We start from the raw sequence: 57,671 nt of genomic DNA, 5'->3' as shown, positions 1-57,671 counted from the left end.
CTTTTTTCATCTGTTTATTTAGTTCTATTAAAATCTTTTTTCGCTCACTTGCAGGCATTTTTTCTAATTTTTGTTTTTTCCAAGCAACTGTATCATATTCTTCAAGTTTTAAATTTTCATCAAGTTTTCTTTTTGTTGATTTTGGAGTAATATTATGTACTTTATTAAACTCTTCTTGAAGTTCTCTTCTTCGATTTGTTTCATCAATAGCAAACTGCATAGAAGCTGTTATCTTTTGTGCAAATAAAATAACTCTTCCATTTTCATTTCTTGCAGCTCTTCCTATTGTTTGAATAAGAGAAGTTTTACTTCTTAAAAACCCTTCTTTATCTGCATCAAGTATTGCAACAAGTGAAGTTTCAGGAATATCCAAACCTTCTCTTAAAAGATTTATTCCTATAAGTACATCAAAAGTTCCAAGTCTTAACTCTCGAATGATTTGATTTCGCTCAATTGCATCTATTTCTGAGTGCATATATTTTACTTTTATTCCTAAATCTGCATAATAACTAGCTAACTCTTCTGCCATTTTTTTTGTCAAAACTGTAACTAAAACTCTTTCATTTTTTGCTATTGTTTTTTTAATCTCATCATGAAGTCTTTCAACTTGAAACTGGCTATCTATTATTTCTATAACAGGGTCAAGAAGTCCTGTTGGTCTTATTATTTGTTCTGCAACAACTGAACTTAGTTCTAGTTCTAACTCATTTGGTGTTGCACTTACAAATACATAATTTGGTGCTTTTTTTATAAACTCATCAAACATTAAAGGTCTATTATCTAAAGCGCTTGGAAGTCTAAATCCATATTCAACTAAAACTTCTTTTCTACTTCTATCAGCTGCGTGCATTCCTCTAAATTGTGGTAGCGAAACATGAGATTCATCAACTACAAGTAAAAAATCTTCACCCATTTGTTCAAAATAATCAAGCAATGAATATGGAGTTTCTCCAGGTTTTTGTCCTGTCAAATGTCTTGCATAGTTTTCTATTCCTTTACACATTCCAGTACCTTCAATCATCTCCAAATCAAATTCAACTCTTTGTTTTAGTCTTTGATGCTCAACTAATTTTTGCTCTTTTTGGAAAAATTCGAGTCTATCTTCAAGCTCTTCTTCTATTTGTTTTACAGCAGTTGCTAATTTGTCTTGCGTTACAACAAAAGGATTTACAGAATAAATAATTACTTCATTTAAGTCTTTTGTTTTTGTATTTGTAAGATATTCATGTTTTGTGATACTTTCAACCTCATCACCAAAAAATTCAACTCTTATAAACTCATCTTCAAAATAAGCTGGAAAAATATCTATAACATCTCCATTTACTCTAAAATCTGCTCGATCAAAGAATTTATCATTTCTTTTATAACCCATTTCTATTAGTTTTAGTAAAAATGTTTTTTGAGAATAGTTAAATCCAACTTCAACTCTTTGCACCATTGCTTTATATTCACTTGGATTTCCTAATCCATAGTTTGCTGAAACTGAAGCAATAACAATAACATCATCAAAAGATAAAAGTGAAGCAGTTGCACTAAGTCTAAGACGCTCTAATTCATCATTTATTGAACTGTCTTTTTCTATAAACAGATCGCTTCTTGGAATGTATGCTTCAGGTTGGTAATAGTCATAATAAGAGATAAAATATTCAACATGATTATTTGGGAAGAACTGCTTAAATTCACTATAAAGTTGAGCTGCTAAGGTTTTATTATGTGTCATAATAAGAGTTGGTTTTTGTACCTTTTCTATCACTTTTGCAATAGTATAAGTTTTTCCACTTCCTGTAACTCCTAATAGAGTGTTATATTGATTTCCAGCTTTTATTGAATTACTCAAAGCTTCTATTGCTTTTGGTTGATCTCCACTTGGACTATAATCACTTACTACTTTAAACTCTGACAAAATCTAATCCTTTAATTTTTCAATAAAAAATTTATTTTCTTTAAATCTCAAATAATCTTTTTGACAACATAAAGATGAAACATTGATATATTTTTGATTTCCAAAAACAAAAGTTTTACCTTGATGATAATGCCCTTCTATAATAACATCGCTATCATAATTTTTCACTCGTTTTTCTACAAGTTTCTCAAAATCTGAAATATTATGGCAAATATTTTTATTTAATAAAGCTTTTTCTAACTGTTTTGAAATAAAAAAGTTTATATCAATAAAATTCATAAATTTTAAAAATATACTGTTTCTTATGATTTTACAAAAAAGTTCATATTGCCAATTTATAAAATTATCTCCATGAGATAGTCCAACCTTTTCTTCTTGCATTTTTATAAAATAAGGTTGATTATTTCTATTTATTACTTTTATATTTGGAAAAAGCTTTTGTAAATTAAAATCATGATTTCCTTCTAAATAAACTATTTCTAAATTATCTGATAGTTTATTTAAAAGATTTATAACTTCCTCATTTTGTTTTATAAAATATTTACATTCACAAGATAAAAAATCAAAAATATCACCCATTAAAAAAAGCTGAGAAATATTTAACCCTTTATTTTCGACTCTTTTTAATAGATGTAAAAGTTCTTGATTTTTTTGATTGAAGTGTGAATCGGCTATAAAAATAGCCTCATCTTTTAAACTTATGTTCAAACTATAGCTCTAACTCTTTATAATATACTTTTAAAACTTCAAAAGTTTTTGTTCCACCTGGTAAATTTGCATTGAATTCATCTCCTTCAACTTTTCCCATAAGTTGTTTTGCTAAAGGAGAATTAAAAGATATAAAACCTTTTTCTACATTCGATTCAACTCCACCAACAATAGTATATGTAAATTCTTCATCGCTATCAACATCAACAAGATTTATAGTTGAACCAAAACTTACTCTATCATGAGGTAAATTAGATGGATCAACAATAACTGCTTTTGAAATAGTATCACTTAATTCAGCTATTTGAACATCTATTAATTTTAATTTTTCTTTTGCAGAATGATACTCTGCATTCTCTTTTAAATCACCTAACTGTCTAGCTTCATCTAAAGCAATTACAGTTTCAGGTCTTTCGGTACTTTTTAAAAAATCTAAATCTTGAGTAACTTTATTGTACCCCTTAAGTGTCATTGGCTCTTTATCCATAACCTCTCCAATAAATATTTTTGTGATATAATATCCAAAATTTAGTAAAAAAGAAGATTTAAAATGCAATATGATAGAACATTAAAGCTTTTTGGAGAAGAAGCATTTCAAAAATTTCAGAACACAAAGATAATACTTTTTGGTGTAGGTGGAATAGGAAGTTTTGCACTTGATGCACTATATAACACTGGAATTACAAATATCACAATAGTTGATTTCGATAAATATGAACCTTCAAATATGAATAGACAGTTGGGAAGCCATGGAAATATAGGGAAAGTCAAAGTTGATGTTCTAAAAGAAAAATACCCAAATGTAACACCTATTTGTGTAAAAGTAACTCCAGAATGGATCGATAACTTTGATTTTTCATCTTATGATTATATTTTAGATGCAATAGATGATGTAACTCCAAAGGTACATTTAATAAAAAAGCATTTTACAAAAATTATAAGTACAAGTGGAGGAGCAAAAAGAATTGATGCTACTAAGTTAGAATATAAATCAATTTGGGAAACATATAACGATAAATTTATAAAAAAAGTGAGAGAAGAACTTAAAAGGCAAGGTTTTAAAAAGAAATTTAAAGTAATTTTTTCATCAGAACTTCCATTATGTGTAGAAAAAGGTAGTTTCGAAGGAGTTACGGCTTCTTTTGGTCTAATGATGGCTTCAATTACTATTCAAAAAATAATAAAAAAATTAAATTTAGTTAAAGATAGTCAAAGTTAAAACGATATATAATAATTTACTTTACACAAAAAAAGGATTTACATGAGCGGTATTGGTGGTAGTGTTGAGCAAATGACACAAGGACATTTAAGAAATGTTCAGCAGTTAGCAGTATTTTACACTGGTCATAATAATATTTATGCAATAAATATTGCAAAAGTTAAAGCTTTCATAATAACAGAAGAGGTTGCTATAAATGATACTCCTAAAGATACAAATATAATATCTGGTATTGCAACAATTAGAGGAGAACCTGTAACATTAGTAAATCTTGATGCTTGGCTTGGTCTTAAACCTCTTGAAACGAATGAGTATAAACTAATAATATTTTGTGAATTCAACCACAAAAAAATAGGCTTTTTAGTAAAAGATATGCTTGATATTGTTGAAAAAACTACTCAAGAATTAAGAAATACTGAAGAGACAAATTCAAAAATAACTTATACAACGTATGTAAAAGTTAATAATAAAGATGAATTATGTACAGTATTCAATGCTGAACAGCTTTTAAGAGATATTAAATGGACAAATGATGGAGATGATGATGTTAAAAAATATGTTGAAGAAAAAATATCATCTTCTAAAAAAATTTTAGCAGCTGAAGATTCAGCAGTTGCAAGAGAAGTTTTAACAAAATTCTTCCAACAAGCTGGAGCAAATTTTGAAATATATCAAAATGGTGGATTACTTCTTAATAGATTAGAAGAGTTAGAACCAAGCGATGTGGGACTTGTTTTAACAGATATTGAAATGCCTGGAACAGATGGATATCAAGTTGCTTCTTTTATAAAAAATAGTACAAAATATTCTCACATTCCTGTAGTTGTAAACTCATCAATGACAACTGATGCTGTAAAAGGAAAAATGGATAAAATAGGAATAGATGGTTTTGTAGGGAAAACTGATATTCACTCTTTATACGATATTACACGAAGACTTCTTCTTAAATAATAAAAAGCTAAGAAATTAGCTTTTTATTAAATAGTTTGTAACCAATTTTTTATATTCTCAATTTGTATTTGTGTTTGATATGTTGATGTTCCCCCAAAAGAGTTTCTACTATTCATAGAATTTTTTAAATTTAAATATGAAACTATTTCTTCATTTATATTCTTCAATTCATCATTTGAACTTCTTATTTCATCTATATTTAATTCACTAATATCTTTATTTAAGCTATTTGCTTTTGATACAACATCTTTTGTAAGATAATAAGCTGTACGAAATGGCATATTTTGTTTTTGTACTAAATAATCAGCTAAATCAGTTGCTGTTAAATGCCCTATTTTACAAGCTTTTTCCATTTTATCCACATTAACTATCATAGTTTTTATAACTTCATTTAAAATAGAAATTGAAATTTCAATAGTTTTAACTGAATCAAAAACCCCTTCTTTATCTTCTTGTGTATCTTTATTATAAGCTAATGGTAAACCTTTCATAACCGTTAAAAGTGATATTAAATTTCCATAAACTCTTCCAGTTTTTCCACGTAAAAGTTCAGGAACATCAGGGTTTTTCTTTTGTGGCATAATTGAGCTTGTAGTTGCATATTCATCACTCATTCTTACAAATTGAAACTCATAAGACGACCATAAAATAAGCTCTTCTGAAATTCTACTTATATGCATCATTGTCGTAGATATATTGAATAATAACTCCAAAGCAAAATCTCTATTTGAAACACTATCCATAGCATTTTGAGTTGGAGCAGTAAAACCTAAAAATTCAGCTGTTTTAAATCTATCAATATTATGTGGAGTTCCTGCAAGAGCTGCACTTCCCAAAGGAGAATAATTGTTTCTTTCATAAGAAGAAGAAAATCTCTCAAAATCTCTTTTAAACATATTTGCATAAGCCATCATATGATATCCAAAATTTATAGGTTGAGCATGTTGCAAATGCGTCATTCCTGGCATCAAAGTTGTTGTATGTTTTGAAGAAATATCTAAAAAAGTTGATATTAAATCTTTTATTTGATTTTGAATAGATTTTGTTTTTTCTTGTACATAAAGACTAAAATCTGTACAAACTTGGTCATTTCTACTTCTTGCAGTATGCAATTTTTTACCTGCTTCTCCTATAATTTCAGTTAGCCTATTTTCAACTGCCATATGAATGTCTTCATACTTTAAAGAAAATTTAAACTCTCCATTTTCAATCTCTAATTTTACTTTTAAAAGACCTTCTTCTATTTGTTGTTGTTCATCAAAACTTATAATTCCTTGAAAAGCTAACATTTTAGAGTGTGCAATAGAACCTTTTATATCTTGTGAATATAGCTCTTTATCAAACATTATCGAAGCATTAAACTCATCTAATATCTTAGCATTTGTATTTTTTAAAATTTGATTATTTTCTTTTGACATTTATTCTTTCCTATAAAATTATTAAGTTCTTATTATATCATAAGTGCTATAATACTACGTTATTATATAAATTATTGAGAATAATATGAAAGATATAAAAGAAATTACAAAGAATACTCTATCTAGTTTAAAAGACAAAAGACTTCCTGCTACCCCTGAAAACTACTTTTTAGAGTTTGTAGCTCAAGCTAAACTTTTAAATAACCAATTTGATGATATTAAAATATTAAATGATGCTTTAAAAAGCTTAACGAATGATGAGAAAAAAATATTAAATAATGAATCTATTTTTCAAATTATAAAAATCTTATCGAAAAGAGCTACAAATGATGAATTAAAATCTTTGATTAGTACTTTTAGCGAGTTATTAGCACCATCTATCAATTTTGAACTCAAAGAAGATATAGAAGACTTTATTTTAGTTTTATTAAAAAACCCAAAAAATATTACAACTAGAGAGTCTATAAATAAAATTAAAGAATTTGCACAAAAAAGAATTGATGCTGATAGAAGAGTTTTAAAAGAAAAAACAAATGATATAATAAAGCTAACATCTTTAATGAGTAGATACTATGATAAAACACTTTCAGATAGTGATAGTTCTAATGAAGAGATTCAAAAAATAAAAGATGATTTAGTAAAATTAGAAATATCTGATTACTCAAAAAGAGAACTTATAATTGTTCAAAAAAAACTAATAGACACTATTTATAGACTAGAAAACTCTCTTCAAGAAAATAATAGAATTTTATCTACAAATATAGACAAATTTAAACTTTTACATAAACAAATAGAGGAATTAGAAAAAGAACTTAAAGTTGCAAAAGAAGAATATCATTTTGATTTTTTAACTGGGATTTTAAATAGAAGAGCATATGATAATGAAGCAAAAAAAATGGAAAAACAGTATTTTATTTTTGATACAAACTTTGCAGTTGTCTTTTTTGATATAGATCACTTTAAAAAAATAAACGATAATTTTGGACATATTTGTGGAGATGAAATACTAAAATCTTTTGCAATTATTTTAAAGGATCTTACAAGAAAAGAAGATGTTGTTGCACGATATGGAGGAGAAGAGTTTGTTGCACTTATTAATTTTAGAGATAAAATAGAAGTTAAAAGATACATAAAAAGGGTTAAAAATACTTTTTTAAATAGTACCTTTATATATAAAGACTACAAAATAAATATTACTTTTTCTGCAGGTGTTACATTTAGAAATAACTATAATTCAATAGAAGAAGCTCATAATAAGGCTGATGAATTACTTTATCAAGCAAAAAAAGCTGGTAGAGATAAAACTATATTTGATTCAGGAGAGATAGTTTAAAACTATCTAACTCCAAAGTTGAAGTTTTGGTAAGTTTGCAACTGCTTTTAAAATATCTGTTTTTGATACAATTCCAACTAAAATATCATTTTCATCAACAATTGGAATAGCATCTATTTTTAAATCCAGCATTATTTTCACAACATGCCTTACATCAGATTCTGGATCTGCTGTTAAAACTTCAGGTAGATAAACATCTTCTATTTTTCTTTTTAATATATCATCTATTTCATCAATATTATTCATAATTAGAGATAATATAATCTTTTTATTTACAATACCTATAATTTTTTTTCCAAAAGCTGTAATTGGAATTTGAGAAACACCCTTATCTTTTATAAAATAGTACAACTCTTCAATAGTAAAGTTTGTAGTTGCATAAATAACATCTTTTGTCATAATATCTTTGATTTTATAAACCGGTTCTAAATTATCAAGAGAAGCTATTTTTTTGTAAGAATTTAAAAATTCATTTTTTTGATCTTTATTTAATTCACTAGAAAAATCTTGTATTAAGCCCTCTTTTGGCTCAAATCTAACACTTTCAGCTTCATCAATATTCTTTAATTCATATAAATTATCTGTTGTACTTCTAAAGCCTACTGTTCCATTATTATAAATAGCAAACATAAAAATAACCTCTTTTTATTTATTGTACCAAAATAATTTCAAAAAAGCCTCTTTATATAGGTAAAACTCTTAAATCTACGAATACTTTATCCTGTAAAATTGACTCGATAGCATAAAGTGTTCCCATACTTCCCGAACTACAGCCACTACATGCACCTAAATACCTAATATACAAATCATAATGTGGTTTTGATTCAACTAAATCTAAAATTTCCATATTTCCACCATCCATAACAAGCATAGGTCGTACATCTTCATCTAAAACTTCATCAATAAGTTTTAACTTTTCTTCTTTTGATAAGCTTTCAAAATCAATTTGGCTTCTCTCTTGTTCTTTTTGTTTTTGTTCATCTATCTCTTTTCTAGTATATTCCAATATATCAGTTAAATATATCTCTTTCTCCTCTAATCCACCTTCTTTTTGACAGGATTTACAAAAGATTCCTGCTTTTGTTATTTGTCCTATATCTTCAATAGTTTTTAAATCAAATTGTTTTATAGCACTTTTAATATCTCCTAAATTAACTCTAGCACACTCACAAACCAAATAATCATCATCAAAAGAACTAACATCAACTTCTGTATAAGATAGTGCAACTTTTTTAATAACTACAAAATTTAAAGTTTTATCATATAACTCTTGAATATTCATTGCAGGAATTTCTGGTCTATCTCTTAGAGCAAACTCTACATCTGTTTTTGTAATCTTTGAAGCTTTTTCAACTGTTTTTCCAATACACAATTCAGTCATCATATCATTTAAAGCAATGATAATTCCACTCCCAAAAGATTGAAATTTAGCATCCATAATAATATTACTTTGTTTATCAACAGCCCAATAAAGCCTTATGCTATCTCCAGCATTTGACTCATAATCTGAACTTAATAATTTTAAATTAAACTCTTTTGCTTTCTCTTTTGTAATTAAACCTAAATTTTTTGGTTCATCAATTCTTTCTAAAATTTTACTTGAATACTCTTTTTTATCATTTTCTTTCATTAATCTTCCATTATATAATATATATTTTTTGTATTTTATTCAATATAGGATAAAATTTATCTTAATTATAAACTCCCTTTAAATAGGAGTTGTTTCTATATTTGCATAGCAATAAAATCGCTTTAGTTGTATTTATGCCTTTACATTATATACTTATTTTGATATTATTCAAACAGGATAAATTCTGTCCTATTTAAAATCAAATAAATTTTACGGAGAAGTCATGAGTGATAATCAGCAAATACATGACATTTTAAACAAAGATTACAAACTTGGATTTGAAACTTTAGTTCAAAGTGATACTTTTGAAAAAGGTTTAAATGAAGATGTTATAAGAGCAATAAGTGCAAAAAAAGAAGAACCACAATGGCTTTTAGAATTTAGATTAAAAGCATATAAAAAATGGCTAACTATGGAAGAACCAACTTGGACAAATCTTAAGTTTCCTAAAATAGATTACCAAGATTATGCATATTTTTCAGCACCTAAAAAAGCTTTAAACTCTTTAGATGAAGTTGATCCAGAAATATTAAAAACTTATGAAAAATTAGGAATTCCACTAGAAGAACAAAAAATGTTAGCTGGTGTTGCAGTAGATGCAGTATTTGATTCAGTTTCAGTAAAAACAACTTATCAAGAAGAGCTTGAAAAATTAGGAATTATATTTTGCTCTATAAGTGAAGCTGCACATAGATTTCCAGATTTAGTAAAGACTTATTTATCAAGTGTTGTTCCTGTTTCAGATAACTATTTTACCTGTTTAAATAGTGCAGTTTTTACAGATGGAAGTTTTGTATATATTCCACCACATACTAGATGTCCAATGGAACTTTCAACTTATTTTAGAATAAACGCTTTAAATACAGGTCAATTTGAAAGAACATTAATAATCTGTGATGAAGGAAGTTATGTTTCATATAATGAGGGTTGTTCTGCACCTTCAAGAGATGAACGACAACTTCATGCAGCTGTTGTTGAATTATGTGCATTGAAAGATGGTCATATAAAATACTCTACTATTCAAAACTGGTTTCCAGGAGATGAAGATGGTAAAGGTGGAATTTTAAACTTCGTAACAAAAAGAGGTTTATGTAAAGGTGATAACTCTAAAATATCTTGGACACAAGTAGAAACTGGTTCAAGTATAACTTGGAAATATCCATCTTGTGTGCTTCAAGGAGATAATAGTGTAGGAGAATTCTACTCTGTTGCTATTACTTCAAAAGCTCAACAAGCTGATACTGGTACAAAAATGATACATCTTGGTAAAAATACAAAATCAACAATCATATCAAAAGGTATTTCAGCTATGAAAGGTATAAATGCTTATCGTGGTTTGGTAAGAGTTGGTAAAAATGCTCATAATGCAAGAAATATTTCTGAATGTGATTCACTTTTAATAGGACATAAATGTCAAGCACATACTTATCCATATCATGAGATAAGAAATAGTAGTGCAAATATAGAGCATGAAGCAACAACTTCAAAAATTTCAGATGAACAACTATTTTACTTAAATCAAAGAGGAATTGATGAAGAAGATGCAATAGCTATGATTGTAAATGGTTTTTGTAAAGAGGTTTTAAAAGAGTTACCAATGGAGTTTGCAGCTGAAGCAAAAGAGTTATTAAATATTTCATTAGAAGGAAGTGTAGGTTAATTATGAGTAATAGTTTATTAAAAATTGAAGATTTAAAAGTTAGTATAAATGATAATAATATTTTAAAAGGTTTAAACTTAGATATAAAACCAGGAGAAGTTCATGCTTTAATGGGAGTAAATGGTGCAGGTAAATCTACTTTAGTTAAAACTTTAGCAGCTCATTATGACTGTGAAGTAACAGGTGGAAAAATAACATTTAAAAATAAAGATTTATTGCAAATGGATGTTTCAACAAGAGCAAATGAAGGTATTTTTATGAGTTTCCAAAGTCCTGTTGAAGTTGCTGGAGTAAATAATAGCTACTTTTTAAGAACAGCAATAAATGCAAAAAGAGCCTATGAAGGAAAAGAAGAACTAGATGCGATGCAATTTTTAAAACTAGTAAAAGAAGAGACTTCAAAATTTGATATAGATAGAAAACTTTTACAAAGAGATTTAAATGATGGGTTTAGTGGTGGAGAAAAAAAAAGAAATGAATTAATCCAACTTTTAATGCTACAACCTGATTTAATAATGCTTGATGAAATAGATAGTGGACTAGATGTAGATGCAATAAAAATCGTAGCAAATGTAATAAACTCTATGCTTGATGGTAAAAAATCTATTTTAATGATTACTCACTATGATAGACTTTTAGAACTTATAAAACCTGATTTTGTACATATTTTGAGTGATGGAAAGATTGCTAAAACTGGAGATTATAGTTTAGCTTTAGAACTAGATGAGAAAGGTTTTGAGGCATTAGGAATAAATAATGCAAGTAATTAATTTTCAAGATTTAAAACTACCACAAAAAAAAGATGAAGAGTTTTTAAAAATAGATTTTTCTTATCTTTTTTCTTATGATTTTAAAAGTGTTAAAACTTCAAATTTTAGCCTTGATTTAAAATCACAAAAAGATGAAAATTCTTATGATAGTATTTTATTTGATGTAACAAAAAATTTGGACAGTAATCAAAAAATTTTAACAATAAGTGAAGATACAAAAGAACCAATTATTCTAATTCATACTTTAAATGAGAGTGAAATAGCATTTACAAACTCTTTAAAAATCGAAGTTAAAGATGGAGTTAAAGCACAAATTATAGAAGTTTTTAACTCAAACTCTACAAACTCTGCATTTTTTGTAAATAGATTTTTAGATTTAGGAAAAAATGCAAACTTAGAGTATGTAAAAGTTCAAGATATAGTTTTAGAAAACTCTATAATATTCTCTTTAAAAACTTCACAAGATGATAAATCAAATTTAGAGATCACAAATTTTGAATTTGGAGATGGTTTTGTGGTAAATAATTTTGAAAACAATGTAAATTCACAAGAGATAAACTATGAATTAAATGGTTTACTAAAACTAAAAGACAAAGCAAACTCTTCAACTTTGGTAAAAACTGTACACAATAACAAAAGTTCAAGAAGTAATATAAACTATAAAAATAGCCTAAAAGACAACTCAAGAGCAGTTGTAAAAATAAAATCTATAGTAAATCAAGAAGCACTTTATTCAAAAGCTTTTCAAAATTGTAACTCTATTTTATTAAGTGATGATGCTACAATTTTTGCTCAACCGCATTTAGAAATATATATTGATGAACTTGAAGCTAGCCACGGTACAACAACTGGTACACTAAATAAAGAACAACTTTTATATCTAACTGCTCGAGGTATTCCAAAAGACAAAGCTTATGATATGCTTTTAGTTGCTTTTGAAAGTTCTATTAGAAATAATTTGAAAAATGAAAAAATAAAAGAATTTATTGATAATTATAAAAGAGAAAAATATGTATAAAAAAGATTTTCCATATTTTCAAAACTCAAAAACTGTATATTTAGACAATGGAGCAACAACTCAAAAACCACAAAGTGTTGTTGATGCAACGGTTGATTATTATACAAAATACTGTTCAAATACTCATAGAAGTGGATTTGGAGATGCTGCAACGGCTACAACAGAGTTTGAAAATACGAGAATTGCTTTACAAAAATTTATAAATGCAAATAAAAAAGAAGAGATAATTTTTACAAAAGGTGTTACTGAAAGTATAAATTTTATAGCTTTATCTTTTGCAATAAATTTTAAAACTGTTATTATCTCAAGTTTAGAACACCATGCAAATATTGTGCCTTGGCATATGCAAGGTAGATTAAAAGGTTCAGGACTTGAAGTTGTAAATTGTAACTCTAATTTGGATTTTGATTTTAAACATTTTGAAGAAATTTTAAAACAAAATCCTAATTCATTTGTGAGTATTGCTCATGTTACAAATGCTTTTGGAAAAGTTCACGATATAAAAAGAATTATATCTTTAGCACACTCTTATGATTGTGTAGTTATGGTAGATGGAGCACAAAGTTTAAGCAGTTTTAAAATAGATGTTCAAAAACTTGATTGTGATTTTTTTGTTATTTCAGGGCATAAAACTTTTGGTCCAACAGGAGTTGGAGCAATATATATAAAAGATAAATTTTTAGATATTGTAGAACCTTATCAAACAGGTGGAGCAACTATACATACAGTTGATTTTGAAAAAGGAACTACTTTTTTAAACTCTCCTTATAAATTTGAAGCAGGAACTCAAAATATTGCGGGAGTTATAGCTTTTAAAGAGTCTTTAAAATATATAGAAAATATTGGTTATGAAACTATACAAACAAGAAAAAATGAACTTTTAAAATATCTTGATGATGAACTAAAAAAACTTCCTGATATAATTTTTTACAATGATATAAAAGATTGTAGTGGAACAAGAAGTTTCAATTTTACTGGAATAGTTCATGATGATATATCTATTTTACTTGATAAAATGAAAGTTGCAGTAAGGGTTGGTCATCATTGTGCAATGCCAATTATGAATAAATTGAATATAAAAGGTACTATAAGAGTAAGTTTAGCTTTTTATAATGATTTTGAAGATATTGATAAGTTGATAATTGCACTTAAAAGAGCACTTTCTATGTTAAAGGATTAGGATGAGTATAAAACAAAGAGTAGAAAATATAAAAGATGATTTAGATTTTTTTGATGATGAGTTAGCAAAATATGAATATATTATTGATTTAGGTAAAAAACTTCCTGTCTTTGATGAAGTAAATAAAACTCCAGAAAATATAGTTCATGGATGTACTTCTCAAGTTTGGTTAATATGTGAGAAAAAAAATGATAAACTATTTTTTTATGGCACAAGTGATGCAATTATTGTAAAAGGATTGGTATATATTATCTTAGATATTTTTTCAAATTCTACAATCCAAGAGTTAAAAGAAGTTGATATGGATATCATAAGAGAGCTTGAATTAAGTGAAGTTATAACTCCAAATAGACAAAGTGGAGTTATAGGTATGATAAAAAAAATAAAAGAGTATGCGTTAAACGCTTAAAGGAAATTTATGTCAATTTTTAATAAAGATGAAATAAAAGATAAAATCATAGAAAATTTAAAAAAAGTTTATGATCCTGAAATCCCAGTTGATATTTACAATCTAGGACTTATTTATAAAATAGAATTAGAAGAGAGAGAAAGCTATCTGTTTTGTGAAATAGATATGACTCTTACAAGTCCATCTTGTCCAGTTGCTGATAGTTTAATAGAGCAAGTAAGATATGTAGCAATTGCTGTTGATGAAGTTGATGAAGCAAAAGTAAATCTAGTATTTGAACCAATTTGGGAACCACATATGATGAGTGAAGAAGCACGTGAAATTATGGGTGCTAGCGGAGCTGCTATATCTTTTTAAAAGAGAATTTTAGCTCTCTTTTAATTGAGCTAAAATCCTATTTGTATTTTTATTACTAAAATAAATTGCCAATAAAAATGCTATTAAACATAAAGTAAAAAATGTAATAGTCAAGCTATCCCATTTTGTTAAAATAGTTTGTTTTTGTGATGATTTTTTATTCTGATTTGATACATTTTGCTTTACTTCTTCTTTAAAACCTTCTATTGGAGCAATTCCAGCTTTTATCAAAGTATGTCCACTTCCACCATCGAGTACAACTCTGTATGGTTCTTTTGGTATTTCAACTATTATTTCTTGTGATTCTGGAAGTCTTTGTTGAAAAAGAATATCTCCACTTGATAAACTCTCAAGTTTTATCAATGCTCCAGCAACACTATCTCCTGTATCAAACTCTCCAGCAACGGTAATAGTATTGTTTTTATTATCTTCTACTATAAGTATTAATTCATGAGAAAATAAACTCACACTCAAACCAAAAAATAAAATTATCTTTTTTATCATTTCATATCCTTATATATTAAAAAGTATTATTAATGCAATTGCTAATATTAAACTTGGAATAAGACATCTTAGAAGTGCTATATATTTACTCGAACTCAAACTTATCCAAAAAGCAATCAAAGCCCAAATTGAACCATCTATTATAATAGTTGCCAGTGTAATATCCTCTTTTCCAATAGGAACTATTGTCACAAGTAAGGCCATTGCCAACAAAGTTACAATTAATCCACCAATAATTGAACATAAGATTCTAAATAATCCTATCTTTTTACCACTTTTTTCTGGTATTTTTAAATTACGAATATAATTTCTCATTTAACACCCTTTGAAGTCCAAAACTCTTGAATTTTATCTCTGTTTGTTGGTAATTTACAAGCAATAATCAACAAGATTAGTCCAAAGAAAATTAAACCTATGTCCATAGCTAAAACTGTATAAACTTCTTCATTTAAAAGTCGAATAGGACTAAATCCACTATTTATAAAATGAATTATTGAACTAAGTATAAATAAAATTCCACCCAAATATAAAAATTCTTTAGCTGTTTGATAAGAGTTCAATCTATAAAAAGAGTATGTAAAAGTAAAACACCAAAAGGTAGCAAATATTCCTTTTGTGATTAAAAATTTATTTTCCATATCTAAAGGAAGTAACCATTGAAGAACAAATAGTAAAGCTGTTGCAGGAATAACACCTACCATAACTGCAAGAGATAGCTTTCCTAAACCTTGATAAACTGGAATATTTATGGGAAATTTTCTAGCCTTTTTCTCTAAATAAAGTAAATTTCCAAAACCAATAGCTAAAGTTGTAAAAAGCATTATAAAAAATACTACCATTCTAGTGATATCATCAACACTAAAAAGTAAATGAATATAGTTTATTACATCATAAAATATTGAACCCCATCTTTTATCCATAACCTTTTGTTCACTTATTAAACTTCCATCAACTCCACTTAAAACTAAATTTGGTATGTTTGAAAGTCCATTCAAAAATGGCATATATGGATTATATCCTTCAAATTTTACAACAGCAGTTGAATCTTGCCAATTTGTAAGTTTAATTCTATAAAAATTTAATTCAGGTGCTATATTTTGAGCAATTTTAAGTAACTCATTTATTGAAAGCATCTCTATAATTTCGCCTGATTTATCTATTTTTGGGTCTTGTGGATGAATAGCTGGGAAGATAAATTTTCCAACCTCTTTTATCTCTCCTTGTGTAGCAACAGTTGTCATCAATGGAGCAGATTTTTTACCTATATTCATAAAAACACCACTTATTGCAATAAGTAAAAATGGTGCAATAGTCCATATAAGTATTTTTCTATGCCATTTTGAGAATGTTCCAGTTTGACTAGATGTGCTATCTCTATATTTTATTATAAGTATTTGAATCAATCCACCAACTATTAAAAATACTCCAGCTACTGCCATAAATCCAAAAATATACCAACCAAACTCTCCAAACAATCTTCCATAATGCATATAGTTTAGAAAGTTTGCAAGTTCAAATATATTTTCATCTTTTTTTAATTCTAAAGTTGTATTTGGGTCAAATATTTTTGGTGATACAAATTGTGTAGATACTTTTAAAGTTGGATCTTTCAGATATCCTGGAAGGGATATTGTAATTGGATTATTTTTAGGAAAACTACTATCATTCAGAACTTGATTTAGCATCTTATCATAATCAATAGTTGAAACATTTGTCATTTTTATATGATTTATTGGTTTTTCCCAGTTTTGTATATATGGAAGTAATATTGCAAATAATCCAAAGAATAGTGCAATATACATCAAAAATGAGAAGCTTATACCTATTGCCACATGCACTCTTTGGAGCCTTTGATTAAAAACTCTTTTCTCTTCTTGTTTTGTTAATTGTTCTATCATATTTATATTTTTATCCTTTTATATAAATCAAAAAATCCCATTACCAAATTTGGAAATGGGATTATACAATTTTCGATTTTAATTTTTAGAATTTATAGTTTAAAGATAAAGTATAATTTCTTTCAGCTCCCCAAGCTTGAGAACCTCCTGTATTTAATAAATAATCTTCATCAAATAAATTATTTGCATTTAAAATAACACTAAAATCTTTTTTAATATCATATTTTGCCATTGCATTTACAAGCGTATAAGCTTTTTGTTTATTAATATCTTTTGCAATTCCAGTAGAATTTGCATTATGAACTTCACTTTGCCAATTAATTCCTCCACCAAGAGTTAATTGATTATATTTATAAGTAGTAAAGAATTTAAGAGTTTGTTTTGGTACTTCTCCTGTTCTTAATCTATCTTTATTTTTATCTTTTGCATCAGTATATGTATATCCTCCTGATAGATTCCAATTTGGTAATAGTTCCCCTGAAACAGTCAAATCCCAACCTTTTATCTCTACTCCATCTTCACTTTTAAAAGCAGTAGTACCTTCTGGTGTTAGGTTTGGAGTATCAGAAACAGCTAAATTATCTTGTTTTGTAATAAAATAAGCAATACTAGCATTTAATTTTCCATCATAAAATTCTGAATTAATTCCAAATTCCGTTGTATTACCCTCTTCTGGATCAAGATAATTTCCACTTGTATCTTTTGCTGTAGAAGTTGGATTAAAAATAGATGTATAACTAGCATAAGTAGCAAAATTTTCATTTATATCATAAACTAAACCTAAATAAGGAGTAAATTCTGCATTATATTTTTGTGTTTGTTCTGTTGCTGTTCCTTTATTAATTACTCTTTCAAAATTAGATAATCTTCCTCCTAAAATTAGATGTAAAGGATCAGATAATTCTAAATTTAAAGCAGCAAAAGCACCAATTTGCTTTTCATCAAAAACATATCTATTTTTTGTTGTTGGCATCGTTGGTCTATTTGCTATATGTCCATTCCATCCATTTATATCTACTATAAATGGTGTTCTAACCTCTGCTGGATCATCTGATTTAGATTGATGACCATTTACACCAAAAGATAGTTTATGCGTTCTTCCAAATAGGTTAAAATCTCCATTTGCATATAAATCTATAGAGTGAGTATCAGGATTTCTCTCAACATATCCCATTTGTCCCATCATTTGTCCTGGATTTAAAATATAATCAATGCTTCCATTATTTTTGTAAGCTGTGTACCCATCATATGAAAAAGCAGAAGAACCAGCAATAGCATAAAGTCTATCAGTTTTTGTTTTTGAATATGAATATCCAGCAACTGCTTTCCAATCATTACTAAAATAGTGTTCTAATCCTAAAGATAGGTTTAATCTTTCCACATCAGTATATGTAAAATCTGCTGCTGCATTATCATGTCTTCCAAAAGTTGTCTGTTTTTTAGAATAATAAGTTGCTTTAGAATGTCCTTCATTTGTTGTAGAACTAAATCCATGAGGAGAAGCATTATCTACATTTGTTTTTTGATATGTTAAAGATGTTGTTAAAAGAGTATTATCAGATAAATTAAAATCTAAAGCACCATATATTAAACTATTTTCTTTATTATATCTATCTTGTTGGCTTCCACCCTCACCATAAGAAGCAACCAATCTTCCTCTTATACTATCACTTGAATTTAACCCACCAGAGATATCTATAGTTCCTTTATAAGTATCCCAACTTCCATAAGATACTTTAGCATCTCCTTGGAACTCTTTTGTAGGTTTTTTTCTAACATAGTTTATACTTGCACTTGGATTTCCAGCTCCATTTGTAAGTCCTGTTGAACCTCTTATAATTTCAATTCTATCATAAATAGCAGTATCTTCTAATCCTACAAAACCATTGAATCTACCAATATTTATCTCTGATGATGGCATACCATCTCTTTGGAAATTAGTAATTGAAGTCCCTCTTGCATAATAAGAAGTATATCCTGCTCCAAATTGTCCATATTGAGTTAAAGTTACTCCTGGAGTTTGAGTCATAACATCATTTAAATCTTGTAGATTTTGTTCTTGTATTTGCTTTTGAGTCATTACTGTAATTGATTGAGGAGTCTCTTTTAAAGATAAATCTAGTTTTGCAGAAGAACTAGTTTCTTTTATTGTATATGTAGTAGTTTGATTTGTTTCACTTACTGTGATTTCATCTAATTTTACTTGGTCAGCACTTAATAGAGTACCCCCCCCCGCAACTAACATTGCTGCAACTGAAATTGCCATTTTGATTTTCATCTTTTTCCTTTCTTTCTTAATATTTTTTGATTAAAATTTTGATAAATCTTTAGGAGAATTTATCTTTATTTTTGATAATTAGTATACTAATTATTAAAAAGTAAACGGAATATTAATCAATTAAACTTAAAATAATATAAAATTAATAATAGTTATTCATTAAGTTTTTATATTGTTTAAATTTAAAAATATAATTAGCAATTTTAAACAATTTTATTAACAAAAATTAAGAAGAATTAATAAAAAAAAAACTCTACAATCATATATAAAATTTTTGAAAAGGCTAAAAATATGAAAAAGATTCAAAAAGTGCTTATTGCAAATAGAGGAGAGATTGCACTAAGAATTATCAGAGCTTGTAAAGAGCTTGAGATAAAAAGTGTTGCAATTTTTTCTGAGGTAGATATAGAAGGTGTTTGGGTTAGAAAAGCAGATGAGTGTTACCCAATTTTAGGGGATGTTGTTCAAGCATATTTAGACTATGAAAAAATCATATCTATTGCTAAAAAATCTGATTGTGATGCTATTCACCCTGGATATGGGTTTTTAAGTGAAAATGCTGATTTTGCAAGAGCTTGTGAAGAAAATGGTATTATTTTCATTGGTCCAAAACCAGAACATATAGAACTTTTTGGAGATAAAATGGCTTCAAAAGTTGCTATGAAAAAAGTTGGTGTTCCTGTACTTGAAGGTACTGATGAACCAATTATTGACATTGAAGAAGGTGCAAAAATTGCACGAGAGATTGGTTTTCCTGTTATCATCAAAGCTGCGTTCGGTGGTGGAGGACGTGGGATGAGAATAGTAAGACAAGAAAAAGACTTCAAAGAACTATTTGAAAGTGCATCAAACGAAGCCTTAAAATATTTTGGTCGAGGAGAAGCATTTATTGAAAAATATGTTGAAAATCCAAGACACATAGAAATTCAAGTTATTGCTGATAAATATGGAAATGTTCTACATTTAGGAGAAAGAGATTGCTCTATCCAAAGAAGACACCAAAAAGTTATCGAAATAGCTCCATCTCCAAGATTGAATAATGAAGCAAGAAAAGAACTTTATAGAATTGCAACAAAAGCTATGTTCAAACTTGGATATGAAAGTGTTGGAACAGTTGAATTCTTACTTGATCCAGATGACAATATTTACTTTATTGAGATGAATACAAGAGTTCAAGTTGAGCATCCAGTTACAGAAACTATTACTGGTGTTGATATTATTCAAAGAATGATTCAAATTGCTGAAGGTGATAAGATGATATTCTTACAAGAAGAGATTAACTTTAGAGGTTACTCTATTGAGTTTAGAATAAATGCTGAAAATCCATTAAAAGGATTTATGCCATCTGTTGGAACAGTAACAAAATACTTAACTCCAGGAGGTCCAGGGGTAAGACTTGACTCTGCACTTTACACTGGATATAAAGTTCCACCAAACTATGATTCTATGGTAGGAAAACTTATTGTTTGGGCATTAGATTGGGAAGGTTGTGTAAAAAAAGCAAAAAGAGCTTTAGATGAATTTTATGTTGAAGGTTTCCCTACAAATATTCCACTTCATAGAGAAATTGTAAGAGATCAAGATTTTAAAGATGGAAAATTTACTACAAATTATCTTGATACAAAAATGGATATTTTCACACTTAATAGTCAAGATAATATTTCAGAAGAAGAAGAAAAAATTCAAAATCTTAAAAAATTAATAGATACTATTAACTCAAAAAATATAGCTACAAGACACTAAGAACTTTTGTTCTTAGTTGTTTAATCTACATAAATTAAAGCCTTGATAATATATACTTATAAAAAAATTTATCCAAGGTTATTTAATGTCAATATTTTTTACTCTTTTAGGAAAAATAATCCCTTTATATATAAGTATTATTTTAGGATTTTTAAGCACATATATTTTAAAGTGTGATAAAGAAACAGTAGCAAAAATTTTGCTTTATCTTCTGTCACCACTTATTATTTTCAATGCTGCTTTAAATGTAAATCTAAGTGCTTCAATACTTTTTTTACCAATATTTTTCTTTTTATTTAGCTCTATTTTAAGCTTTATACTTTTAGCATATTTTAAAAGAGTTTATAGTGATAACACTGCAAATTTATTGGCTTTTAGTACATCAACTGGAAATACTGGAAATATAGGAATCCCACTAGCTATTTTATTTTTAGAACCAAGGATGGTTGATGTTTTTATATTTACTGTTTTAGCTTCACTTTTATATCAAAATTCAGTTGGATATTATATAACTGCAAAAGGAAATTTTAGTGCAAAACAAAGCCTTTTAAAAATGTTAAAACTTCCAGTTTTATATGCATTTATTTTAGGAATTATTTGTAATTTACTAGAGATAAAATTACCAGAAGTTTTTGAAAACTACAACGAATATTTAAAAGGTGCTTATACTGTTTTTGGTATGATGATAGTTGGAATGGGACTTGAACACATAAGAACAAATGGTTCTTTTGATATGAAATTTATATCTTATGCAATGTTTATAAAATTCATCTTGTGGCCTGTTGTTGTACTTGCTTTTATTTTTATAGATAAAACTTATATTCACTTTTTAAATGATGGTTTATATACTGTTATGTTTTTATTTTCTATTGTTCCTCTTGCTGGAAATACTGTAACAGTAGCTACTTTACTAAATGTAAAACCACAAATGATGAGTGTTGCACTATTTATCTCAACTGTGATTTCACTGTTTTATATTCCATTGATTTTATATTGGTATATGAATTAATTTGTTTTTTTGTATAAAGCTATAAAAATTCCTAAAAGTATAATAATAGTTGAAAGAAAAAGCTCAAAAGTAAGAGTTTCATTCAGAAAAACAATACTTAAAAATATTGCCATTATTGGAACTATTAACTGAACTATGCTTGCTGTCATAATCTGTATTTTTGGTAAAACTGTATACCAAAGAAATACTCCAAAAGCAGTTGTTATTGAACCTGAAGTAGTTGCCATTATAAAAGTTTGAAAATCTATTTTGAGAATATTCTCAAAAAAAGTTAGATAAAAAATAGCAAAAATTATAGTAAAAATAAAAGCTTTGAAAAAACTATCTGTTGCATTTAAAGTTGCATTTTTTGATTTCTTTCCAAGAACACTAAAAACTGCCCAACCAAACCCAGATAAAAACATCAAAAAAGTATGAAAATATGAGATTGTAAAATCACTTTTTGGATATAAAAGATATATTAACCCTCCAAAAGCTATGGTTATTCCAACAATTTTATTAAAAGTTAGTTTTTCATTAAAAAACAAAGCTAAAATAATCATAGTTAGCTGAACAACAGCAAATAAAATCAAAGTTCCAACACCTGCAAGCATATTTATATATGAATATGAAAAACAAATTGCATATAAAAAAAACATAAATCCACTAAGATAATTAGATTTTAACCCTATTTTGAGATTCTTATTTTTATAAAAATATATTACTAAAAGAACAAACATAGCAGATATTATTCTTAAAAAAGTAAAAGTAAAAGCATCAATATTTTGTGTAGAAATAGCCATTCTAGCTAAAATTGAGTTTGAAGCAAAAAATAATAACACTATAAAAATCAAAACTACTAATTTTAAATCAAAATTTAAACTTTTCATATAATTCCTAATTTTTAAAGTATTATACAATATATCCCAAAATTGGGATATATTTTAGGCTACTGTATATATTCTAATATCTGGAGCACTTTCAAAAAGTGGTGAGAGTTCTCTTACTACATCATTTTCAAATAATGCAGATTTTAAATATGCATTTGCACTATCAACACATTCAAATCCATGTAAAACTTGCACATCTTCATCTCTAACTAATAAATCTTTTGATTTAGCACCCATAATTTCATTTAAAAAAGTTTCTTTATACTTTGTATAAACACCTGCTGCTGTTGCTCTATTTTCTGGTTTAATATTTAGTGTAATTTCTAAAAAAGCTTTTGGCATTTTAAATCCTTTTTGTTTTTAAATTTTTCTAGCTAGATTTTGAAATTTTATAAAAAAAGTATTTTTAAATAAACTACATATGTTTCACTAATTTGCTATTTTATAGTTTAATTTTTCTAAAGATATTAAATCTTTTTTTGCACTCTCTCCAAAAGTTGTAAGATAATCTCCAATAATAAAAGAGTTTGCTCCATATTCAAAAACTTCATATTGTCTATCTTCAAACATACTTTCTCTTCCTCCACCAATCATAACAACTTTAGCACTATCGATCATATTTCTTGCAGTTTTGATTATAGAAAAGGCTTCTTGCTTTGTTAATACATTTTTAGAAATTGGTAGATTATTTGTATAATGAAAAAAGTTTAAAGGAACAATCATTGGTTCTAAAGATTTTATTGAATTAAATAGTGAAATTCTATCTTCATGTGATTCTCCAACTCCAAATATTCCTCCACAAGCTAAATTTAGTCCTGCTTCTTTTACATTTAAACAAGTTTCATATCTTTCTTGCAAAGTATGAGTAGAACACAATTTTGGATAAAATTCTTTTGAAGCCTCCAAGTTATGATTATATACTTCAATTCCAGCTTTTTTTAACTCTTTTAATTGCTCTAAAGTTGCTAAACCATTACAAGCATTTATTTTTAAATCTAAATCTTCCTTTTTGATTGCATGAACTAAAGAGATAATATATTCAAGTTTACTATCAGTTAGTTTTTGTCCAGCAGTTACTAAACAAAAACCTTGTGCTTTATGTCTTTTTGCATTTTTTGCTTCTTCAACTACTGTTTTTATCTCTTTTCTTTTGTATCTAGTTATTTCAATATCATTTTTTACACTTTGAGTACAAAATTTACAATCTTCATTGCAAGTACCGCTTTCTATATTTGATATTGAACATAAAAAATCTCTTTTTTTAAACTCATAAAAACCCTTTTTCATATTTTATTTTTTATTAGAAAATGATTTTTAGTCCCAAAAGAATCAATACAGTACCAATAAATTTATCTATAATATTTCTATATTTATTAAATAACTCCATATTCTTTTTTTGTGATAAGATATTTGCTATTAATATGTACCATAAAATATTTGCTAAAACACAATATAGTCCATACAAACCTTGAATATAAAAAGGTGTATTTATACTTACAATAGTTGTAAATATAGATAGAAAAAATAGTGTAGCTTTTGGGTTCAATAAATTACACAAAAAACCTAAGATAAATGATTTTTTAAAACTATATTGCTTATCTTTTTCACTTTTAATTTTAATTTTTGATGAATTACTTCTAAAACTTCCAATACCCAAATATATTAGATAAATTGCTCCTAAAATTCGTACAAAATTAAGAAAATCTGGAAAAACTTTAATAATTAATCCAAATCCTAAAAATGTATATACTAAATGAATTACAATACCAAAACCTATTCCTAAACTTGAATAATAAGCATATTTTTTACCTTGATTTATTGTCTGTTTTATTGTAATCATAAAATCAGGACCAGGTGAAATTAAAGCCATTTGTAAAGCAGTAGCTAAAAGTAAGAATTCACTCAAATATTGCATAAATATTCTCTTTTCTAATAAAAGTTTGTATTGTATAGATAAAAATCTCTTTTGTCTGCTACAAAGGTTGCATAAAAAAGATTGAAATACTAATATAATATAAATAAAATTATCAAGGATAAAATTTGGAAAATTTTGATTTTTTTAGTGAGTTAAATGAAGAACTAGTAAATAATATAAAATCTAGCTCAAAATATGTAGAAATTCCAAAAGGAACAATACTTTTTTATGAAGGAGATATTTGTAAAGAGGTTTTATATCTTATTGAAGGGAATATTAAACTTTCAGTTAGTGCAAATACAAATGATGAAATTCCTTTATATGATTTTTGCCAAGGTGAACAATGTATTGTAAATATTGCAAGTGCAATTTCACAAACAAAAGCAGTTGCAACAGCTGAATCTACAACTTTAATAAAAGGGTATTTAATCCCTATTGATGTTATCCAAAATCTGATAGTTCACTCTCCAAGTTATCAAAAAATGATTTTTTCTCTTTTTACACTTCGATATTCTTCTTTAACTACTTTAATTGAAGATATAAAATTTAAAAGATTAGATAGTAGAATTTTAGATTTTTTGAAATCTTATAATTCAAAAGAAATAAAAATTACAAATAGTGAAATAGCTTCTTCTTTGGGTACTTCAAGAACTGTAATAAATAGAGTCTTACAGGATTTAAAAAATAAAAATCTCATAAAATTAGCACGAGGGACAATAACTATTTTATAAAATATTTTATTAAATAAAAATTATCTTACTTTAATAAATATTTGATAAAATCAAACTAATCTTGTTAAAGATTATTATACTTACAAATAAGGAGAGTTGTATGAAAAAGAAGATTTTGCTATCTGTTTTAGCATTTGGTCTAGTTTCAAGTATTAATGCTTACGAGTTAAATGGTGATTTGGGTGTAAAATGGACTGGATTTAAACTTGCTTCAAAAGTTGCAGTTTCTGGAACATTTAATAAAATAGATTTAGATATTAAAAAATCTGATAATTTAACAGAGTTTCTAAAAAGTGCAAAAGTAAAAATTGATGCAAAATCTTTAGAATCAAAAGATGAAGCAAGAAATTTAAATATCACTTCAACACTATTTTCTTTAACTTCTGCAAATTTTATAGAAGGAAATATCTCTAGTGTAGATGAAGTAAATAAAACTTTAGTTTTAGATGTTGTAATGAATGGTATCAAAAAAGCTACTTCTATGAAATATGAAATAAATGATGGAAAGATTGTAGCAAACGGAGTTATAGATATTTTAGATTTTAATATGGCAAGTTCATACAAAGCATTTACTGAAATTTGTGGTGCTTTACATGAAAATGTATCTTATTCTGATGTAAATCTAGAGTTTACAATCCCTTTTAAATAAATAATATAGCCTTTTTTAGGCTATATTTTAATCACTTACAATCTTAGAAACTATTTTTCTAACATTTGGAGCTACAATAAATATTATTGGAATGGCACAGACAGCAGCTTTAAAAAATGCTTCTATCCATTTAGTAAAAAATCCATCAATAAATCCTAAATTTATAAATGTAATTATAAAGCTCATTATAAAACTCATCACTGTACCCATAATTATTGCAAAAAGATACTTTTCATACTTTTTATCTATCATTTATATCCTTTGTCTATAGAGAGTGGATTATAATAGATTAACTATTAAAGTCTAAATTTTAAACATTTATACCAATATCATTTTTACCTTCAAACTCTTTTGCATTTGCATTTTTTACTATTAGTTTTGAAATAGAATCTGTTGTTATTGCTACATCATGAGATTGAGAAGCAACATTTGCATTTTGCTGTGTTTGTTCATCTAGCTTATTAACAGCGTCATTTATTTGTTCTATTCTTATAAGTTGTTCTTTTGAAACATTTTGAATCTCTTCTATCAAATTTATAGTTTGAAGTATATTTTTATTTAATTCTTTATAACCTACAATCATGTCATTTGCTGTAGATTTTCCATTGTAAGCTTTTTTAGTTGCATTTTCAACTATACTTTTTATTCTTTTAGCAGCATCAGCACTTCTAGTTGCAAGATTTCGTACTTCTCCAGCAACAACAGCAAATCCTTTTCCTGTCTCGCCTGCTGTTGCTGCTTCTACTGCTGCATTTAATGATAAAATATTTGTTTGAAAAGCAATATTATCAATTACACTTATAGCTTCATTTACTAAGCTTACTTGATTATTTATCTCTTCCATAGATAAGACCGTTTGATTTGCTAACTGTTCACCATCATTTGAAGATTTTCTTACATTTTTTGATAGAGTTGCCATTTGTAAAATGTTATCTGTATTATTTCTAACATGTAAAGTAATTTCTTCCAATGCAGCAGCTGTTTCTTCAAGATTTGCAGCTGCTCTACTTGAAGATAAATTTAAAGTATCTACATTTTCTAACAATATTTTTGAGTTATTTTCTAAAATTAATCCATTGGATTTATTTTCAGTTAACATTTGTGTTATTGTTTGCCTTAAAGTATTTATTCCTTCAAATAATTTTTTAAAATCATTATTTACTAGGTTTGTATTTAAAGAACTTAAATAGTTATATTTACTATATTCTGACAAAATTGTAATAATCTGATTTATATAATTATGAAGTGTTTCAACTAAATTATTTATAGTTTTTGCTATATAGTTTAGTTTTATATTTGTGGTATTTGTATGATGAATTTTATCTCCAATTATACCTTTTTCAATTTTCTCAGAAATAAGCATAATCTCACCATAAATTAGTAGTTCATCATCGTTCCTTTGATTTAGTATATTACATATAGAATCTAATTTAGCTTTTATCTCCTTATTGTAACCTTTGCACTCAAAATCATCTATAGACAAAAAATTTATCTCGTTCTTTAAATATGACTCTATCATATTTAATATTTCTAAAATATCAGTATTTCTATTGTTAAAAAACATCGTAATCTCCTCTATTTTGAATATAATTTTGTAGCAGTCAATATTTCTTCTTGTGTCGGTTTTACTCTAACAGAAATATATCTTAATCCTCCATTTACGCTTTTTGATGAGTAAACAGTTGCATTTACCCAATAATAACCTCCTTCTTTAGTTCGGTTTTTAACTATTCCTTTCCAAATTTTTCCACTTTGTATGGTTTCCCATAAATTTTTAAAAACTTCTTTTGGCATATCTTCATGTCTAACCACATTATGAGGTTTACCAACCAATTCACATAACAAATACCCTGATACCTTGCAGAAATCATCATTCGCAAATACAACAATACCTTTTTCATCTGTTTCAGTTACAATTATTATATCTTTACTAAATGTTATTTCTTTTGACACTTTGAGACTCCTTTCCTATGCAATTTAGTTATTATGGTTTATATTGTATATATAATTAAACACAAACTATATAATGTTTGATTATTTAAAATAATACTTTATAAAAATAATATTTAATAGTAGAATATTTAAGAAAAAAAATCAATACCTAAACGTATTTATTTTAAATATTATTTTAAGAATAATAAAGTTTTAAATATAAAAATTATGTGATTTCATAATATTCTATATTTATAATAATTTAAATCTATAATAGATAGAATCTTTAACATTCATTTTATTATAGGAGAATTTATGTTTTTTTTGAATAAAGAGGATAAACTACAGCTAAAGGCTATAAATCAAAACTATGCTACAATAGTTTTTAGAAATGATGGAACTATAATAAAAGCCAATAAACTTTTTTTAGATACAATGGGCTATACATTAAATGAAATTATAGGTAAACACCATAAAATATTCTGTGATAAAAGATTTGTTGAAAGTAAAGAATACCAAGAAGCTTGGGATACTTTAAATAAAGGGAAATCTATAACTTCTGAATTTAAAAGAATTAAAAAAGATGGTGAAGCTGTTTTTTTAAGAGCATCATATATGCCAATTTCAAATAAAAATGGCAAAGTTGTTCAAGTTATTAAATTAGCACAAGACATTACTAAGAAAAGATTAAAAGATTTATATTATCTTGGTCAAATAAATGCTATAAATAAATCCCAAGCTGTTATAGAATTTGATATGCAAGGAATTATTTTAAATGCAAATAAAAACTTTTTAGATACTTTAGGTTACTCATTAGATGAAATTATGGGGAAACATCATAGTATTTTTTGTGAAGAATCTTATAGAAATTCAAATGCTTACAAAGAATTTTGGGAAAAACTCAATAAAGGTGAATATGATGCAGGAGAATATCTAAGAATTGGTAAAAACAGTAAGAAAGTTTATATTCAAGCAAGTTACAATCCTATTTTAGATTTAGATGGTATTCCTTTTAAAGTTGTAAAATATGCAACAGATATAACTTTGAAGAAAAATACAATGTTTGATATAGGAAAAGAGATTGAAGATCTTACAAAATCACTAAAACAACTTCAAAATGCTTCAACATCAATGGTAAATGAAGCAAAAACAAGTATGGAAGGTTCAAAAGCCATAACTGTTTCAATAGAAGAGTTGAATCAAGCTTTTCAAGAGTTATCAACAAAAGTAGAAATTATGCTATCTTCTATTACAAATATTTTTAATACCACTTCACAAAGTGAAAAGGTTGTTTTTGAATTAAAAAGTCAGTCAAAAGATACTGCGATTGCAATGAATAAATTAAATGAAGAATCTATAAAAATAGGTGACACAATAAACGTAATAACTCAAATTGCATTTCAAACAAATATATTAAGTTTAAATGCTGCAGTTGAAGCAGCAACTGCTGGAGAAGCTGGGAAAGGATTTGCAGTTGTTGCTGGTGAAGTAAGGAACCTTGCAACAAGATCAAATGAAGCAGCAAAAGATATAACATCAGCAATAGAATTTATTCAATCTTTGGTAAGAAATTCACTTGAGTCTATTCATAATATTGATGATAAAGTTGAAAAAATAAGTTTGATGTCATCAAATATATCAAGTTCAATTAGTGATCAAAAAAACATATCAAATGAACTAGCTAGTACAGCTTTAGAAACAAGCCAAACTTTAAATCAAATTACAACTAATATGGTAAAAGTTTCAAGTAGTTCAAGTAATACTCAAATTGAAGCACAAAGCACAAAAGATAGTTCAAATAATTTAATAAGTATTTCGAATAATCTTATTGATACATTAAAAGTGCTTAATTAATATAAGCACTTTTAAATTGAGATTAGTTTGTTACTAAAATAGTACATCCTTCTTTTGATTGTGGTATATGAGATGTTCCTTTAGGATTTATTATAAATGAACCTTCTTTATACTCTCTATTTCCATCATTAAATACTCCAGAAATTACAAATATATGTTCATCAAATAAATCATGTTTATCAATAAAAGGTAATTTACTATTTTTCTCAAATTTATAAATAGCTGTTAATTTTCCATCACTATTCTCTTTAAGTTTATATTGCTTCACACCTTTTGTAATCTCATTTGGGATTATATCATCTAGTAAAACTGATAAAATCCCTTCATAATTTACTACTTCCATATTTTTCCTTTATTTTGATTTGCTAGCTAATATTATGTACACAAAGTAATTTTACTGGAAAAATTTTTATTTGTCAATTAGTTTGTACACAAGATATATTTTGATATAATTCCTTACTATTCAATAAAAGGAAAGATATGGAAAAAAAAGAGTTTGATTTCTCAAAAATGGTTTGTTTTTTATTAAACTCTACATCAAATGCAATGATTAGAGATTATAGACCTCATTTAGAAGAATTTAATTTAACTTATCCACAATACTTGGTGATGATGACACTTTGGAATAATGACAATATATTAATAAAAGATATAAGCAAAGAAACATTTTTTGATTCAGCAACATTAACACCTATTTTAAAAAGATTAGAAGAAAAATCATATATTATTAGAACTCAATCATTAAGTGATGAACGAGGGAAAATAATAAAATTAACTAAAGAAGGAAAAAATTTAAAATATAAAACAGCTCATATTTTTAAAAATATGGAGTGTAAAATTCAATTAAGTAACGAAGAGCAAGAAGATATTATTAAAATTTGTAACAAGATTTTATCTAAATTGAACAATTAATTTTATCTATAAATTACCAATGGAAAAAATCTTTTTTCTATAATTGCATAAACAAAACCAACACCAAGTCCTATAAAGTGAGCATACCAAGCTATGGGAAGTCCTATTAGAAGTGGAGCAACAGAGATAAGTAAAATCCAAGTTATAATCCCGCTTCTTTGTCTTTTATCAAAATATGCAATATACCCTAAAACAGCACATATAGCACCACTAGCACCAACTAAATTTACTTGAATATCAACATAAAAAATATATAAAAATGATAAAAGAGAAGTTAAAATACCTGTTACAAAATATAAGGTTATAAATCTTTGTTTACCACGAGCTTGTTCTATAAGATTTCCAAATTGCCATAAGACAAACATATTCATTCCTAGATGTGCTATTCCACCGTGAGAAAAAATAGAAGTAAGTGGTTGCCAATAAAATCCACCAACTAAGAAATATAAATTCAATCCCATAAAAAGTGAACCACTTGGGATATTTATTTGAACAATATAAGCTACAACTGTGATAAAAATAATCACATTTGTAGCAGTAAAATCTTTTTTTAAAAATTTCATATTTAGATTAATGCCTCTTTTAAAACATCTTCTATTGTATCAACTGCTTTGATTTCCATTGCACTTTTTACTTCATCTGGAATTTCTTCTAAATCCCTTTCAAAGTTCTTTCTTGGAACTAAAGCTTTTTTAATTTTCGCTTTATATGCAGCTATTAATTTTTCTTTTAATCCCCCAATAGGTAAAACTTTTCCTAAAAGTGTCAATTCTCCTGTCATCGCAACATCAGATTTGATTTTTCTATCACTTAAAACTGAAGCCAAAGTTAAAGCCATAGTTATACCAGCACTTGGTCCATCTTTAGGAGTTGCACCTTCTGGAATATGTAAGTGAATATCATATCTTTTATAAACTTCACTACTATCAATTTTTGTTTTTTCCTCTTCTTCTTTTACAGATTTTGGGATTAAATTTTCATCAATTTTTAATATATTTTTATCAATTAAATGCTTAACTACCGAATAAGAAATTCTTGAAGATTCTTTCATAACATCACCTAAATTTCCAGTTACATTTAAAGAACCTTTTCCTTTTAGTTTAATTGCTTCAATTTTTAAAATATCTCCACCAACACTAGTCCAAGCCAAACCATTTGAAACTCCAACAACATCTATTTTATCAGCTGGTTCAATTTCAAAGATAGGATTATCTAAATACTCTTTTAAATCCTTAGTTCCAATAGTAACTTTTGTAAGCTCTGGATTTTGTAAAATCATCTTTACAACTTTTCTAAATAATTTAGAAAAGACTCTTCGTAAGTTTCGCACTCCAGCTTCTCTTGTATATTTTGATATTATCAACTCAATAGTTGCTTTACTCAAGCTAATTTCATTTTTATCAAGTCCATGTTTTTGTAACTCTTGAGGAATTAAATAATCTTTTGCAATATGATATTTTTCATTTGGAGTATAAGAATTTAGTTCTATAAACTCCATTCTATCTCTTAATGGTGCTGGAATTCTTCTTATATCATTTGCTGTTGATACAAAAATAACTTGTGATAAATCAACAGGGAAATTCAAATATAAATCCCTAAACTCATGATTTTGCTCTGGGTCAAGTATTTCAAGCATAACAGATGCAGGATCACCTCTATGATTTGAACCCAATTTATCAATTTCATCTAAAACTATAACTGGATTCATTTTTTTAGCATCAATCAAACCTTTTATCAATCTTCCAGGCATCGCTCCAACATAAGTTCTTCTATGACCTCTTAGTTCATTTACATCTTCCATTCCACCTAAAGCTACTCTCACAAGTGGTCGTTTTAATGCTTGAGAAATAGAGTTTGCCAATGAAGTCTTACCAACTCCAGGAGGTCCTACAAAACATAAAACTGTACCTTTTGATTTTAAATCTTCTATTTTTCTTTGTTCAAGTAGTTGTTTTACGGCAAAATATTCAGCAATTCTCTCTTTTGCTTTTTCTAGCGAATAATGGTCTTTATTTAATTGTTTTTCAACACTAGAAACTGATATTTTATCATCTGCATAATCTCCAAAAGGTATATCTAAAACTTGTTCAACATAAGTTTGAAGCAATGATGCATCAGGAGAGTCTGGATTCATTCTACTTAATTTATCAATTTGTTTTTTTGTCTCTTTATAAGCTTCTTTACCCATAAAACACTTTTTAGTTTTTAATCTTTTTTTATAAGATTTTATCTCTTCATCTTTTTGATTATCAGCTCCAAGCTCTTTTTGAATAGCCTTTATTTGCTCTTTTAAAAAGTAATCTTTATGAGTTTTTTCTATTTTTGAGTTTACTTTTTGAGTTATCTCTTTTTGTATTTTATATGATTCTATCTCTTTTTTTACAACTTCAATAATATCTAAAATTCTTTGTTCTAAATTTGTATTTGCAAAAATTCTATAAGCTTCATCTTTTTTTAGTTTTAAAACTGATGATATTAAATCTGCAACTCTTATAGCATCTTCATTTTCTTCTATTGCTTTTATTAAATCTACTGGAAATTTATTGTTTAGTTTTGAAAGTTTTTTAATATTATCCAATAAAATAGCAATCAAAGATTTAATACTTTCTTCATTTGATATCTCATCTGCGATAATATCAACTGTTGCAAAAATATTTTGTGTTGGTACAAAATCTATTATTTTTGCTTTTGCAACACCTTGAAACAGAACTTTAACTTTACCATCTGGTAAAGAAATTTTTCTCATAACATTTCCAACAACTCCAACATCATAAAAAGAGTCTTTTTCTCTTTTGCCTTCTTTTGATGGTTTTGAAACAGTAACCATTACAAGTCTATTAAACTCTATTGCATTTTCAACTGCTTTGATATTTTCCTCTTTATTTAAAAAAAGAGGTGTAATCATAAATGGATATAAAAATACCTCATCTTCAATAATTAAAGGTATAGTTTGTGGAAAATTACCATAATTTGCTAATTGCATATCTTACTTTATCTCCTTAAACATTTATTCGAATATTGCTCTATAAAAAGGCACTTCAACTTTATTTATCTCTTCTGGATTAACCCAAGAATCTTGAGACTTTTGCATATAATATTCTGATGCCATAGGCTTATCTCTTCTTTGATAAAGTTCAGAAATCTCTTTATCCATAGAAGCTTTTGCCATAAAAAGTCTTGCATTCATCGTATCAACTAGTGGCATATATGGAGAATTTTTATATTTATTCTTAAACTCTAAAATCTGTGCTAATGTATCATCAATCAACTGTTGATCTCTAAATTGTTGTTTAAATCCCATAAAATTAGCTTTAATTTTCATATATCTAGCATAATCAATATCTTTGCTTAAACTAAATCTTTTAATATATTCATCTAAATAGAAATTTGCTAAAGCATACTCTTCATCTTGCATATGTGCATTTACCAAAATAAGCATTGCTGTTGGAATATATGGTGAATTTCTATGTTCACTCTCTAGTGAAGTATATGTATCATCTGCTTCATCTAAATCGCCCATTCCAATTTGCATCATCATTTTATTGTACCAATAAAGAGCTGGTTTATTATACTCTTGTTCACTCTTTGAAGAACAAGCATTAAAAATAAATGTAGCACTTAGTAATAACAAAATATTTTTTATTCTTAGGTTTTTTACCATTTAATCATCCTTATTTGTCATAAAAGCAATATATTATCGAAAAAAAGCTTTATATTTATAAATGTTAATGTGTTATAATCTAAAAAACTAACTGAAGGTAATAAAATGAAATTAACTCTTATTGGAAATGGAATAATGGCTCAATCACTTGCTATTGGCTTGGTAAAAAATCATGAAGTTGAAATGATAGGAAGAGATATAAATAAATTAAAACTAATTCACGAAAAAATACCTCAATTAACTATCAAAGAGCTAAGCGACAAAGAAGATATAACTGGTAAAAATGTTATTTTTTGTGTAAAACCTTATGCACTAGAAAGTGTTTCAGTAAGACTTACTGGTGTTGCTGATGTTTTAATCTCTATTTTAGCTGGAACAAAACTTGATTATTTAAAAAAGCAAATAAAAGCTAAAAGTTATATAAGAACTATGCCAAATGTTGCAGCAAGTGTTCAAAACTCTATGACAACAGTAACTGGAGATATTGAATCAAAAGCAATAGCATTGGAAGCTTTTTCATCTATTGGTGAGGCTATTTGGGTAAATAACGAAACACAACTAGACATTGCAAGTGCAATAACTGGTTCTGGACCTGCATTTTTAGCCTTAGTTGCTGAAGCAATAGCCGATGGAGCAGTAAAAGTTGGACTAGAAAGACATTTAGCACAACATTTAGTTCAAGGCTTATTTAGTGGAACTGCTTCTATTTTAAAACATACTCATCCTGCAGTTATAAAAGATTCTGTTATGAGCCCAGCTGGAACAACAGCTGCTGGATATGCAAAACTTGAAGAAGGAAGTGTAAGAGATGCCTTTATAAAAGCAATTGAAGGTTCGTTTACAAAATCACAAAAAATTGCTGAAAAATAGTATAACTCTAATAGAAACTTTGATAAGTTTGTTGATATTATCAACTGTTGTAGGTGGTTTTTTAAAAATCTCTTACAATAGTGAAAATGATGACAATATTTTTCATATCATCAACAATATAGAAAATGATTTCACTACAAAAAACTACTCAAGTTTTATTCCATCTACTACAAATTTACAAATCACAAAAACTAAAATAGGAAATGAAACTGAAATTGAAAATTTAACTGTTAAGAAATATGAATATATTGATAATAAAATAAAAGTTTTCAAATATGAAAAGTAGTTTTTCTCTTCTTGAGCTTCTTTTAACTTTGATTATATCAAGCTCAATAGTTGTATATTCAACAATTTTTATAAAAGAACTGTCACTAAAAAATCAAGAAACTCTAAATTTAGAGATTTCAAAACTAGAACTATTTTCAACAAAAGCTTTTTTAGACAAAAATAAAGATGATTTATCTCAAATTCAATTTGATGGAAATAATCTATATTTTAAAAATTCTCTACTACTCAAAAATGTTAAAGCTTTTACAATAAATAGCAATGGAAATATAGCAACTATTAATATAACTTTATCAAATAATTTAAAACAAGAGTGGGCAATAAAATTATGATAACTATGAAAAAATCATACACTCTTCTTATAACTTTGATTTTAGTTGTAGTTTTTAGTATAACAGCAAATCAAATTTTGGGAAATAACTCTTTGGGAAATGAAAGTTTAAAACAAAAGGTTCTATATATTCAAGCAAAAAATCATCTTGAGTTTTTGGAAGAATATCTTTTAAGTATTGATTTAAAAGATATTGAAAAAATAGAAATTGATGATGATTTTTTTGATATAAAAGCAAAAAAATCAGAAAATTTTGAACACTATTTATTAAGTGTCCAATCTTTTGATTTCGATATTAGAGTTACAAAAAAGTTAATTATAAAATAACCTCTAAAATCTTCATTGCCAGTTTTAAAGCCCTACTTCTATGTGAGAACTCTTTTTTTACAGTTTCATCAAGTTCACCCAAAGTTTTATCATATCCATTTGGAATAAACATCGGATCATATCCAAAACCATTAGTCCCTATTTCTTTATTTAAAACCATCCCATGCATCCAACCATGCACTGTATAAACTTCATTTTTATAAACTATGGCTATACAAGCTGTATAAAAAGCTGGAGTTTTTTCTAAACCTAACTTATTTAGTTCAGTTTTTAATTTTTCATTATTCTCTTTATCACTTGCATTAAGTCCAGCATATCTAGCACTATAAACTCCAGGGGCATTATCTAAAACTGGTACACTAATACCACTATCATCAGAGATAACCAAAACATCATCAAAATCTTTTTTTTGAAGTTCATCATATATTGTTTGTGCCTTTTTTATAGCATTTCCTTGGAAAGTATCTCTATCTTCATCAATCTCAATTTTTCCTAAAATCTCACTAAATGCTACAACTTCATCATTTGGAAGAAGTTTTTTAAATTCTTCTATTTTTCCTTTGTTTGCAGATGCTAAAACTATTTTCAAATTTTGTCCTTATACTACTTATTATCGAATTTTTTATATAATAAACCAAAATTATAATATATTTAGGATTATTAATGATTAAATCTGTAATGCCTTTGAGTTTTATTATTGCTCTTAGATTTTTTGGGCTTTTTATTGTTTTACCTGTTATTTCTGTATATGCTCTATCTTTGGAAGGTGCAAATGCTACTTTAGTAGGAATTGTTGTTGGAGGATATGCTTTAACACAAGTTATTTTTCAAGTTCCATTTGGGATTATGAGTGATAAATTAGGAAGGAAAGGCACTATTATAACTGGTCTTTTACTTTTTGCTATTGGTTCATTTATCTGTGCAATAGCAACTGATATTTTCACTTTGATGTTGGGGCGTCTTTTACAAGGTTCAGGAGCTATTGGAGCAGTGGTTACTGCTATGATAAGTGATTTAGTAAAAGAGGAACAGCGTTCAAAAGCTATGGCAATGATGGGAATGTTCATAGGTCTTGCATTTGCAATTGCTATGTTGGCTGGTCCACTTATTGGTGGTTTTATTGGAGTTGAAGTTTTATTTTATATTACTATGTTTTTAGCACTTATTTCTATTTATATTTTAGTAAAAAAAGTTCCAAATCCACCAGTTATCACTCACACTTACAATGATAAATTAAGATTAGTAGATATTTTAGGAAATGCAAATATCAATCGAATGAATATCACAAATTTTTTACAAAAAGCTTTGATGACATTCGCTTTTTTAGTAATTCCAATCATCTTAACAAAAACTTATGGTTGGCAAAAAAGTGAACTTTGGTATGTTTATGTTCCAGCTATGATTTTTGGACTTTTATCTATGGCACCAGCTGCAATAATTGCTGAAAAAAAAGGAAAGTTTAGAGAGATTTTGGCTATTGGGATACTATTTTTCATCATCTCATATTTAGTGATAGGATTTAGTTCTAGTGCTTTTGTTTTTGCTATTGGAGTTGTGATTTTCTTTATTGGGTTTAATATGCACGAACCAATTATGCAATCACTTACTTCAAAATTTGCAAAAGTTCATCAAAGAGGAAGTGTTTTAGGAGTATTTAACTCTTTTGGATATTTAGGAACATTTGTTGGTGGGCTTTTAGGTGGAATTATGCTTGATAATATTGATTTATCAACATTTTCTATTATTATTGCAATTATCTGTATTTTGTGGGCAGTTTTGATTTTAACTATGCCAAATCCATCAAAAACAAAATCTTTATATTTAAGTTTAGATGAATACAAACTTGAAAATAGTGGAAAACTAAATGAAAATAAAAATATAGAAGAGTGGTATATCAACAACACAGAAAATATTGTTGCCATAAAATACAATGAAAAGATCACTCCTGAAGAGATAAAAGATATTTTAAAGTGATAAAATTTTGAAAAAGTTTATATTTTTTATTTTATTTATTATAGTTTTGTTATCTGGATTTGTATCAAAATATAGCAATGATTTCGATACCATAAAAGATGAAATTCTCACAAAATATCAACTTGAAACAAAAACTACATCTTTGTATATTCAAGATAATTTAAAAAAATATCTTGAAAGCAGAGATATAGAAATTTTAAACAAAATACAAACTGCTTTCAATGACAATTTTTCATCAATCCAAGTAGATAAATCAAGCTTTGATATATCTGAAAATGAGTTGGTTGAGTTATCAAATGATTTGGATAAAAAATTTATTTGGGAGCTCACAAATCTAAAAATTGATGAAAGTTTAGGAAAAATACTACAAACAACTCAAAGCGATGATTTACAAAAAGAACTTTTGACTATTGAAGGTTCTATTCCAAATGAGTTAAATAAAAACCTAGTTCCTAGTAGCGATATATACACTTTTATTCCAAATAAAAACTTTAGAAATATATCTTCTTTACTTATAAACTTTGATGCAACAAATCAATTTGATGAGATGATAAGTTCTAGTACAACTATAAATTTTGATAAAAGCATCATAAATCTTTCAAACCAGAATGGACAATTAGCTCCAAAATGGTTTAAAGATTTAATCCCAATATATATAAATGAAGTATCAAATAATATAAACAATAGCATACAAAACAATGCAATATTTTATATAAATACAAATTTAGAAAAAGTCTATTTTGAACTTTATGAAAAAACAAAAGAGAAATTTTTAATATATCTTTTATCTATTGTTTTAACTATTTTTGGAATACTTGGTTTGAGTTTTTTGTATAAAGTTTTGGTGAAATAGGTTTACTCTATTTCATTAATCTTTGAAACAAAATATCTTCCAAATTTCTACTTGAATCTACTACTAAAAGAATATAAACTTTTTGATTTTCTATTTTAAATATAACTCTCCATCTTTTATATATAAGTTCTCTATATTTTAAAATTCCTATTTGAGACAATTCTGGAACTACTCTTTTTCTTTTAGGAAAATAGTATAAACTTTCACACTCATTTTTTATACCAAAAAATATCTCTTTTGCAATAGCAAAACTATCTAATTTGATATATTCAACAATCAACTCCAAATCATATTTGGCATTTTTTGTCCATAAAACTTCAAAATTTTTCATATTTACTCAAAAAGTTTTTTTTCTAATTTTTCAAACATATCTTCTTGATTTATAATATCACAATTTTCTATATCATTCTCACTTTGAACAATTAGTTTTAATAAATTGATTGAATTTTGCATATTTTCATAAGATTTTATATCTTGGATTACGACTTTTGCTTCACCATTTTGAGTTATGATTATTGCTCTTTTACTTTCATTTGCTTCATTTATAACTTCTGCTGTTTTTGATTTTAGATAAGAGATTGGTTTTATATCACTGCTTAGATTCATTTTAAATCCTTTAAATATTTTAGATATTGTACTAAATCTAGTTTTTATTTAGTATTAAAATCTTTAAAAGTTTTCATTGTAAATGATAACAACATAATATTTGGTTTATGATTTTTATATAAAGTTTTTGTGAAATAAGTCTAGTTTTATTTATAGTCAAAATGTAACAATTTACTATAATATTTCCTGAACTCTTCCGACTTGCCCATCTTGAAGCCGTACTTTTATTCCATGTGGATGAGTTGGTGAATTTGTAAGTATATCTTTTACTATTCCGCTTGTAAGTTTACCTGTTCTTTGGTCTTGTTTTAGTACAATATTTACTTTTAAACCTGCTTTTATATTTATTCTTTTTTTAGAATCAAGCATATTTTTCCTTTAAATAAAAAAGCCCCATCAAAAAATTGATAAGGCTTTCTAAGATATTCATTCAAAATACAACTTCTAACTCAAACTTTTGAGTTCAGCTTCTATTTTTTCTAACCTTGTTTTTACTTCTTCAAGTGCTTTTTTATTCTCTTCTATTACATTTGCAGGGGCATTTGCTACAAATCTTTCATTGCTTAACATACCATTTAGTTTATCGAACTCTTTTTGTGCTTTTTCTTGCTGTTTAGTTAGCTTATCTATGATAGGTTTCATATCAATTTCACTTGTTGGAAGATAAACTTCAAGATTATTTGAAACATCAGTTATACTATTTTCAACCTTCGCACTTACAAACTCAACACTATCAACTTTTGCTAGTTTTTCTATAAATGGTTTTGCTACAACTGTATCAATATTTTTATCAAGCTTTATATATGCTTTTGCAATTTTGCTATTTCCCATATCTATGATAACTTTCGCTCTTCTTATAGCTGTTATTGCTTCTTCGATGATAGAAAACATACTTTCTATATTTTCATCTTTTTTAATATCTTTTGGAAAAGAAAGAATCATAAGAGAATCACCATCTTCTAAAGTTGTACCACTAAGTTTATGATATAAATAGTCTGAAATAAACGGCATAAATGGACTTACCATTTTAAGCGTTTCTTTAAAAATAGCTCCAAGTTCTACGATACTATCTTTACTAGCTTTTGAGTACTCTATTCCCCAATCACAAAATTCTGTCCAAACAAATCTATAAAGAGTACTTGCTGCTTCATTGAATTTATAGCTTTCTAGTGTATTTCTTACCTCATCAACTGCACTACTTAATCTGCTTTGCATATAAAGTCCTAGTGGAGTTTTGATTTCTATATCTTTTAAATCTTCAAAAGTTGGTACATTTAAGCTTAAGAAATTACTAGCATTGTAAAGCTTATTTGTGAAGTTTCTAAACTGCTCTAAATTTTTTGCACCTAGTTTTATATCTCTTCCTTGAACAGCTAAATAAGCCAAAGTAAATCTTATAATATCAGCACTATGTTCATTTACCATATCAAGTGGATCGATTACATTTCCTTTTGATTTAGACATTTTTGCACCAAATTCATCTCGTACAAGAGCGTGCATATAAATATCTTTAAATGGAAGTTGCCCCATAAAATGCTCACCCATCATCATCATTCTAGCAACCCAGAAGAACATAATATCAAAACCAGTAATTAATAAAGAGTTTGGATAGAAATCTTTTAAATCATTATCGTTAAAAGTATCTTTCATTTGTCCAGCATTTCCCCAACCAAGTGGTGAAAATGCCCATAAAGCAGAACTAAACCAAGTATCAAGCACATCTGGGTCTTGTTTTATTTTTGAACTTTTACATTTTGGACACTCTGTTGGTTCGTCCTCTTTTGTAGCCCATTGATGATTACACTCATCACAATAAAATACAGGTATTCTATGCCCCCACCAAAGTTGTCTTGAAATACACCAATCTCTAAGCTCATCCATCCAAGCTCTATATGAGTTTAGCCAATGTGGTGGGTGGAATTTTGCTTCACCTGCATAAGTTTTCTCTATCGATTTTTTTGCAACCTCTTTACTTACAAACCACTGTTTAGAAATATATGGTTCAACTATATTTTTACATCTATAACAATGTCCTACTTGATGATTGTGTTCTTCAATTTTTACTATAAAACCTTCATCTTGAAGTTTTTTAACAATTATTGGTCGAGCTTCCAATCGCTCTATTCCAGAAAACTCTCCACAGTAGTCATTTAAAATACCTTTTTCATCAAAACATTTTATAAACTCTAAATTATGACGTTTACCTACTTCATAGTCATTTGTATCATGAGCTGGAGTAACTTTAACCACACCTGTTCCAAACTCCATATCAACATGAGAATCAGTAATAATTTTTATTTTTCTATTTGTAAGTGGTAAAACTACCTCTTTCCCAACTAAATCTTTATATCTAACATCTTCTGGATGAACCATAATAGCTGTATCCCCAAAGTATGTTTCAGGTCTAGTTGTAGCAACTGTTACAAAGCCACTATTATCAGCAAAATGATAATTCATATGATAAAACTTACCGTTTACTTCTTCGTGTTCAACTTCAATATCACTTAAAGCACCATCATGAGTACACCAATTTACCATATAGTTATTTTGTACTATCATACCATCATCATAAAGTTTTACAAAAGCTTCTTTTACTGCTTCTTTTAGTCCTTCATCCATAGTAAATCGCTCTCTACTCCAAGCTGGACTTACTCCTAATTTTCTCATTTGATGAACGATTGTTCCACCACTAAACTCTTTCCATTTCCAAACTTTTTCTAAAAAAGCTTCACGTCCTAGCTCTTCTTTTGTTGAACCTTCTGCCAAAAGTTGTTTTTCAACTACATTTTGTGTTGCAATTCCAGCATGGTCAGTTCCAGGTTGCCAAAGAGTTTTAAAACCATCCATTCTTTTGTATCGTGTAATAATATCTTGTAGAGTAAATGTAAGTGCGTGACCTATATGTAAACTTCCCGTTACATTTGGTGGTGGCATCATAATAGCAAAGCTTTTGTTTGGTTCTTGGATAGCTTTATTTCCATCTATCTCAAAATAACCTCTTTCTTCCCAAATTTTATAAAAACTATCTTCTATCTTTGATGGTTCATATTTATCGCTCATAAAAAATCCTAATTGTGTTACTAAAATAGGCTAGATTTTATCTAAATTTGGCTTAGTAGCTTATAACTTGCACTTTGTAAAACTTTTTGTTAAAATCAAGCTCTATATAATTTTAAAATAAGGAGAGTTTATGTTTAAAATATTTTTAGGAAGTATAGTTTTATCAAGTGCAATATTTGGTGCTGATTTACAAAATTCTGGAGTTGAAGTAATATTGGAAAATGGTAAAAAAATCTCAGTCAAAAGAGAAAATAAACCAAAAGAGTGTGAAAGTATAACTTTAGACCCAAAAGATATTTTTGGAGAAGTTACACAAAGTTCAAAAAATATAGATGAAAACTGTAAAAGAAGTTTTGTTACATATTTTGGAAAAATCACACCTATGAAAGCTGCACCAAATATCGATACATATGGAGAGTTAGAAGTTTTAGAGTTTATTGAAAAAGCAAAAAAAGATAATAATTTGCTATTGGTTGATTCAAGAACTGAAAATTGGTACAACTACCAAACAATCCCTAGTGCAGTAAATGTACCTTATGTATATACAAAAAAATCTCAATATCCAGATGAATTTGAAGAAACTTTAGAACTTTTTGGAGTTAAGCAAAAAGATGGAAAGTATGACTTTACAAATGCAAAAACAATTTTAATGTTTTGTAATGCTACTTGGTGTGGACAATCACCTGAAGCTATGAAAGAGTTAATGGCTATTGGATATCCTCAAGAGAAAATGAAATGGTATAGAGGTGGAATGCAATCTTGGTTAAGTTTAGGATTTACAACAATTAAACCTTAAAAAGCTTGGAAATTTCCAAGCTTTTTAATACGAATTTTATCTATTTATAATTTACTATTATTGGTTTTACTTCACCAATTTTTTCTATGCTAACTGGTTCATCAGCTGCTCTTTTTGTACCTCTTAACTCAAAAACAACTTTGTATTCAGCACTAGGACAACTTATAATACTTGTTGTTTCGTTTAACTTTGTTTCTACACAACCTACTTTTATATCAATTTTTGGTTCATTTGCAAATACAAATACAGAACTTAAAATAAAAAATATAGCTATTTTTTTCATATTCGAATCCTTTTAATTATGGAATACCATATATTAGCAAAAGATATTTAAATGTATTTTATTATTTACAAAGTTTTGATGAATAATTTGGTGTAAAGACTGGTTGCATACCAGTACCATTTCCCCAATCTACATAATGTACATTATAACTGCTATAACAATCACTATTTCTTAAACATCCACTAAATAAAATCACTAGTATAAATATATTTATATATATTTTAAACATTTTATTGTTCTCTTAAAGCTTCATCTTTGTATCTTATCATAGGAGAAATAATATATTCAATAAGTCTTCTTTTACCTATTTTTATATCAACACTACAAGTCATACCTGGCATTAGTTTTATATAATTATCATCTATTTTCATAGTATCATTTTTTAGTTCAATTAATACTGGATAAATCTCTCCTAATTTTTCATCTAGTATAGATGATTTTGCTATATTTGTAACGATACCATCTATATATCCATATTTTGTAAATTTAAAACTATCTATTTTTACTTTTACCTCTTGACCTAAATGTACAAATCCAATATCTCTATTCAATACTTTTGCTTCAACTTCTAAAGCAGATGAAGTTGGAATAAGTTCCATAATAACTTCACCTGATTGTACTACTCTACCACTAGTACCGTTATTTAAATTATATATAAATCCATCTTCTATAGCATAGATAAATTTACTTTCTAAAAGATAATTACTTTTATCAACTTCTGGCAAAGTTGTATTTAACTCATCTGTTGTTTTATTAAACTCTTCAAGTAATTCTTTTCTTGTATTATTTTTAAACTGCATAAGTTCATGTTTGGAAATTTCATATTGTGTAGATAATTTTTTTATTTCATCTTGTTTTATAGATATATTACTTTTTTCCTCTATATATTTTTCTTCTAAATCTTTCAAAGATATTTCTGGTTCAAGCCCTTTTTCTACAAGTTTTTTCATTTGTTCTAATTTATATTGAGTAAATGGTAAAAGTTCTAAAAGTTTTCTTACTTCTGTTTCCACCATTTTTTTTTCATAAATTACTTTTTCTATTTTTACATTTAAAGATTTAATCTCAGTATCATATGAAGATATGTGACTATTTAATTTGTCATTTGCTAATTTTAGTAAATTAGATGATATTTCACTATTTTCTATAGCTTTTATTTTATGATTTGTATCTATATATTTAATCATTGCATCTAAAAAAACCTTTTTTAATAAAAGTGTTTCATATTTTGCCTTCATACTATTATTATCAAAATTTTCTAAACTATTTTTAAACTCAACTAATAAAGTCCCTTTTTTTACATTTTCTCCATTTTTTACATTAATTTTTTCAATTGTACTTGTTTCTTTTGCTTGAATTAAAATCATTCTTGAACTTGGTATTGTTTTACCTAAAGATGGTGCAATAACATCAATTTGACTAAAAGTAAGCCATAAAATTATAAATAAAACTAAACTCCCAATTAATGAAGGAACTAACCACAATAATTTTGATGGTCTTGTAGCTAAAATAGATTCTATTCCAATTAAAAAATCACTATTTTCTTTTTTCATCTATATCTCACTTAATATATTTTGGGCTTTACAAAGATTATGGAAATACCCTTTTTCATTTTTTAATAACTCTTCTTTAGTTCCTAATTCTATAATCTTCCCATCATATAAAGATAATATTTTATTTGTTATTTTTAAAACTGATACCCTATGAGAAACAATAAATACAGTTCTTCCTTCACAAATCTTTTTTAAATTTCTTTGAATAATAATTTCACTTTCAAAATCAATTGCACTCGTTGCTTCATCAAAAATTAGTATTTTTGGATTATTTATCAGGGCTCTTGCAATCGCTATTCTTTGTCTTTGTCCTGTAGATAATAGACTACCTCTCTCTCCAACAATAGTATCATAAGCTTTTGGTAATTTTAAAATAAATTCATTTGCTCCACTTAGTTCACAAACATACTCAATTTCTTTCATAGTTGCTCTTGGATTTGATAATGTTATATTATCTTTGATACTTTTATTTAACAACAAATTATCTTGCATAACAACACCAATTTGTCTTCTAAGCCAATTGGGATCTATAGTTGAAATATCAAAACCATCTATTGTTATTTTCCCATTAGTTGGATGAAATAGTCTTTGTAATAATCTTGTAAAAGTAGTCTTACCTGAACCTGATTTTCCAACAACTCCTACAATATCACCAATATTTACCTTTAAATTTATATTATTTAAAACTAAAGAAGATTCTTCGTTATATTTAAAAGAGACTTTATCAAAAACAATTTCGCCTTTTATCTTTGGTAAATTTGTTTGTTTAGAGTTAATAGAAATCTCTTGCTTTGTATTAAATATCTCCTGAACTCTTTTTGTTGATATTTTTACTTGATATATTTGTTGTAAAGTTTGTGCTATTCGTTGTGCAGGAGCCATAATTCGTCCAATTAACATATTAAATGCAATTAATTGTCCTGCTGTCATATTACCATCTAAAACACCTATTGCTCCTATCCAAAGACATAAAGCAACTGTTATTTTATTGACAAAAGATGCTATTTGAGAAATATTTCCAGATATATCATCTGTTTTTGAATTGTGTTTAGTTTGTTTTGATAAATGTTCTTCATAATCCCTTCTTATTGTAGGTTCAATAGACATTGATTTTATAGTTTCAATAGAAGAAACACAATCAAATAAATATGATTGGGAATCAGTAGAAAGTTGTAATTTTTTCTTTAATCTCTCTTTTAATATTGGATTTGCTACTCCATATAATAGGAAAATAGTTACTATAGCTATTAAAACAATTATTGTAAGTGTTGGTGAAAATAAAAACATAACAATCAAAAATATAATACCAAAAGGAAAATCTATAAAAGAAGTTAAAAGTCCTGAACTAATAAAATTTCTAATAGACTCAACTTCCTTAAATCTAGCAACTACATCTCCTGATTGTTTACTAGAAAAAAAACTTAAAGGTAAAGAGGTAAGATGCTTAAAAAACTTAGAAACCATTGTAACATCTATAATTGCTGTCATATGACTAAGAAGATGCTTTCGTGAATAACTAATAACAAAATCAAAAATTGCTATAATAAAAAGTCCAATAACTAAAACTTCTAAAGTACTACTTCCACTTGAACTAAAAACTTTATCTATAATTATCATTGTAAAAAGAGGTGTTATCAAAGCAAAAATTTGAATAATAAAAGCTGCAAAAAGGACATGATAAATTAACCTATCTTGTTTAAAAAATGATTTAATAAACCAAGATAAACCAAAATTATTAATAGTAGAATAATCTTTACTATCATCCTTTGATATTAAAATTAATTCATAATCATAAATTTTTATAAATTCTTCTTCATCTAACGATAACTGTTGAGAGGTATTAAAATCATATATATTATATTTATTATCCTCTATTGAAAAAAGCAAACTATATTTATCATCTTTTAACTTTACTATTGCAGGGAGTGGATTGTTTTTGAGTTTTTCAAGTTTTACACTTACCTTTTTTATTTTTAAATCATAATATTCTGTTGCAACATATAATAAATCTTCTTCTATTATGTCATTTGATGAACCAATTTTAAATATCAAATCATCATAATTTATTTCACAATTTAACATTCTTGTCAGAAGTAAGAAAGAGTGAATCAACTCATTTTCAATTATTTTTTTACTCATATATCAACCTATCAATTTCATTTAAAAATTCTTCATTTAAAAAATTTGTATATTTCATTAACTCTGTATATTCTAATAATAACTGGTATTGATACTCTGTAAAAATATTTAGTTTTTCAAAATATTCATTTTCCTCATCCAATAAATCAATAATAGATTTTGTACCAATATTAAACCTCTCTTGCATTCCATCAACTACAAATCTTTTTGCTTCCAAAACTTCTGGGTAACTTTTTATTATCTCATAATAAGAATATAAGTTATTGACTTTATTTTTTATATTTTGTTCTACATCTTTTACTAGCTTATTAAAATTTAACTTTTCAATACTCTTTTCTATTCTTGATTGCTGATAATTTTTAATATCATAAAAACCATTGAAAATATTAAATTTTAAAAATAAACTCAAAGTTCTCTCATTTTCATTCTTGGGAATATCATTTGCTACATGTTCATATTTTGCAAATATAACTGGTTCAAAGCTACTAATACTTTTAGAAACTTTAATATCACTATTTTGTAATTTTAATTTCTGTACTTGAATATCTAAATTATCTTCAATATCTTTACTAGCTTCATTTAAATTTTTTATATCAAAAAGTGCTAAGTTTATATTTTTTTTAATATCTAGTTCTTGAACTCCTGAAAGTTTTTCTAAATAAGATTTACTTACTTTATAATCTAATTTTCTTTTTATAATTTGAGTCAATATTTCATCTTTTTGTAATTGAGCTTCTAAATAATCAGCTTTTGAGATTAGCCCACTATCCATTTTGACTTTAGCTCTTAATACTATAGTATCTATTCTTTTTAATTTTTGATTCAACAGTTCTATTTGCTTTGCTTTTAATAAAGAATCTAAGTAATAACTTATAACATTAAACATAAGTTCCTGTTGTTGCGTATGAATTTCAAACTCACTTTGTAATAATTCATTTGATTTCACTTTATAATCATAATATTTACTTCTATCATAAATAGTTTGTTCTACTGTAAAAGTAGTATCTCTTCTATTATCTCGTTTTTCTTGCTCTACCCCATCTATAATTACAGGGAATTCATTGATTTTCATAAGTTCAGAAGATATATCCACTTTTGGATAAAAAGCTGATATAGATTTATCAACTTCTTTATCACTATATTCATTTTGTAGTTTACTAATCTCATAATCTTCACTAATATGTGAAGATAGTTTGTATAGATCAAATAGACTATATGTTTTTCCAAAAACTAAACTAGAAAAAGTTAATAAAAATATAAATATTTTCATATATTACTAATTACCAAAAGCTTCTAAAATAGTTCTATTACCTTCTTTATCTACACTTTGATATTTAAATTTTTTACCTTTAAATACTGTATCTTTTAACTCTTCAAGCATTTTATCAGCACCACCTAATGGAGCTATTAAATCAATAATCCATAAAGTCTCACCACTTTTCCATTCATTAAATCCTAACTTTCCAATACCCATTTCCAATCTTTTATTCACTTCTTCATTTACAAAAGCCCATAAAATCAGCCCTACTGGCTTTCCTTCTGCATCTTTATATAGTCTAAATTGCTCTTTTGTTATTGGAGCAAGTAACAACCACTCAACATCACTTATAAAAAAATTCAATCTATGTGCATTTGAGTTTAATAATACTAAAAGTGCTTCACCTAAAACCTCTGTAATCTTTGCTTTCATCTCAAAAGTTTGATTTTGTTTTTCCATTTTATTTATCCTTTATGCTATATTTTCTTCATCTAAGTTATCATCAAAAAAAGAGTTATTTACTTCTAACTCCTCATATTTATCTATATTATTATTTGATGATGCCATTTGCTCTATTAAAACTATTGCCTCTTTTAAAACTAAAATATCTTCTTGTGATAATTTATCTTCTGTCATAGTAGTATCAATATGAGAAGCAGCTATATCATATTCATCCCCATCTTTTGTAGTGTATGAAGCATACTCAAGAATTGGAAAATCTACTTCTTTATTTTTATTTGAATTTAAATTTAGTTGTAAAATATTACTATCAGAAATTTTTGTAAACTCATCATCATCTACTAAGCCATTCATATTTTTATCTTGCCATAGTGCAAAATTATTCCACTCTTCATCATTTTTATCAAAAAGACCATCTTTATTTGTATCAAAAATTTCTCGTAATACCTCCAAATCGTTTTTTGCTGTTTGACTAAGTCCTAAAAAATTTGTTTCATCTATTGAGCTTATAGTTCCATTTTTATCTTTGTCCCAAACTAAAATTGCATCATCTTTATAGGCACCTATTAAATTATCATTGTGTGTATCATAGTAAAACTCCCCTATTTCTACTCCATCTCCATCAAGATCTATAACAATAGGATCTCCAAAAACTCTCATATAATTTAAACCTGTTTCAAATACAATACTTCCTATATTTTTACCTGTTAATGGTTCACCATCATCAGATATTTGTACCATAAAAGTTTCCATATAATGGACCTCCATTCTACCATCCCAATCAATTTCTCCATAGTAATCAAAATAAAACTCTCCATTTGCATCAGCTGTTCTTCCAGATATATTTGTATAACCAAAGATATAAGAAATAACTTTAAAACTAATATTATCTACATTACTATCCACATCTTCTACTATAAATCTACCTCTCCCTGATACGTTACCATTTTGATTAAAAGAGTGATGAGTAATAGTTGGAGCATCATTTACAGCAGAGATATTTACATCAACATAGGCTGTTCTTTGATTTCCTGATTTATCTTCTACAATATATTCAAATCCTGCACTTCCTTTATATAAAGCTGAATTTTTATCAAAAGTATTATTTGTACTACTATTATAGTTTGAATTTGGATTAAATGTTATTTTCCCATCAACTCCTAAAGTTACTGTTCCATTTGTAGCGTTCTTCACTCCAATTATTCTTAGATTATCCCCTTCTATATCAAAATCATTTGATAATAAGGTACTACTATCTATTACCAATTTTGTATCTTCAACTCCAACCACTTTATCATTGTAAACAAATGGAGCATTATCTTTAGTACCATCTATATAAACAACATAATCATCAAATTGCAATTTATTTATATTTGTAAGAGTATTTACCCCTAAACTACTATAAACTGTAGCTTTCCCATCAAAATTTGTAACAATATTTTTTTTATCTTTTCCATTATAGTAATCAAGTAAACTTCCAGAAAATACTACCGTATCAATTCCGCCCATACCATTTATCGTATTATTTCCAGCTCCACCATAAAAAATATTATCTTTATTATTTCCTGTTAGATTATCATCGTATTTTGTTCCAACAATATTTTCAAAATTTTCAATAGTATCACCTGTTGCATATCCACCAGAAACTGTATTTGTTAAAAGATTTATATTTACAGCTGCATTACTATTTGAGTAATTTATAGTATCATTCCCTGTTCCGCCATCTAAAATATCTATACCAGCACTTCCATAAATAATATCATCTCCACCCATACCATAAATAGTCATATTATCATTTTTACTATTTCTTAATATATCATTTCCACTTCCAGATATTATCTCTTCTGCATTAGTATCAGCAACATCAAAATCTACTCCTATACTGTCTTCTATATAAATTTTATCGTACCCATCTCCAGTATCTATAAAATTCCCTGATTTAGCTTTTATATCTTCACCATCAATATATACAATATCATCTCCTCCTAAAGTATAGTAAGTATCTGCACCTTTTCCTCCTCTTATAATATCAGAAAACTTACTTCCTATGATATTATCATTTCCATCTCCACCTATAAAACTTTCAACATTTGTTAATCCCATATCAAAATTAACACCCTTATCCCCTTGTATTATAACGGTATCAAATCCTAGACCACCATTTACAATCTCCGTAATAAAAGTATTTCGAGAAAAGTCTTCTGCATCCATAACTATAATATCATCACCAGCTCCACCATCAATCCTATCTGCACCTTTTCCACCATTTATATAGTCATTACCTGCTCCACCATATAAAATATCATCGCCATCACCACCTAAGATAATATCATCGCCACTTTCTCCATAAACTATATCATCGCCACTTCCTGCATTAATATAGTCATTTCCAGCTATTTCTGTAGCAAGAATATTTAAAGTTAAAGAAGTGTCTTTTTTATATGGATTTTCTTCATCTGTACTTGTTATTTCTGAAATAATTTTTAATTCTACATTATCTTTTGTATACGGATACGAAATAGTTATATTTCCATCAAAATTATCATCTTCAATAATCAATCTACCATCACGAATAAAACCTTTATTTATTGAAAAACTTTCAGGTAAATTTTCAATATAAAAAATTACTTTTTCACTACCATCTGTTTTATGTAAATTTGAGTTAATTTTAAAAGATACTGTTATTTTGCCACTTTCTTCATCTGCATAAACAGTATCATTTCCACCATTTGCATATATAATATCTGAACCACCACCACTTTTTATAGTATCATTTGCCCCTGAATATTCTAAAAAGTCACCTTGGCTTGTATCTGAGTACACTTCAATATTTTCTACATAAAAATCTGTATTTTCACTTTCAAAAGATGTTTCAACTTTAAATGTTTCAGTAGAAACTTCATTTAAAGTTATCAGCATATTTTTTGATACTATTTTTTGATGTCCATTACTATCTGTAGATATAGCCTCAACTTTTAAATTAAAATCACCATTAACTCCTTTTGGACTTAACATAGCTATTGTACTTATATCCTTTTCTTCAACTATCCAAATATTTCCATCTTTCTTACCTACATTTAAAATAGCATTTTGAGGAATTCCAGAAATCCTTAATTGTAAATTTTCACTTCCATCTAAATCTGTTAGTTTTGAGTTAATATTTAGATAAACAAGACTATTTTCATCTGTAACTATATTTTTTACTTCAAGTAAAGCTTCGTCCGCAACTGCTTGTATATCTATAGGTAATTTTACAGTTGTAGTTTTTCTTAAAGTACCATTTGCTTCAACAATTACTGGTATAACATCAAGAGTAATACTTCCAGAATAATTTGGAAGTGCTTTTAAAATAAGATCATCTAATTGGTCAGTTCTTACTTTCCAATTACCGTTAGACAACTGTTGTCCTTGATTTAACATAAAATCTTTTGGTAAAGATATTTCTAAATAAATTGATTCTTTAGGTTTTAGGCTACTTTCATCAACTTTTATATCCAATTTACAAATAGAATCTTCAAGTACACTTATTGGCTTAACTGTAACATTTGCTGAACTTGGTGCTGACTCAATATTTACTTTTAAATACCCTATAGTTTCAACACTATCTCCATTTTTTTGTTCAGTTGTAACTGCTTTTATTTTTAATTCAAAAGCCGTAGTACTATTAAATGGTGGTCGTATTTGTAAGTTTGTTAAGTCATCTTTTGTTAAATACCATTTTCCATTTTTCTCAATACCATTATTTAAAATTGCACCTTTAGGCACATTTTCAATAATTATTTCGAGAACTTCACTTCCATCCGTATCATTTAAAGAAGCTTCTATTTTTAAAGGAATAAAATCATTTTGAATACCCTTAGCATTTAAAACAGTTAAATTTGCATAATCCGCTACAGAATCTACAACTACATCTATAAATTTTGAAGTATATTGTTGATGACCATTTTCTGCTTCTGTTGTCACTGCTGATACTTTTATTCTAAAATCTTCATCACTATTTTTTTTAAAAAACATACCTAAACCATTTAATTGATTTGGCAAAATCTTCCATGTACCAGTAGAAATATTTGTCCCTTGATTTAAACTAACTCCACTAGGCAATCCCTCTACGATATAATGTACCGTTTCACTACCATCTTTATCTATAAATGTAGATGAAATATCCAACATCATAATACTTACATCTTCAGTTGCTTCTATTGAATCATCTCTGCCATTTAAAGCTTGTAGAGTATTTAAAATAACTTCATCTGCTATAGCATTTACTTCTACAGATATATCTTTTGATATTGAAGCTATATCTGTATTTTCCTTTTCTGTAGAGTATGCTATAACCTTTATAGTAAAATCTTTTGCATCATGTAATGGTGGAGTTATAGTTAAATTCGTTAAATCTTTTGGCAAAAGATGCCAAACTCCACTATTATCTTTTGTTCCATGATTTAAAACTGCTCCAGTTGGAATATTTTCTATTTTTATTTTTAAATCTTCACTTCCATCTGTATCTACTAAAAAAGCTTTAATATTTAATGATATTTGAGTATCTTCATCTCCTAAACTATTTGAAGCTTCCAAAATAGGTGTATCTGCAACAGCTACCACTTCTACAAATATATCTTTACTTATTGAAGCTATACTGTTATTCTCACTTTCTATAGAGTATGCTGTTACATTTATAGTAAAGTCATCGCCACTATGTAATTTTGGAGTTATTGTAAGATTTTCTAATTCATTTGGATATAAATACCAAATTCCATTTTCATCCCTAGCACCTTTATTCAAAATAGCATCACTTGGAACATTTTTTATCTCAATAATAATACTTTCTTCCCCATCAACTCCACCTAAGTCATCTACCAAAGAAGTTTCTATATTTAATGCTATTGCTGTGTCTTCTAAACCTTTTGAAGCAACAACTTCTAAATTTGGAGTATCTGCAACAGCAATAACTTGTACAAATATATCTTTACTTATACTTGCTACATCACTATTTTCACTCTCTGTTGAATATGCTGTAACTTTGATAGTAAAATCATCTGCATCATTTAACTTTGGAGTAATAGTCAAATCTTTTAAATCTTCTGGAAGTAGATACCAAATACCATCTTCTTTTTTTATACCTTTATTTAAAATAGCTTCACTTGGTACATTTTCAATAGTAAGATAAATGCTTTCTTCTCCATCAACTCCACCTAAATCATCTACAAGTGAAGTTTCTATATTTAAAGCTATTGCTGTATCTTCATCTCCTCTTGAGTCTAAAATATCTAAATTTGGAGTGTCAGCAACTGCAACTATAGTTATCGTTTGTACTAAAGTAGAGATAGTTACTCTTCCATGTGTATCAGAAACTATGGCTTTTATAGTTAAATCAAAATCATCAGAATTATTTGTTTGTGGTATCATATACAAATCTTTTAAATCTGTTTCCTTTAAATACCAGTTTCCATCAACTCTTTTTTCTCCAGCACTTAGTAAAAATTTATCAGGAAGTCCTATAAATACAACTTCTAATGTTGTAGTGAAGTTATTTAAGTCTGATACTTTTATCCCATAAAGATTATTGTCTTCATCTATTACCACTTGGTCTAAAGTAATCTGGGCAGCAATAAGTGGCTCTAAACTTTCATCTTCCACACTATTTTCAACTGTGACTGTAAACTCACTAACTATGTTTTTTTCTTGAACCATAATTTTAGGAGTTATTATATCTATCTTATTATTTTCTTCTTTTTTCTCTTGATTATCTTCAGTTGTTAGTTCTTTTTTTGTTTCAATTTGATAGATCTTTTCTTCTATATCATCAGCACTAGTTGAGTTATCTAATATTGAATTATTTACATTTTGCTTATTATATTCTTTGATTTTTTGTGCAATATCATATAGTGGATTATCTTTTGTAAGTATTGGAACATCTATATCTTTAGTATTTACTAAATTTTTTAAAGAAGCTGGGTCATCACTTAGATAATTCATCTCATCTGTTGAAGACTCTATAGTCTCAGCAGCAGCAACTGTTCCTAGCATAATAGCTGTTGCTATAGAAGCTGCTTGATTATTATTTGTATCCTTTTCATCTTTATTTTGTTCTAAACTTTGGCTAGCGTTATGCTCTTTTATCTTTTGAACAAGTTTATATAAAGGATTTTCTTGTGTCAAAGTTGGTACTTCTACTACAACGGCTTCATCTAAAAGTATATTTTCTAAAGTATCAGTTTTATCTTCTTCTTTTGTACTTTCTTCAATAACTGAAGATTTTTCATTTTGGTTTATAGGAGCTGTTTTTGAAGTATCGTTTTGTTTATCATCTTCTTGATTTTCAAATACAACTTTTTTAATAAGAGTTTTATTTTCATAGTCTATTTGAAAAACTGCATCATCAAAAGCTAGTTCTTCAATATCTCTTAGAGTATCAAGAGTTTTTCCGTCTTTTGATTTTACAAAGAGTGTATCATCATTTACAATCAATACTTCATAATCTGTTGATTTCCCTTTATATAAAACAGTATCTGTTCCACTATCTCCATAAAGCATATTTTTACCAGTTCCACCAACAAGTATATCATCACCTGCTCCACCAATTAAAATATCATCACCATCTTCACCATATAAAGTATCATTTCCATCATCACCTTTGATATAGTCATTTCCAGCACCACCAAAGATTATATCATCGCCACCATTTCCACTTACTCTATCATCACCATCATTTGCATATATTAAATTTGCGTTATTATCCCCTACGATAGTATCAGCTTCTTTTGAGCCTTTTATACCTTCTATATTTATAAATTTATCCCCAGTAGCTTCACCACCATCTGCATAGTTGTGTTTTAAATTTATCTCAACAGCACTTGAAGTTTCATAACTAGCTAAATCAATACCTTCTCCACCATCAAGTGTATCTGCTCCACCAAGACCTATAAGGATATCATCTCCATCACTTCCAAAAAGGATATTATCTTTTGAATCACCTTCTAAAATATCGTTATACTTACTTCCATGAAGATTTTCTACATCTTTTAAAGTATCACCAGTAGAAGAACTACCACTTTCTAAGCTTACATATACAGAACCTTTATTTAACTCATAGCTTACTGTATCATTTCCACTTCCTAGATTTATATCATTTGTTCCATTATGTGCAAATACTATATCATCACCTGTTCCTGTAACGATGGTATTATTCCCAGTTCCAGTTACTATCAAAGTATCTTCAAAGTATGCTTTTATGATATCATCTTGGCTAGTTCCTACATAAACATTTTTTGTTTCATAATCTTTTAGGTATGAACTTATAGTTTCATCTTCACCTAATATTTCTAAAAATGCCTCATTTACATCTACAAAGCCAACACCTTCTTTTACTCCTATAACATCAAGCAGTGCTTGTAAGTTTACTTTTGTACCATCAGGAAGTTCTATATGAGTATTTGTTTTATCCCATTTAACAAAGTTATCTATCACAAATGTTTTTGAAAGTTCTTGTGCTTCACTTAAGTCTAAATCTTTATCAAAAGTTTTTATATATAGTTTTCCATCTTCTAGTTTAAACTGCAAGTCATTTAAACTTTTACCTTTAAATGAAAAAGCATCTTCAATAGGTTTGATATCTTCATAAGGATTTTCAATACCTACAAGATTAAGAAGTTCAGCAAATCTTTGGGGAGTTAAAGATACATTTTTTTCAAAGATAAAATCTCTATCAAAAGGAGAGTTTTCATAAGAGTAAAAATCATATCCTATTTCTTCTAGTATTGCTTTTGCTTCCTCTTTTGTAAGATTATTTGGATTATCTTCTTTTGTAAGAACATTTAGTGAGTCTTCATTATGATTATAGATTTTCAACATCTTAGCTTCAATTTCAGCTAGATATTTATCATAATCTATATTTATAAGTTCACCATTTAGTTCACTTTGTTGATAGTTGTATTTATCTATCAAGGTATTTAGTTTATTAAAATCTTCACTATAGTGATGAGTTTCTAGTTGTAACTCTTCTGCTATTGCAAATACTTTTTTCCAGTGGTCTATTTCACTTTGTTTTTCTGGGTTATTCTCTTTTAGTAGTTTATCTACATAATCTTTTTGAGATACAAAGTTATACTCTTCTAGGAACTCTTTTAAAGCTTTTTCTTTTTGTGTTTCATCTTGGATATTTTGAATAGTTTGAAACAGAGTATTTATCTCTTGAAGTTTACTTGTATCACTTATAAGATTTCTATTCTTATCTACTAATACTACAGTTTCATTTTTATATTTACTATAATCACTTGCTAGTGAAATATTCTCATACAGTTCTTCTAAATCCCCTCTTCCTTTTCTAGCGTATATATCTTCTTCTTGGAACTTCTCATTTGTTCTAT

At 27.1% G+C, this 57,671-nt stretch carries 54 protein-coding genes and 1 pseudogene (1 of these 55 running past the window's edge); 22 read left to right on the top strand and 33 right to left on the bottom strand.

Going from position 1 to position 57,671, the window contains the following annotated elements:
* The 3 genes in view from uvrB to greA are tightly spaced (at most 3 nt apart) and all read right to left on the bottom strand, a layout consistent with a single transcriptional unit that may run on beyond the window.
* Nucleotides 1-1,903 carry the 5' portion of an excinuclease ABC subunit UvrB gene (uvrB, locus tag CRU91_RS03080; protein ID WP_113893283.1) on the bottom strand. Its footprint begins 71 nt before the window's first position, so 1,903 of the gene's 1,974 nt are visible here — the first part of the coding sequence; its start codon is at nt 1,901-1,903; its stop codon lies off the left edge, out of view.
* Between the two features lie 3 nt (nt 1,904-1,906).
* Entirely contained in the window at nt 1,907-2,611 is a 705-nt protein-coding gene (locus CRU91_RS03075) for a UDP-2,3-diacylglucosamine diphosphatase (protein ID WP_113893282.1), read from the bottom strand.
* A gap of 1 nt (nt 2,612) precedes the next feature.
* Complete coding sequence (greA, locus tag CRU91_RS03070; protein ID WP_113893471.1) at nt 2,613-3,098, bottom strand: transcription elongation factor GreA; 486 nt, start codon at nt 3,096-3,098, stop codon at nt 2,613-2,615.
* A 63-nt stretch (nt 3,099-3,161) separates the two neighbouring features.
* On the opposite strand from greA, the gene CRU91_RS03065 reads away from it, so the two are divergent.
* Both CRU91_RS03065 and CRU91_RS03060 read left to right on the top strand, forming a co-directional pair.
* Nucleotides 3,162-3,830: a tRNA threonylcarbamoyladenosine dehydratase gene (locus CRU91_RS03065; protein WP_113893279.1), complete on the top strand. Its 669-nt coding sequence runs from the start codon at nt 3,162-3,164 to the stop codon at nt 3,828-3,830.
* 42 nt (nt 3,831-3,872) lie between these two features.
* Nucleotides 3,873-4,781 carry a chemotaxis protein CheV gene (locus CRU91_RS03060; protein ID WP_113893277.1) on the top strand — a complete coding sequence of 303 codons (909 nt, stop codon included), beginning with the start codon at nt 3,873-3,875 and terminating at the stop codon, nt 4,779-4,781.
* 26 nt (nt 4,782-4,807) lie between these two features.
* Here CRU91_RS03060 and argH read toward each other — a convergent pair whose 3' ends face one another.
* Nucleotides 4,808-6,199 carry an argininosuccinate lyase gene (argH, locus tag CRU91_RS03055; RefSeq protein WP_113893275.1) on the bottom strand — a complete coding sequence of 464 codons (1,392 nt, stop codon included), beginning with the start codon at nt 6,197-6,199 and terminating at the stop codon, nt 4,808-4,810.
* An 85-nt stretch (nt 6,200-6,284) separates the two neighbouring features.
* Here argH and CRU91_RS03050 point away from each other — a divergent pair, with 85 nt between their 5' ends.
* Complete coding sequence (locus CRU91_RS03050) at nt 6,285-7,532, top strand: GGDEF domain-containing protein (protein ID WP_113893274.1); 1,248 nt, start codon at nt 6,285-6,287, stop codon at nt 7,530-7,532.
* Nucleotides 7,533-7,538: 6 nt separating this feature from the next.
* Here CRU91_RS03050 and CRU91_RS03045 read toward each other — a convergent pair whose 3' ends face one another.
* Complete coding sequence (locus tag CRU91_RS03045) at nt 7,539-8,162, bottom strand: CBS domain-containing protein (protein WP_113893272.1); 624 nt, start codon at nt 8,160-8,162, stop codon at nt 7,539-7,541.
* A gap of 52 nt (nt 8,163-8,214) precedes the next feature.
* Complete coding sequence (locus CRU91_RS03040; RefSeq protein ID WP_113893270.1) at nt 8,215-9,162, bottom strand: iron-sulfur cluster assembly scaffold protein; 948 nt, start codon at nt 9,160-9,162, stop codon at nt 8,215-8,217.
* A gap of 223 nt (nt 9,163-9,385) precedes the next feature.
* Between CRU91_RS03040 and sufB the strand changes: the two genes are divergently transcribed.
* Genes sufB through CRU91_RS03010 form a run of 6 tightly spaced genes read left to right on the top strand, consistent with a single transcriptional unit; the run spans nt 9,386 to nt 14,556 of the window.
* On the top strand, nt 9,386-10,822 hold the full coding sequence (gene sufB, locus CRU91_RS03035; RefSeq protein ID WP_113893268.1) for a Fe-S cluster assembly protein SufB: 1,437 nt from the start codon (nt 9,386-9,388) through the stop codon (nt 10,820-10,822).
* A 2-nt stretch (nt 10,823-10,824) separates the two neighbouring features.
* Nucleotides 10,825-11,592 (top strand): Fe-S cluster assembly ATPase SufC, encoded by a 768-nt coding sequence (gene sufC, locus CRU91_RS03030; RefSeq protein ID WP_113893266.1) that lies wholly within the window; start codon nt 10,825-10,827, stop codon nt 11,590-11,592.
* The gene (locus CRU91_RS03025) at nt 11,579-12,610 is read left to right on the top strand and encodes a SufD family Fe-S cluster assembly protein (protein ID WP_113893264.1); all 1,032 of its coding nucleotides are present in this window, start codon (nt 11,579-11,581) and stop codon (nt 12,608-12,610) included. The genes sufC and CRU91_RS03025 overlap by 14 nt, the downstream gene beginning before the upstream one ends.
* Nucleotides 12,603-13,790 (top strand): aminotransferase class V-fold PLP-dependent enzyme, encoded by a 1,188-nt coding sequence (locus CRU91_RS03020; protein WP_113893470.1) that lies wholly within the window; start codon nt 12,603-12,605, stop codon nt 13,788-13,790. The genes CRU91_RS03025 and CRU91_RS03020 overlap by 8 nt, the downstream gene beginning before the upstream one ends.
* Before the next feature lies 1 nt (nt 13,791).
* Nucleotides 13,792-14,199, top strand: a complete 408-nt coding sequence (locus CRU91_RS03015; protein ID WP_113893262.1) for a SufE family protein — start codon at nt 13,792-13,794, stop codon at nt 14,197-14,199.
* A 9-nt stretch (nt 14,200-14,208) separates the two neighbouring features.
* Nucleotides 14,209-14,556, top strand: coding sequence for a metal-sulfur cluster assembly factor (locus CRU91_RS03010; protein WP_113893260.1), 348 nt, complete (start codon nt 14,209-14,211; stop codon nt 14,554-14,556).
* Nucleotides 14,557-14,565: 9 nt separating this feature from the next.
* On the opposite strand, the gene CRU91_RS03005 is transcribed toward CRU91_RS03010, so the two are convergent.
* The 4 genes from CRU91_RS03005 to CRU91_RS02990 form a co-directional block, all read right to left on the bottom strand.
* The gene (locus tag CRU91_RS03005; RefSeq protein ID WP_235826934.1) at nt 14,566-15,060 is read right to left on the bottom strand and encodes a hypothetical protein; all 495 of its coding nucleotides are present in this window, start codon (nt 15,058-15,060) and stop codon (nt 14,566-14,568) included.
* A gap of 9 nt (nt 15,061-15,069) precedes the next feature.
* Nucleotides 15,070-15,375 carry a hypothetical protein gene (locus CRU91_RS03000; RefSeq protein ID WP_113893258.1) on the bottom strand — a complete coding sequence of 102 codons (306 nt, stop codon included), beginning with the start codon at nt 15,373-15,375 and terminating at the stop codon, nt 15,070-15,072.
* Nucleotides 15,372-16,958 carry a PepSY-associated TM helix domain-containing protein gene (locus tag CRU91_RS02995; RefSeq protein WP_113893256.1) on the bottom strand — a complete coding sequence of 529 codons (1,587 nt, stop codon included), beginning with the start codon at nt 16,956-16,958 and terminating at the stop codon, nt 15,372-15,374. Before CRU91_RS02995 ends, CRU91_RS03000 begins: the two co-directional genes overlap by 4 nt.
* Before the next feature lie 85 nt (nt 16,959-17,043).
* Complete coding sequence (locus CRU91_RS02990; RefSeq protein ID WP_235826933.1) at nt 17,044-19,236, bottom strand: TonB-dependent siderophore receptor; 2,193 nt, start codon at nt 19,234-19,236, stop codon at nt 17,044-17,046.
* Nucleotides 19,237-19,527: 291 nt separating this feature from the next.
* Here CRU91_RS02990 and CRU91_RS02985 point away from each other — a divergent pair, with 291 nt between their 5' ends.
* Both CRU91_RS02985 and CRU91_RS02980 read left to right on the top strand, forming a co-directional pair.
* Entirely contained in the window at nt 19,528-20,979 is a 1,452-nt protein-coding gene (locus CRU91_RS02985; protein WP_113893255.1) for an acetyl-CoA carboxylase biotin carboxylase subunit, read from the top strand.
* Between the two features lie 85 nt (nt 20,980-21,064).
* On the top strand, nt 21,065-21,988 hold the full coding sequence (locus CRU91_RS02980; RefSeq protein WP_113893253.1) for an AEC family transporter: 924 nt from the start codon (nt 21,065-21,067) through the stop codon (nt 21,986-21,988).
* On the opposite strand, the gene CRU91_RS02975 is transcribed toward CRU91_RS02980, so the two are convergent.
* The 4 genes from CRU91_RS02975 to CRU91_RS02960 form a co-directional block, all read right to left on the bottom strand.
* Nucleotides 21,985-22,857, bottom strand: a complete 873-nt coding sequence (locus CRU91_RS02975; RefSeq protein ID WP_113893251.1) for a DMT family transporter — start codon at nt 22,855-22,857, stop codon at nt 21,985-21,987. The genes CRU91_RS02980 and CRU91_RS02975 overlap by 4 nt on opposite strands.
* 54 nt (nt 22,858-22,911) lie before the next feature.
* Nucleotides 22,912-23,199, bottom strand: coding sequence for a hypothetical protein (locus tag CRU91_RS02970; RefSeq protein ID WP_113893249.1), 288 nt, complete (start codon nt 23,197-23,199; stop codon nt 22,912-22,914).
* Between the two features lie 87 nt (nt 23,200-23,286).
* Nucleotides 23,287-24,144 (bottom strand): biotin synthase, encoded by an 858-nt coding sequence (locus CRU91_RS02965; protein WP_113893247.1) that lies wholly within the window; start codon nt 24,142-24,144, stop codon nt 23,287-23,289.
* Nucleotides 24,145-24,157: 13 nt separating this feature from the next.
* Nucleotides 24,158-24,772, bottom strand: coding sequence for a LysE family translocator (locus CRU91_RS02960; RefSeq protein WP_113893245.1), 615 nt, complete (start codon nt 24,770-24,772; stop codon nt 24,158-24,160).
* A gap of 125 nt (nt 24,773-24,897) precedes the next feature.
* Between CRU91_RS02960 and CRU91_RS02955 the strand changes: the two genes are divergently transcribed.
* Together CRU91_RS02955 and CRU91_RS02950 are read left to right on the top strand one after the other, a co-directional pair.
* Nucleotides 24,898-25,503, top strand: a complete 606-nt coding sequence (locus CRU91_RS02955; RefSeq protein ID WP_113893243.1) for a Crp/Fnr family transcriptional regulator — start codon at nt 24,898-24,900, stop codon at nt 25,501-25,503.
* 100 nt (nt 25,504-25,603) lie between these two features.
* Nucleotides 25,604-26,152 (top strand): YceI family protein, encoded by a 549-nt coding sequence (locus CRU91_RS02950; protein ID WP_113893241.1) that lies wholly within the window; start codon nt 25,604-25,606, stop codon nt 26,150-26,152.
* A gap of 27 nt (nt 26,153-26,179) precedes the next feature.
* Here CRU91_RS02950 and CRU91_RS02945 read toward each other — a convergent pair whose 3' ends face one another.
* The 3 genes and pseudogenes from CRU91_RS02945 to CRU91_RS02935 all read right to left on the bottom strand — a co-directional run bounded on the left by CRU91_RS02945 (nt 26,180) and on the right by CRU91_RS02935 (nt 28,105).
* Nucleotides 26,180-26,404: a DUF2798 domain-containing protein gene (locus tag CRU91_RS02945; protein ID WP_113893240.1), complete on the bottom strand. Its 225-nt coding sequence runs from the start codon at nt 26,402-26,404 to the stop codon at nt 26,180-26,182.
* Nucleotides 26,405-26,462: 58 nt separating this feature from the next.
* Nucleotides 26,463-27,545, bottom strand: a pseudogene (locus CRU91_RS02940) (methyl-accepting chemotaxis protein); the annotation flags it as partial.
* Between the two features lie 182 nt (nt 27,546-27,727).
* Nucleotides 27,728-28,105, bottom strand: coding sequence for a PAS domain-containing protein (locus CRU91_RS02935; protein ID WP_113893236.1), 378 nt, complete (start codon nt 28,103-28,105; stop codon nt 27,728-27,730).
* Between the two features lie 294 nt (nt 28,106-28,399).
* Between CRU91_RS02935 and CRU91_RS02930 the strand changes: the two genes are divergently transcribed.
* Nucleotides 28,400-29,938 (top strand): methyl-accepting chemotaxis protein, encoded by a 1,539-nt coding sequence (locus CRU91_RS02930; protein ID WP_113893234.1) that lies wholly within the window; start codon nt 28,400-28,402, stop codon nt 29,936-29,938.
* A 22-nt stretch (nt 29,939-29,960) separates the two neighbouring features.
* On the opposite strand, the gene CRU91_RS02925 is transcribed toward CRU91_RS02930, so the two are convergent.
* Complete coding sequence (locus CRU91_RS02925; protein ID WP_113893232.1) at nt 29,961-30,281, bottom strand: cupin domain-containing protein; 321 nt, start codon at nt 30,279-30,281, stop codon at nt 29,961-29,963.
* A gap of 137 nt (nt 30,282-30,418) precedes the next feature.
* Between CRU91_RS02925 and CRU91_RS02920 the strand changes: the two genes are divergently transcribed.
* Nucleotides 30,419-30,850: a MarR family winged helix-turn-helix transcriptional regulator gene (locus CRU91_RS02920; protein ID WP_113893230.1), complete on the top strand. Its 432-nt coding sequence runs from the start codon at nt 30,419-30,421 to the stop codon at nt 30,848-30,850.
* A 2-nt stretch (nt 30,851-30,852) separates the two neighbouring features.
* On the opposite strand, the gene CRU91_RS02915 is transcribed toward CRU91_RS02920, so the two are convergent.
* Genes CRU91_RS02915 through CRU91_RS02905 form a run of 3 tightly spaced genes read right to left on the bottom strand, consistent with a single transcriptional unit; the run spans nt 30,853 to nt 34,511 of the window.
* A complete protein-coding gene (locus tag CRU91_RS02915; RefSeq protein ID WP_113893228.1) occupies nt 30,853-31,413 on the bottom strand; it encodes a rhomboid family intramembrane serine protease in 561 nt (186 codons plus the stop codon).
* Nucleotides 31,414-31,415: 2 nt separating this feature from the next.
* Nucleotides 31,416-33,833 (bottom strand): endopeptidase La, encoded by a 2,418-nt coding sequence (gene lon / locus CRU91_RS02910; RefSeq protein WP_113893226.1) that lies wholly within the window; start codon nt 33,831-33,833, stop codon nt 31,416-31,418.
* Between the two features lie 24 nt (nt 33,834-33,857).
* The gene (locus tag CRU91_RS02905; protein WP_113893224.1) at nt 33,858-34,511 is read right to left on the bottom strand and encodes an outer membrane protein assembly factor BamD; all 654 of its coding nucleotides are present in this window, start codon (nt 34,509-34,511) and stop codon (nt 33,858-33,860) included.
* A gap of 105 nt (nt 34,512-34,616) precedes the next feature.
* On the opposite strand from CRU91_RS02905, the gene CRU91_RS02900 reads away from it, so the two are divergent.
* Genes CRU91_RS02900 through CRU91_RS02885 form a run of 4 tightly spaced genes read left to right on the top strand, consistent with a single transcriptional unit; the run spans nt 34,617 to nt 36,324 of the window.
* A complete protein-coding gene (locus CRU91_RS02900) occupies nt 34,617-35,381 on the top strand; it encodes a pyrroline-5-carboxylate reductase (RefSeq protein ID WP_113893222.1) in 765 nt (254 codons plus the stop codon).
* Entirely contained in the window at nt 35,368-35,667 is a 300-nt protein-coding gene (locus CRU91_RS02895) for a type IV pilus modification PilV family protein (protein ID WP_113893220.1), read from the top strand. The genes CRU91_RS02900 and CRU91_RS02895 overlap by 14 nt, the downstream gene beginning before the upstream one ends.
* Nucleotides 35,657-35,998, top strand: a complete 342-nt coding sequence (locus CRU91_RS02890; protein WP_113893218.1) for a hypothetical protein — start codon at nt 35,657-35,659, stop codon at nt 35,996-35,998. The genes CRU91_RS02895 and CRU91_RS02890 overlap by 11 nt, the downstream gene beginning before the upstream one ends.
* 5 nt (nt 35,999-36,003) lie before the next feature.
* The gene (locus tag CRU91_RS02885) at nt 36,004-36,324 is read left to right on the top strand and encodes a hypothetical protein (RefSeq protein ID WP_113893216.1); all 321 of its coding nucleotides are present in this window, start codon (nt 36,004-36,006) and stop codon (nt 36,322-36,324) included.
* Here the strand turns inward: CRU91_RS02885 and CRU91_RS02880 are convergent.
* The gene (locus CRU91_RS02880; protein WP_113893214.1) at nt 36,314-36,913 is read right to left on the bottom strand and encodes a non-canonical purine NTP pyrophosphatase; all 600 of its coding nucleotides are present in this window, start codon (nt 36,911-36,913) and stop codon (nt 36,314-36,316) included. The two genes, CRU91_RS02885 and CRU91_RS02880, sit on opposite strands and share 11 nt — an antisense overlap.
* A 74-nt stretch (nt 36,914-36,987) precedes the next feature.
* On the opposite strand from CRU91_RS02880, the gene CRU91_RS02875 reads away from it, so the two are divergent.
* Together CRU91_RS02875 and CRU91_RS02870 are read left to right on the top strand one after the other, a co-directional pair.
* Entirely contained in the window at nt 36,988-38,298 is a 1,311-nt protein-coding gene (locus tag CRU91_RS02875; protein WP_113893212.1) for an MFS transporter, read from the top strand.
* A gap of 7 nt (nt 38,299-38,305) precedes the next feature.
* Nucleotides 38,306-39,151: a hypothetical protein gene (locus CRU91_RS02870; RefSeq protein ID WP_235826932.1), complete on the top strand. Its 846-nt coding sequence runs from the start codon at nt 38,306-38,308 to the stop codon at nt 39,149-39,151.
* 7 nt (nt 39,152-39,158) lie between these two features.
* Here CRU91_RS02870 and CRU91_RS02865 read toward each other — a convergent pair whose 3' ends face one another.
* The 4 genes from CRU91_RS02865 to CRU91_RS02850 form a co-directional block, all read right to left on the bottom strand.
* Nucleotides 39,159-39,482: a type II toxin-antitoxin system RelE/ParE family toxin gene (locus tag CRU91_RS02865; RefSeq protein ID WP_113893208.1), complete on the bottom strand. Its 324-nt coding sequence runs from the start codon at nt 39,480-39,482 to the stop codon at nt 39,159-39,161.
* Nucleotides 39,483-39,484: 2 nt separating this feature from the next.
* A complete protein-coding gene (locus CRU91_RS02860) occupies nt 39,485-39,757 on the bottom strand; it encodes a type II toxin-antitoxin system Phd/YefM family antitoxin (RefSeq protein WP_113893206.1) in 273 nt (90 codons plus the stop codon).
* Between the two features lie 174 nt (nt 39,758-39,931).
* On the bottom strand, nt 39,932-40,126 hold the full coding sequence (locus CRU91_RS02855) for a YwbE family protein (RefSeq protein ID WP_113893204.1): 195 nt from the start codon (nt 40,124-40,126) through the stop codon (nt 39,932-39,934).
* A gap of 75 nt (nt 40,127-40,201) precedes the next feature.
* Entirely contained in the window at nt 40,202-42,817 is a 2,616-nt protein-coding gene (locus tag CRU91_RS02850; protein ID WP_113893202.1) for a valine--tRNA ligase, read from the bottom strand.
* A 130-nt stretch (nt 42,818-42,947) separates the two neighbouring features.
* Here CRU91_RS02850 and CRU91_RS02845 point away from each other — a divergent pair, with 130 nt between their 5' ends.
* Nucleotides 42,948-43,613, top strand: coding sequence for a rhodanese-like domain-containing protein (locus tag CRU91_RS02845; protein ID WP_113893200.1), 666 nt, complete (start codon nt 42,948-42,950; stop codon nt 43,611-43,613).
* Between the two features lie 40 nt (nt 43,614-43,653).
* Here the strand turns inward: CRU91_RS02845 and CRU91_RS02840 are convergent, their stop codons facing one another.
* From CRU91_RS02840 to CRU91_RS02815, 7 genes are all read right to left on the bottom strand, one after another.
* Entirely contained in the window at nt 43,654-43,896 is a 243-nt protein-coding gene (locus tag CRU91_RS02840) for a hypothetical protein (protein ID WP_113893198.1), read from the bottom strand.
* Nucleotides 43,897-43,957: 61 nt separating this feature from the next.
* Nucleotides 43,958-44,125 carry a hypothetical protein gene (locus CRU91_RS12190; protein ID WP_222718377.1) on the bottom strand — a complete coding sequence of 56 codons (168 nt, stop codon included), beginning with the start codon at nt 44,123-44,125 and terminating at the stop codon, nt 43,958-43,960.
* Nucleotide 44,126: 1 nt separating this feature from the next.
* Nucleotides 44,127-45,449, bottom strand: coding sequence for an HlyD family type I secretion periplasmic adaptor subunit (locus CRU91_RS02835; protein ID WP_113893196.1), 1,323 nt, complete (start codon nt 45,447-45,449; stop codon nt 44,127-44,129).
* Entirely contained in the window at nt 45,450-47,588 is a 2,139-nt protein-coding gene (locus CRU91_RS02830; protein WP_113893194.1) for a peptidase domain-containing ABC transporter, read from the bottom strand.
* Nucleotides 47,581-48,858: a TolC family protein gene (locus CRU91_RS02825; protein ID WP_113893192.1), complete on the bottom strand. Its 1,278-nt coding sequence runs from the start codon at nt 48,856-48,858 to the stop codon at nt 47,581-47,583. The genes CRU91_RS02830 and CRU91_RS02825 overlap by 8 nt, the downstream gene beginning before the upstream one ends.
* A gap of 6 nt (nt 48,859-48,864) precedes the next feature.
* The gene (locus tag CRU91_RS02820) at nt 48,865-49,305 is read right to left on the bottom strand and encodes a toxin-activating lysine-acyltransferase (RefSeq protein ID WP_113893190.1); all 441 of its coding nucleotides are present in this window, start codon (nt 49,303-49,305) and stop codon (nt 48,865-48,867) included.
* Nucleotides 49,306-49,317: 12 nt separating this feature from the next.
* A partial coding sequence (locus CRU91_RS02815) for an Ig-like domain-containing protein (RefSeq protein ID WP_222718376.1) occupies nt 49,318-57,671 on the bottom strand: 8,354 nt, incomplete at its 5' end.

Source organism: Aliarcobacter vitoriensis, from assembly GCF_003316695.1.
GTDB lineage: Bacteria > Campylobacterota > Campylobacteria > Campylobacterales > Arcobacteraceae > Aliarcobacter > Aliarcobacter vitoriensis.
This window is presented reverse-complemented; position numbering and strand designations above follow the sequence as displayed.

What these genes read in the sequence shown, in the direction of transcription:
- sufC (WP_113893266.1), top strand. Translation starts at nt 10,825, where the DNA reads ATGAGTAATAGTTTATTAAAAATTGAAGATTTAAAAGTTAGTATAAAT.
- CRU91_RS02865 (WP_113893208.1), bottom strand. Translation starts at nt 39,482, where the DNA reads ATGAAAAATTTTGAAGTTTTATGGACAAAAAATGCCAAATATGATTTG.
- CRU91_RS02915 (WP_113893228.1), bottom strand. Translation starts at nt 31,413, where the DNA reads ATGAAATTTTTAAAAAAAGATTTTACTGCTACAAATGTGATTATTTTT.
- CRU91_RS02920 (WP_113893230.1), top strand. Translation starts at nt 30,419, where the DNA reads ATGGAAAAAAAAGAGTTTGATTTCTCAAAAATGGTTTGTTTTTTATTA.
- CRU91_RS02995 (WP_113893256.1), bottom strand. Translation starts at nt 16,958, where the DNA reads ATGATAGAACAATTAACAAAACAAGAAGAGAAAAGAGTTTTTAATCAA.
- CRU91_RS02970 (WP_113893249.1), bottom strand. Translation starts at nt 23,199, where the DNA reads ATGCCAAAAGCTTTTTTAGAAATTACACTAAATATTAAACCAGAAAAT.
- CRU91_RS03025 (WP_113893264.1), top strand. Translation starts at nt 11,579, where the DNA reads ATGCAAGTAATTAATTTTCAAGATTTAAAACTACCACAAAAAAAAGAT.
- CRU91_RS02840 (WP_113893198.1), bottom strand. Translation starts at nt 43,896, where the DNA reads ATGAAAAAAATAGCTATATTTTTTATTTTAAGTTCTGTATTTGTATTT.
- sufB (WP_113893268.1), top strand. Translation starts at nt 9,386, where the DNA reads ATGAGTGATAATCAGCAAATACATGACATTTTAAACAAAGATTACAAA.
- CRU91_RS02825 (WP_113893192.1), bottom strand. Translation starts at nt 48,858, where the DNA reads ATGAAAATATTTATATTTTTATTAACTTTTTCTAGTTTAGTTTTTGGA.
- CRU91_RS02930 (WP_113893234.1), top strand. Translation starts at nt 28,400, where the DNA reads ATGTTTTTTTTGAATAAAGAGGATAAACTACAGCTAAAGGCTATAAAT.
- CRU91_RS03015 (WP_113893262.1), top strand. Translation starts at nt 13,792, where the DNA reads ATGAGTATAAAACAAAGAGTAGAAAATATAAAAGATGATTTAGATTTT.
- CRU91_RS02890 (WP_113893218.1), top strand. Translation starts at nt 35,657, where the DNA reads ATGAAAAGTAGTTTTTCTCTTCTTGAGCTTCTTTTAACTTTGATTATA.
- CRU91_RS03045 (WP_113893272.1), bottom strand. Translation starts at nt 8,162, where the DNA reads ATGTTTGCTATTTATAATAATGGAACAGTAGGCTTTAGAAGTACAACA.
- CRU91_RS02975 (WP_113893251.1), bottom strand. Translation starts at nt 22,857, where the DNA reads ATGAAAAGTTTAAATTTTGATTTAAAATTAGTAGTTTTGATTTTTATA.
- lon (WP_113893226.1), bottom strand. Translation starts at nt 33,833, where the DNA reads ATGCAATTAGCAAATTATGGTAATTTTCCACAAACTATACCTTTAATT.
- CRU91_RS03010 (WP_113893260.1), top strand. Translation starts at nt 14,209, where the DNA reads ATGTCAATTTTTAATAAAGATGAAATAAAAGATAAAATCATAGAAAAT.
- CRU91_RS02985 (WP_113893255.1), top strand. Translation starts at nt 19,528, where the DNA reads ATGAAAAAGATTCAAAAAGTGCTTATTGCAAATAGAGGAGAGATTGCA.
- CRU91_RS02835 (WP_113893196.1), bottom strand. Translation starts at nt 45,449, where the DNA reads ATGAAAAAAGAAAATAGTGATTTTTTAATTGGAATAGAATCTATTTTA.
- argH (WP_113893275.1), bottom strand. Translation starts at nt 6,199, where the DNA reads ATGTCAAAAGAAAATAATCAAATTTTAAAAAATACAAATGCTAAGATA.
- CRU91_RS02875 (WP_113893212.1), top strand. Translation starts at nt 36,988, where the DNA reads ATGATTAAATCTGTAATGCCTTTGAGTTTTATTATTGCTCTTAGATTT.
- CRU91_RS02965 (WP_113893247.1), bottom strand. Translation starts at nt 24,144, where the DNA reads ATGAAAAAGGGTTTTTATGAGTTTAAAAAAAGAGATTTTTTATGTTCA.
- CRU91_RS02980 (WP_113893253.1), top strand. Translation starts at nt 21,065, where the DNA reads ATGTCAATATTTTTTACTCTTTTAGGAAAAATAATCCCTTTATATATA.
- CRU91_RS02820 (WP_113893190.1), bottom strand. Translation starts at nt 49,305, where the DNA reads ATGGAAAAACAAAATCAAACTTTTGAGATGAAAGCAAAGATTACAGAG.
- CRU91_RS12190 (WP_222718377.1), bottom strand. Translation starts at nt 44,125, where the DNA reads ATGTTTAAAATATATATAAATATATTTATACTAGTGATTTTATTTAGT.
- CRU91_RS02900 (WP_113893222.1), top strand. Translation starts at nt 34,617, where the DNA reads ATGAAATTAACTCTTATTGGAAATGGAATAATGGCTCAATCACTTGCT.
- CRU91_RS02860 (WP_113893206.1), bottom strand. Translation starts at nt 39,757, where the DNA reads ATGAATCTAAGCAGTGATATAAAACCAATCTCTTATCTAAAATCAAAA.
- CRU91_RS02845 (WP_113893200.1), top strand. Translation starts at nt 42,948, where the DNA reads ATGTTTAAAATATTTTTAGGAAGTATAGTTTTATCAAGTGCAATATTT.
- CRU91_RS02905 (WP_113893224.1), bottom strand. Translation starts at nt 34,511, where the DNA reads ATGGTAAAAAACCTAAGAATAAAAAATATTTTGTTATTACTAAGTGCT.
- CRU91_RS02925 (WP_113893232.1), bottom strand. Translation starts at nt 30,281, where the DNA reads ATGGAAGTAGTAAATTATGAAGGGATTTTATCAGTTTTACTAGATGAT.
- CRU91_RS03005 (WP_235826934.1), bottom strand. Translation starts at nt 15,060, where the DNA reads ATGATAAAAAAGATAATTTTATTTTTTGGTTTGAGTGTGAGTTTATTT.
- CRU91_RS02945 (WP_113893240.1), bottom strand. Translation starts at nt 26,404, where the DNA reads ATGATAGATAAAAAGTATGAAAAGTATCTTTTTGCAATAATTATGGGT.
- CRU91_RS03065 (WP_113893279.1), top strand. Translation starts at nt 3,162, where the DNA reads ATGCAATATGATAGAACATTAAAGCTTTTTGGAGAAGAAGCATTTCAA.
- CRU91_RS02990 (WP_235826933.1), bottom strand. Translation starts at nt 19,236, where the DNA reads ATGAAAATCAAAATGGCAATTTCAGTTGCAGCAATGTTAGTTGCGGGG.
- CRU91_RS02885 (WP_113893216.1), top strand. Translation starts at nt 36,004, where the DNA reads ATGAAAAAATCATACACTCTTCTTATAACTTTGATTTTAGTTGTAGTT.
- CRU91_RS03060 (WP_113893277.1), top strand. Translation starts at nt 3,873, where the DNA reads ATGAGCGGTATTGGTGGTAGTGTTGAGCAAATGACACAAGGACATTTA.
- CRU91_RS02960 (WP_113893245.1), bottom strand. Translation starts at nt 24,772, where the DNA reads ATGCAATATTTGAGTGAATTCTTACTTTTAGCTACTGCTTTACAAATG.
- CRU91_RS03050 (WP_113893274.1), top strand. Translation starts at nt 6,285, where the DNA reads ATGAAAGATATAAAAGAAATTACAAAGAATACTCTATCTAGTTTAAAA.
- greA (WP_113893471.1), bottom strand. Translation starts at nt 3,098, where the DNA reads ATGGATAAAGAGCCAATGACACTTAAGGGGTACAATAAAGTTACTCAA.
- CRU91_RS03040 (WP_113893270.1), bottom strand. Translation starts at nt 9,162, where the DNA reads ATGAAAGAAAATGATAAAAAAGAGTATTCAAGTAAAATTTTAGAAAGA.
- CRU91_RS02830 (WP_113893194.1), bottom strand. Translation starts at nt 47,588, where the DNA reads ATGAGTAAAAAAATAATTGAAAATGAGTTGATTCACTCTTTCTTACTT.
- CRU91_RS02850 (WP_113893202.1), bottom strand. Translation starts at nt 42,817, where the DNA reads ATGAGCGATAAATATGAACCATCAAAGATAGAAGATAGTTTTTATAAA.
- CRU91_RS02950 (WP_113893241.1), top strand. Translation starts at nt 25,604, where the DNA reads ATGAAAAAGAAGATTTTGCTATCTGTTTTAGCATTTGGTCTAGTTTCA.
- CRU91_RS02855 (WP_113893204.1), bottom strand. Translation starts at nt 40,126, where the DNA reads ATGCTTGATTCTAAAAAAAGAATAAATATAAAAGCAGGTTTAAAAGTA.
- CRU91_RS03020 (WP_113893470.1), top strand. Translation starts at nt 12,603, where the DNA reads ATGTATAAAAAAGATTTTCCATATTTTCAAAACTCAAAAACTGTATAT.
- CRU91_RS03000 (WP_113893258.1), bottom strand. Translation starts at nt 15,375, where the DNA reads ATGAGAAATTATATTCGTAATTTAAAAATACCAGAAAAAAGTGGTAAA.